Here is a 57,671-nt window from a genome sequence, read left to right on the forward strand (position 1 = left end):
TCCTGTCAACTTTGCCGTCAATTTGATAGCCGGCTTAATTGCCTACTGCCACCAGCCCAAGAAGCCCTCCCTGATCAACGATGCTGCCTTGCCTGCTTAACCCGAACTCACGTTAAAATAAATTGCGGCTAATCGCTAAAGCCAATTCCGAAGGTGAAATTAAAAAAGAAGAATTAAATCTTACCTTTTTAATTTCTAACTTGGTACTTTTAATTGCGAATTTGACTTTGCTGCACTTGTTCCCACATTTGGGCGTGACTTTGGGGCGGTTCCAGACAAGTTAGTCCTTGACAAACTAATCCCACCGCACCCGATGGCAGATTCGACTCCGCCGTCGATACCGTTGTAGGCAGATATTGAGCAACTAAAGGAGTTAGGTGGTCAACAGTAGTGCGAACCAGCGTACAGTGGTGATACCAATCCAGGGCGGTAAACAAACTGGGACAAGCTTGAGGTGACTGATGCATCACACTGCTGAAGGCTTGCAAAGCTTGTTCGCTGCGGTCGAGATAGGTAAGATTTTCAGTGAGTAAAGCCAGACGCACTAAGTTAGCGATCGCAATTCCATTCGCGGATGGTGTGGCATTATCCACATAGCTACGTTCCCGCACTAACAGATCGCTACTAGCATCGCTGGCGGTGTTATAGTATCCACCCAGTTCCACACTCCAGAGGAGTTCGTCAAATTCTTCTTGCAGGGCGATCGCTTTCTCCATCCAGAAACTAGCGTGAGTTACTTGGTGCAAATCTAGCAGCGCTTTGATAAACAAAGCGTAATCTTCCGACTGGGCCAGTATCGAAGGTTTTCCGTCGTAGTTGAGACGATGGAAGCGCCCCTCTACCCACTGACAATCCAAAATGAAATTAGCCGCTTTTCCAGCTAAGGACAGATATTCTTCCTTCCCAAATACCCCGTAAGCTCTGGCTAAACCTGAAATCATCAGGCTATTCCAAGCCACAATCATTTTAGTATCCGTCACTGGCGGAATTCGACCCGACCAACTGCCAGTTTTTGCCTCGTGGTTATTGCGGGCAGGAGGAAAGGTTTCTAGGGCGGCGGGTGGCGTACCGTAACGTGCTTCAAATAGCTTTGCGAGTGCCCTTTCCACTGTTTCGCTCAAAATACCCGGATGGCGGCGCTGTAAGACGTTGAGACCTTCAAAGTTGCCTCCTGGCGTCACGGTAAATTGCAGTTGAATTTCCTCTAACTCCTCTGGAGTCAGCAATTCGACTACTTCAGGGTACGTCCAGACATAAAATGCCCCTTCCTCTGGTTCTGCTTCCTCGGGATGGGTAAAATTATCCGCGTCTTGGGCAGCATAGAAATAACCCTGCGGTGCCGTCATTTCTCGCTTTAGCCATTGAAATGTACCTGCGATCGCTCTTTCAAATGCCGGTTCTTGTATCCCAGCACTCCACAAATCAGCCAGATACTCGACAATCTGCCCATTGTCATAGAGCATTTTTTCAAAATGCGGTACCGTCCAAGTCGGATCGACCGTGTAGCGGTGAAAGCCGCCGCCTACATGGTCGTAAATCCCGCCCAGTGCTAAATCTAAACCGCGCTGGGTACACGCCTGCTTGGCATCGTATTTGGATTCAAAATTAAATCGAATTGCTCGCAGCGCCAACTCGGCATAGGGCATCATTGGGAAACTAGCGCCATGTTCGCTAGAAGCCACTATCCCGGTATTCGTTTCTAACCCCTGCTGTAGCAAATCCTTGTTGGTCAGGGCAGGTTTTAAACCCGTCCCCATACTTGGTCGCAGAATGGCTGCTTGCTGGAGATGACCGAGAAGTTCTTCTTTTACCGCGTGCAACTTCGCTTTGTCTGTATCGTAGTAACCACGAATCGCTTGTAGCACTTGTAAAAATCCGGGACGCCCGTAGCGCGGTTCTACCGGAAAATATGTACCTCCATAAAACGGCACCCGATCCTCAGGAGAGAGAAAGACATTCAAGGGCCAACCGCCTTGACCTACCATCATCTGTAACGCCTGCATATAAATACTATCAATGTCAGGTCGTTCTTCCCGGTCTACCTTGATCGGGATAAAGTTGGCATTCATATAGTCTGCGATCGCCTGGTCGGAAAACGCTTCTCCTTCCATCACCGTACACCAGTGGCAGCTGGAGTAGCCAATCGATAGGAAAATTGGCTTATTGTCCCGCTTGGCAGCTTCTAGGGCTTCTTCACTCCAAGGCCACCAGTCGATGGGATTTTCAGCGTGTTTGCGGAGGTACAGACTTTCAGCTTGATTGAGGCGATTGGTCATGGGGCTAATAGCAGAACTCGATATGAGTACGTTTTCACCCCTAGCAGTTTAGCGTGATGAATGGAGCGATCGCTCCATCCCACGCTAGATTCTGGTCAATCGTGGCTGGGTGAGTACATTAGTTAACCGAACCTTTGAGCGAAGCGTTATTTTCTTTAATTTCGATATCGTTTATTTTTAAACGTCCCAATTCCAGTTCCAGTTTCAATCTTTGTTCAATTTTCTCTTGAGGAATTCCCAGCCGCTGGGAAAGTTCTGCTGTCGTAAAACTCAAATTCCCCACTTTTATTTTTGTTTGTTCTTCAAGTTTTAATTGCCCATTTTCTACCCTTGGCTTACCTTCCACACCAATATAAACTTCTTTCTCTTCTAAAAAAGGGAATGTTTTTATAACTTTTTCCAACAATTCTTTCTCTTGTTGATTCAGTTCTTCTTTGGGAACTTCTGAGACATTGAATACAACCCCGCTTTCTACCTGACCATTCTTGATGGTTGTATTGAGGCCCTTGGTAGATGCCAGTAACTTACTGGTATTTTTATCTTTAGCAATTGTTGAAATTACCAAATCATTAACTTCATGTTCGCTCAAATCAATTTCTATATTTTGAGTGCCTAATTCCGCTTGCGGGTTTTCGGTAATTTTATCAATAGCAGTTTTTTCATCACCTCCATCGCGTCTGCCTAGTTTTGTTGGCAATCCTTGGCTAGCCCCAATGCTATTTTCTATTTTGGCATCAACATTTCTTTGCAATCTGTCTTTGACTGTTTGGACTTCAGCTTCATTGCGAAAGTTAATTTGCCTAACTTGGGAATTTGTAGCTTTTTCTTTGCTAATATACCATTCAGGAAGTTGGGTTGCCTGTTTCCAGTAATAATAAACTACTGAAAAAGAACTCAGGGCTAACAACAAAAATAGAAAAATGCTTTTTTTCATATTTAACTCAATTTCCTTTTGTCACAAAATCTGATATTGATATATAAAGATTTTATTCTTCTTTATAAAAAAATTAGGTTCTTTTCTTTTTTAGGGTTCTTTATGCTTTTGGCGTTGAATAACATTGCCTGGTTCGCGGGAAGCACAGGGATGAGAAAAAGAAAAGCACCCCAGCCGCTATAGCTTGCGTAGATTATAGATGCCGCCCCTATCCAAGCGAGCAACTAGAGCGCTAGGACAGGGGTGCTAGGAGCGTGCTAAGAGCAACACCGCTTCGCTACCGCGCCTACCAATAACTTCCATCAATTAAAGCATCCTATCTCTGGCTTGATTGATGGAGGGGGCGATCGAGGCGCTGTTGGTACAAACAGACAAAAAACTCAATTTCTTGTCGGGCACTTTGTTGGAGTGGTGTAGGAAGAGAATCCGCTAACACGGTAAAAGGTTCTGTGACACTTTCGAGTAAATCGTAGATTTCTTCTAAAGGTACATCCTGATATTGCCGTGTCTGTGCAGCCAGTGCTGCTGTTGGCGTTAAGTCAATCTTCTGTTGAGCGATCGCTTCTAAATCTTTAAATTGCACGGTCATATCGAGCAACTCCTTTGTTAATAAGGACGCATCTGTACAGAAGTCGATCCAGTCAACTCCCCATTAGCGTTGGGTTGAGCAGTTGAGAGCGAGCGCGGTGTCTGAATTGTGGTTGGGACGCTTAGTGCTGCGATTACATTGAGCAACAAGGTGATCGTGGCGGCTTGCAGAAGTCTTTTAGGCATGACTCGGTTCCCTCCATCCCCGAATAGTTCTAACAGTACGATTTGCTATAGCGATCGCACTTCGTCCCATTGATTCACCCAGTTGGGCGATTGTTTCCTGACGAAGACAACCAGCAAGATGCGATCGCTGTTGAAAAACCGAACCCCAGAGGACACAACGACAAAACACCCCTACCCTTTCAGTGCTACCGACGGGTTTTCCCTGATGTTCTACATTCCAGCCGACAAGCCCAATCCACCTGCTGCAAGCGCACCTTCTCGCTAGGGTTGTATCGGTAGTATTTCCAGCACCCGGTACTTTCTCCTACAATCGCTAAAATTAAGAAAAATCACCCGAAAAAGCAGACTCCATGATTCCTACCGTTATTGAACAATCAGGTCGTGGCGAACGTGCCTTTGATATCTACTCCCGGCTCCTCCGGGAACGCATCATCTTCCTGGGACAACAGGTTGATTCCGACCTTGCCAACTTAATCGTGGCTCAGCTGCTGTTTCTAGACGCTGAAGATCCAGAGAAAGACGTTTACCTGTATATCAACTCTCCCGGTGGTTCCGTCACCGCAGGTATGGGCATTTTTGACACGATGAATCAAATCCGCCCGGATGTTTGCACCATCTGCCTCGGATTAGCCGCTAGTATGGGCGCTTTCCTCCTCAGCGCGGGTGCTAAAGGCAAGCGGATGAGTCTGCCTCATTCCCGGATCATGATCCACCAGCCTCTCGGCGGCGCTCAAGGTCAAGCCACCGATATTGAGATTCAAGCCAAGGAAATCCTGTACCACAAAAGACAGCTGAACGAATATCTGGCTAAACACACAGGTCAGCCCATCGAGCGGATTGAGGAAGATACCGAACGCGATTTCTTTATGTCGGCAGAGGAAGCCAAGGACTACGGTTTGATCGATCAGGTGATTAAACGCAGTCCCTCTGCTACCCGCACAGCCGTTGCAGCGGTATAGAGAACTAAAAGTTAACGGACGTGCAATTTCTGGTTAGCCCCTCCATCGAGCGGGGCTTGGGAGGATCGAGTCAAGCAAATGTTGTGAGCTCCCCTCAGGAACATAGATTAAATAACTTACGCTCGTTCACGTTCTGTAGGGACATGGCAATGCTATGTCCCTACTACGCAAAAATGGGAGGTTAATCAATCCACGAGCATTCGCTCCCGATTGATTGAGGGAGAAATACAGAAAATTACACATCCCGTCAATAAAAAATGGAGCTTCCCCCATTTTTTATTGACAATGTTGCTCAGTTACTTTTCCGGTGTTGGGAGAGATTCAAGATAGCGCAGGAAATCCAGCAATTGTTCCTGATTCAGCTCCGAACGACCTCGCTTACCGTAGGTTCGCTTCAGATAATCTTTTCCTTGCTCAGCAGTCCAGCGCAAACGCTTAATTTCTACCGTCGTTCTAGCCATCGCTTCGGATAAGTCCATCTCCTCAGCAGCAGAACTTGTGCTACCGATAGTCATATCCATCGGACTTGGCTGAATAACCTCTTCGCTAGCGTGATAACCAGGCGAAGAGGTCATTGGCTGATTATGCTGGCTGCTAAACAAGCCTCCCGATATTTCTTCGGGTGTCTCGATCGCAGCATCATCCCCATAAAGCTCAGTATGGGCAGGGGAATACTCTTCTGCAAACGGGACATCCTGATTCGATAGCACGACGGGAGGTGGTGAAGCAGCTTCTTTTTGTCCCCGATCTGAGAAGGACATTCCAGCCATATCATTGAAGCTGACTGGATCGGAATACATCCGATTTGGGTTTGGCTGCGGGGGGCTTTCTGAGGGAATGACAGTTTCCCGTCTGGGGTTAGCGATCGCCCCCACTGGCACCTCAACCGCCACAGTTTGCGTAATCTGAGCATCAGACTGCGTAACTGGAGTGTTGTGGCTAGAACTTCCAGCAGGAATTCCCAAACAGTTCAACGCTCTGGCTGTTGCCTTGTCTTCTGCCAGCTCAATCTCACCGGCTGCTGCCAAACCTGTCGCTAGGATGACACCTTCGACTTGAACAGCGGCTTTGACCACGTACTTTCCTTCATGAATGGTCAGTAACTCAGTGGTCAGGCTGCCTAAGGGATAACGAACTCGGAATTGAGAAAACATAATACTCCACGCCACCCAAACCTAGTCGGGTTTTTTGGCTCCCATCAACGTTAAGTATAGTACGCCCCCTGAAAAACGATTTTAGAGAAGGTACCGCAAGAAACTAAAATAATTAGAGACTGTTCATCGGTATGGTATAAAACCATTCGCTACTGCCCGCTACGCTCGCAAGTGACCGAGTCCGTTTCACAGTGGTTGGCTTGAGAAAAGGCAGTCAGACAAAGTGCTTGTCGTCGCTTTTGTCGTCAAGCACCTGAACAGAGAAAGCACTGGTTGCTGCCAGTCGCTGGTTGCATCCAGAGTTCTTGTTCGGGACATCTGCTTGATATTCGCAAAGGCGGGCTGAAGGAGGGATGGTTGCCTGACGATGTTCCCTTGACGCTCAACTGTGGACTGTAGATTAAAGACGACCAACCGTGGACTAGAGACTACCAAACGCAGCCGTCTGTTGTCCAAAATCTGTAAAAAGACAAAATTTTGTTTGTTTACAAAGTCTAAAATCGATAGTCCAAAATCTTCCGCTCGCGTAGTGTATGCCGCGATTAACTGCGACTCCTCGCATAGCGTATATCGCGATATGCATCTCCTCGTGTAGCGCTAAGAAGGCTAGAGCATCGCGTTCGATGACGATGACAAGGTTTCGCATACTGTAGGGTGAGAAACGCGCCACCCAGGTAGTAGCGAGACATCTGTTAAAAACGCGGCGAATTTGGCGCTGCCACATCAGGGTAAAAATACCCATGCTTTCTAAGCATGGCGTCAGGATAACAAGGAGAAAAATCGCTTTCAATCGTCAGCGGTCAACAGTCAGTAGTCGGTAAGAAGAAAGAAGCAACTGTTGTAGAGACAAGGTTAGCTCATCTCTATCAGCTGACAAATTTAGACAAACAGAATTGTTTTTATGGTGGAGGCAAACTCATAGCTGCATGGAATTTTCAATCGCTACACTACTTTCTAATTTCACAGATGACAAATTAGTTGCTCCTAAGGTTCTGGAAAAAAAACTGCGTTGCCAGGATGAAGAGAGCTTAACTAAACTACAAATTGCCTTGGATGCCTTGGAAAAAATTGGCATTTTGGTCAAAGATCGCGGTAAGTATCGGCGCGTCCAAGAAGAAGATGTCGTCGAAGCCAAACTGCGCTGTTCGAGTAAAGGGTTCTGCTTTGCCATTCAGGAGGTAGAAGGAGCGGAGGATATTTACGTCCGAGAGAGCCATCTGAGTACTGCTTGGAATGGCGATCGCGTTCTCGTCAAAGTCACCAAAGAAGGAAACCGCAAACGCTCTCCAGAAGGGGAAGTACGGCTGATTCTAGAACGAGCCAATCCCTCGGTCTTAGCACGAGTCAAGCAAGTCGAAACCGGCTTTAGAGCCGTCCCTCTAGACGATCGACTGCTATTTGAACTGAATCTGCATCCGAACGGTCAAAACTTGGCGGAAGCCGTCGATTACCTGGTTCACGTCGAAGTTTTACGCTATCCCCTGGCATCGCAGCCGCCGATTGGCAAAGTCGCTCGCATTCTCGGCAGCAATGCAGAAGCCGCCGCAGACACTGATATCGTCTGTTGCAAGCACGACTTACCTCGCAACTTTCCGGCTGAGGTGCTAAGAGCCGCAGAGGAATTGCCCAAACAGCCGAGTCAAAAAGATTTCAAGCACCGGCTGGATTTGCGGAATTTGTTAACTCTTGCCTTTATTCCTGAGCCTTCAGGAGCGGGAAGTGAGAACGAAACCGCTCAGCACGTCACAGAAAACGCTCTGACTCTTAACAAAACAGAGGCTGGAGCGTGGCAGTTGGGCGTCCACATCACGGATGTTGCCCACTACATTGAGCCACAAGAAGCCCTGGATCGGGAAGCTCGCAAGCGAGGAAACACCGTCTATCTGGGAGACATGGTGCTGCCAATGCTACCGGATGCTGTTGCCAGTCGCTGCTCCTTGGTACCCGGCGAAGCTCGCTTAGCGATCTCGGTACTGTTAACTCTCGATTCCGCCACCGGACAAATGGTGGAGTATGAGATTCAACCCACGGTGATTCAAGTAGATCGCCAACTCAGTTACGACGAAGCGACGGCAATTTTAGAGCGTCATCAAGATGCCGAAGCGCCAGTGTTTGAAATGCTCAGTCAGTTGTTTTACGAGCTGAGTCCGGCGGTGAAAGCACAGCGCCTAGGGAGGGGAGGATTTGAACTGAATCTGCCCGGTACTCAATTGCCCTACAACGATGAAGGCATCCTAGGAGCGATTGTATTTTCGGGAGGAGTGCGTTCTCTAGTTGTAGAGTTGATGCTCCTGGCAAATCAAGCGATCGCTACCCATTTGCAAGCACTCTTTCTGCCTGCAACGTATCGCATTCAGCCTTCTCCAGACCCGGAGGATGTGCAGGAATTGATGAAGTTGGCGAGTAATCTAGGCATGGAACTGCGCTTAGAGCAGGAAGAAGCCGTGACATCACGGGATTATCAACGTTTTACCCAAATGTTCGCTCAATCCCAGTCAGAGCGAGTCTTGATGTATCTGTTGCAGTCCACCCTGAGACCCTGTGGTTACAGTACAGCTCCAGGCTCTCACTTTGGTTTGGCTTTGGGAATAGGCGAGGACGAAAGCCCCTACACCCACTGTCTCTCACCGCTGCGACGCTACGCAGATTTACTGATGTCGCGGGTATTGCTTGCTGTATTCGAGAAAGGGCGCGATCGCCGAACCACTCGCGCCAAAGAAAGCGTGAATCTGCGTCATAGTTCCGCCCACGGCAATATCAACTGGAATGTCTTGCCACCAGACGTGCAAGAAGATTTAGAAAGCCAGCTACAGGGTATCGTTGTGCATCTCAACGAGCGTGAAAAGCTGACTTCAGATGCACAAGCGGATCTGGAAGGACTCAAAAAAGCCGAGCTAATGAAGGAACGCACGGGAGAAGTCTTCCAGGGGTTAATTACCGGCGTCCAGTCTTACGGGTTCTTTGTGGAAATTGAAGACTTGCTGGTGGAAGGACTGGTACACGTCAGCTCTCTTAAAGATGACTGGTACGAGTTTCGCTCTCGTCATGCTTGTCTGGTTGGACGGAAAAGCCGCGTTTCTTATCGTCTAGGCGATCGCGTGGAAGTCCAAGTTAAGAGCGTTGATTACTATCGTCAGCAAATTGACTTGGTCATTGTCGGCGGCGGTAGCGAAGCCAGCAATGAGGATATAGAAGCAGATCCTTCTGCCGATCCTGAATTGGATGAATAGCTAATCGTTAATGGCTCATGGTGTGTTCAAGAACCATGAGCCATTAACCGTTTAGCTAATTACCCATTACCTACTACTAATGACCAAACCCCTTATCCTCGGCATCACGGGTGCCTCTGGCTTAATTTATGCCGTACGTGCCTTAAAATTTCTGCTCCAAGCTGAGTACAGCGTTGAACTGGTTGCCTCCAAATCTACTTACATGGTTTGGCAGGCAGAGCAAACTATCCGGATGCCTGTAGAAGCAGTGGCACAGGAACTATTTTGGCGACAGCAAGCTGGAGTCGAAACGCAGGGTAAACTTTACTGCCATCCTTGGGGCGATGTGGGAGCCAATATTGCCAGTGGTTCCTTCCGCACCCTAGGGATGGTGATTATGCCGTGTAGTATGAGTACCGTGGCGAAACTGGCAGCTGGCTTAAGTTCCGACCTTTTGGAGCGAGCAGCAGATGTCCAACTCAAGGAAGGGCGGAAACTGGTTCTTGTGCCCCGCGAAACGCCCTTTAGCTTGATTCACCTGCGTAACCTGACGGCTTTGGCAGAAGCAGGTGCCCGAATTGTCCCAGCAATTCCTGCTTGGTATCACAATCCCCAAACAATTGAAGACTTAGTAGACTTTGTGGTGGCGCGTGCCTTAGATCAGCTAGATATTGACTGTATCCCGATTAACCGATGGGAAGGAAAATGAAAAATTAAAAATGTAAAATTGAAAATACAAGAAGAAATTCTGCATTTTTAAGCTTTAATTTTTAATTTTTAATAGATTATGCCTGCGATTCGGATTTTACTGCTGATGTTGGTGCTAGGGTCCGTAGCACTACTTGCTTTACAAAATTTGTCGCCGGTGCTAGCGCTGGTATTTTTGGGTGCTAAGACGCAAGCGCTACCTGTAGGGGTTTGGATTTTGGCAGCGATCGCAACGGGTGCCCTAACTGGCAGTTTCCTGCAATTGTTGAGCTATCTGCAACGGCGTCCCTTACAAGCACGCATCCGCAAACTAGAAGCCACAGAACCCCCTCGTTCCAACCAGTCGCGGCGTGAAACTGCCCAATCTACCTATACCACTCAACAAACCTCTACCACTCAACAAACCAGTTACACCCCTCCCCCTCCGCCAGAGCCAACGAATACCGATGCGGATGGAGATGACTGGGAAGAGGAGGTTGCGGAGGATGATGATTGGGGGGATGAATTGGAGGAACCACGCGATCGCACTCCAAGCCGACAACCGTTTGCAAAAGAATCTGTAGAAGAACGTACAACCTACGAGCGTCAGCAAGAACCGAAAAGCGCCTCTCGATCGGGTTCCGTCTATTCTTATAGCTACCGGGAACCGCGCAATTCTGGGGTGGGAAAAACTGAAGCCGTTTATGATGCTAGTTACCGGGTAATTACCCCGCCCTATCAGGAACCTGAACCTGTACGGAAAACCAATCCGGATGAGGACGACTGGGGATTTGAAGACGAGGACGACGAGTTTGACACTGATTGGAAGAACCGATAAGCCTAGAGGGTGACTTTTTTTTGTGAGGGTTTCCCTCAACCCCTCTCCGGGGAAGCATTCACACGCTTTATTATTTTGACTCCTGAATGCTCAAGTCATTAACCCCAAGAATTAACTCCAAACCACTGCTTATAACCGCATCAGTTCGCGCGATTGCTGCTTAACAAGACCTGTCATTGCGGCTTTCTGCAAGGTCATGAAGGCATTAAAATCCTCATTGTCATACTTTTTTCTTAATAACTGTCGCAGTTGATCTTCAGCTTCAACGGTTAAATATCCAATAGTCAGTGCTTGTTCGACAAGTTCGCGGATGAGCATCATAATTTGTCACCAACTCAATCAACACCAGGAGAAACCATTAGGTTTTTAAATAGGGAATTCACGTCAGTTAATTTACGGATGCCTTTTCTGAGCCAGGGCAATATAATTGAGCCGCAGGGTAGGGTAATGCCGTTAAAACCTAGGAAAACCATCGCTTCACCTCTTTTCTCCCTCTCAAAAACTGTGAAATTTTAATGAACTTTAGATGAAAGTTAGATAAAGTCTCCCTAAAATTTAAGGATAGCCAAAATATTAAAAAAACTTCATCTAACAATCGTTATTAAATTCGTTAGAACTTCATCGTAACTTCGTTAGGATTTCATAATTAATCCGTTAGAATCAGGCGTTGACAGCCTTTATTGAGGTTAGCAACGCGAGAGAATGGTATCAACTGTTGAGCGGCAGGACGACGAGTTTACAGAAGCAGCAAATAATTGGCATTTGGAGAAGCTTTATCTAGATTTAGCATCTGCCAAAGGAAGGAGTTTGACACCTGTTGAGAAGAAATTCTTAAGAGGATTGTTGTGTGGCTATAGTCCAGCAGAAATAGCAGACACTGTCTACAAAAGTCGCACTAGCAGTGCCGTTAGAGTTTACTTATCGAATGGGCTGTACAAATACATTCAAGAACTCCTGATTCGCCAGACGGGTGACGTTATAAAAATCAAGAACTGGAGCCGCGTCACCAACTTGCTCTCAAAAGCTGGATATAAAATAGATTCCGCTAACGTATCCGAACACGGTCAAGCTGAGACATCTACCATCGGGACGGCGATCGCTTCCCAGGATTGGGAAGAAGTGATTGATGTAGCAGCTTACTACGGTTGCGAGGAAGAACTGGCAACCTTAGAGCAGTGGATTGTCCACGACAGCTGCCGCTTAGTGGCATTGTTGGGGATAGGGGGAATCGGGAAAACTGCTCTTGCTGTAAAGCTAGCAGAACAGATTCAGCAAGATTTTGAGTTTGTCATTTGGCGATCGCTACGTCATGCTCCATCAGTTCAAGATTTGGTGGCAAACTTGGTTCAATTTCTGTCTCAAGGACAGGAAATCATCGGTGACGCAACCGCAGACGAGGGAATTTCCCTACTGATGGCTTATCTGCGATCGCACCGCTGTCTGATCGTCCTCGATCGAGCTGAGGAAGTTTTATCTCCTATCCAACACGCTGGATACTATCGTCCCGAATATGAGGGATATGGGGAACTGTTCCGACGTCTGGGAGAAGAACGCCATCCTAGCTGTCTGGTTCTCACCAGTCGGGAGAAACCGAAAGAAATTGCATCCTTAGAAGGGGAAAACTTACCCATTCGTTCCTTAGAACTCAGGGGGTTGTCAGCATCCGATGGACAAGAGTTACTGCAACTCAAAGGTTTAGTTGGCTCAACCGAAGAATGTAGAGTCCTGATCAACCGCTATGCGGGAAATCCGCTAGTCCTGAAAATTGTAGCAACGACGATTCAAGATGTCTTTGACGGGAATATCACCGACTTTTTAGCAGAAGGGTTGGTTGTCTTTGGGGATATCCGAGATCTATTAGATCGGCAGTTCAATCGCCTCTCGGACTTAGAAAAAAAAGTAATGTACTGGCTGGCAATTCGTCACAAGTTAATTCCTATACGTTCCTTGCGAGACGAGGTGGTGCCGGGAGTATCGAAACGGCAGCAGCTAGAAGCAATGGAATCTTTGCGACGGCGATCGCTGATTGAAAAAACCTCGAATAATTTCACCTTGCCACCTGTTGTCAGGGCGTATCTCGCTGACAAATTAGTTGAGCAGATTTGTGAAGAAATGACGACTAAAGATGTGGCTCTTTTATTAAGCTTGGGGCTAATTAACGCTCCATCTGGGAGATACGAAACCAACCGTCGTCTAACCTTACCGGGTTAACATTACCGGGTTAACAAAGGGCTGGAAAGGACGATTTTTCGCCAATGCTTGGCTTAGCCTCTAGCATCTCCCACAGGAAAGTCGCTGAGAAAGGGCGAGTTCGCGGGACTCTTGCCTCACTTGACCCAGCATTGCAGCTTGCTGCAACTGCATAAAAGCGTTGAAGTCTTCTAATCCATACTTAGTTGTTAAAAGTCTCCGCAGCTGTTCTTCGGCTGCAACAGTTAAGTAGCCTGTACTCAAAGCGTGTTGGACGACTTCGCGGATATTGCTGAGGTTATTTTTCATGGTAGAACACCCAACTTTGATGATCCTAAGTGAGATTACCGTGCTTCACAATTTAACCTTATTAGGCAACCGTAACATTACTGAAATTGAAACAAAGCAATTATAGGGTAATTTCAAAGTAATTCAAAGCCAAGTTGGTTGCTCAAGTTAATAGTTTGCAGGATTTTGTTGACACAAAGCTCCAAATTTTGTCAGAAATACGCAAAAAGGTCTATCGGTATCTATATGGCTGGTGGATTTGACCTCAGAAGAGATAACAGTAACGTTTTTTTGTCCGCAAGCTTAAAGAAAAAGCTACACGAAGAATTCAACAGAAAGTACAAGCCTGAAGGCAAGCGTGCCTTAATGCAAGAATTTTTGAGTGCGTGGCGGAAACAACTCAATACACTTGAACCCTCCCGCCAAGCTTTACAAGCAATTTTGAACTCGGAGAGCCGCCAAACCTGCGAGTATCGGATTGCCAATGGCTTATGTCATCTGTTATTGAACTGTTCCTATGATGAATGGAGCGAGTTTTCTCAGAATGCTCCCGACAATTCTCAGAGCTTGCTATTCTATCCAATCGGGGAAGAGGCCGGTTCTCAAGACTCCTTATCTACCACTCCTGGTATAAGATGCTGGGAGGAAAATCAAACCGTCAACGCCCCAACCGAAGCGCCACTAGATCGGGGCAAAAAACGCCAGTGGGGCTTGTTTATCCCCAATCCGCGATGTCGGATGGTGTGGGGGCGAGAAAGCTTCATTCAAGAAGTATTGAACCGCCTGGACGATCCCACAGAACTCTCTATTTTTTCCCTCAGCGGCAGTCCAGGGTATGGCAAATCTGAAGCTGCCAGCCAAATTGCGAAAGAAGCACTCGACAGAAATCTGTTCGCGGATGTGGTGTGGGTGACAGCGAGGCAAAGTGAGTGGGTGGATGGTTACATCAGCCAGGAAAAGCAGTTTGAGGCGCTGACGTGGAAGAAATTTTTAAATGAAATTGCGCATCAACTGGATTGTCCCCCTGAGCGAGTTCACCAGCGTTTGAGAGCAGAGAAATTGCTTGTCGTCTTGGATAATGCGGAGACCGCACAAGTTGAAGATATTCTGGCGAACCTTATCAAAATGCTCAACCCCAGTCGGGCACTGATTACCAGCCGACACCGAACTAAACCTCCCTATGTGAGATTAATTGAAATCCCAGGACTCGAAGAAAGATGGTCGTCTAAATTGTTGGAGGATGAGGCAAAATACAACAACATTTCGGTAATCAAGCAGGCAAGCAACGAACAGCTTTATCAAATGCATCAATTGTCTTGCGGCGCACCCTTAGCACTGCATTTCCTGGCTGGGCGAGTATTCCACGATCAAGCACTTGAGCCAATCTTGTCGGAATTAAAGCTTGCCAGCCGACAAGTAGAGACCTTCTACCGCTTCTGTCTGGAGGCAGCGTGGCAGCGAATCAATGTGGCAGCAAAAAGTGTACTGCGTTATATGGGCGGGGTGGATGCCACGGTTAGCAGAGCCGAGTTGTCTCAAGTTGGGAAATTACTGGATTCGGACTTAGATGCGGCACTGGCGGATCTGAGACGATGGTATTTGATTGAAGACGTACAAGATGAGCTAGGTAATCCCCGCTACGATCTGCATCCTTGGGTGAGAAGCAGCGTGCGCGGAGGATTGGTAGAAAAGTGGCAATCGTCGCTGGAAGACTTGGATAAAGATAGCTACCGGGAAATTTGATATGTAGGTGAAAGAGTTAATTTCTTCCGTTGATGGTTACACTAGGACAGCGATCGCTCTGGCAATTGTAAATATGGAAAATAGCAATCAGAACCTACGCGACCGGCTCAAGGGCATCAATGTCTATCTGATTGGCATGATGGGTGCGGGAAAGACAAGCGTGGGACGCTTATTGGCGCAGCATCTGGATTATCGCTTTTTCGATACCGACGCTGTAATTGAGCAAGTTGCCAAAAAATCGATTAATGAGATTTTTGCCAGTGACGGGGAAGAAAGCTTTCGGAAGCTGGAAAGCCAAGTGCTGTCCGAATTGTCGGCTTATACGAAGTTAGCGATCGCTACTGGCGGCGGTATTATCCTGAAGCGAGAAAATTGGAGCTATCTCCAACACGGTCTCGTCGTATGGCTGGATGTCCCTGTGGAACTTTTAGTCGCCCGTTTGCAAAACGATACCACCCGACCTCTGTTAAAAAACGCTGACATCGCGACCGAATTCCCAAAGCGGTTTGAGCAACGAAAACCGCTGTACGCCCAAGCCGACCTGCACATCACCGTTGGCGAGGGGCAAACTCCCGAACAAATTGCTACGCAAGTAATTGAAGCTATTCCCACAGTTCTTAAGCCAAAGCCAGACAATAACGGTCAGTAAAACTGGAAACAGCCGCCTCTAATCGTGCCGCAGACGCCAGTATGCACTAAACTTCTAGAAAACGATTACTGGCATCATCCTGCTAAGCAATGCTTAACGATAGCGAATACCTCAAGAAAGCTGAAGCGACTCGCGTTCGAGTGCTAAGCGAAGCACTACCCTACATCCAGCAATTTGCCGGTCGCACCGTTGTCGTTAAATACGGCGGCGCGGCGATGAAAGACGCTTCGCTCAAAGATAAGGTAATGCGCGACATTGTATTCTTATCCTGTGTAGGCTTGCGTCCCGTCGTGGTACATGGCGGTGGTCCAGAAATAAACTCTTGGCTGGGTAAACTGGGAATCGAACCCCAATTTAAAAATGGCCTGCGTGTAACCGATGCCGCCACAATGGAGGTGGTGGAAATGGTTTTAGTGGGTCGGGTCAATAAAGAAATTGTCTCCTTAATTAACCGTGCTGGCGGTTCCGCTGTTGGACTTTGCGGCACAGACGGCAACTTGATCAAAGCCCGACCAGAAGGGGTAGAGGGCATTGGTTTTGTGGGAGAAGTGAACAGTATTGATATCAAGCTTTTGCAGTCACTGGTGAGTAGCGGATATATCCCTGTAGTGTCTAGCGTGGCAACCGATGACAGGGGACAAGCCTATAACATCAATGCGGATACCGTAGCTGGGGAACTTGCGGCAGCTTTGGGGGCAGAAAAGTTGATTTTGCTCACAGATACAGCAGGGATCTTGCAGGATTACAAAGATCCCTCCACTCTGATTGCCAAAGTGGATATCGCCGAAGCGAGGCGTCTAATTGAGAAGGGTATCGTGGGCGGTGGGATGATTCCCAAGGTCAAATGTTGCGTGCGATCGCTTGCTCAAGGCGTTCGGGCTACTCATATTATTGACGGTCGTATTCCCCACGCACTCCTATTAGAAATTTTCACCGACGCCGGTATCGGCTCGATGATTATCGCCTCTGAGTTTATGACTTAGGGTCTATGACTTAGGCGTGCGCGATTAACGAATAATAATCTGCCTGGGTTGGTTGAAGCGTCTGCGATTGCCTCGCGGATTCACAATCACTGGATTAATCAGGATAGAATCCCGAATCTGGGGATTGATTAAGGTGGGGTTGAGCAGTGTCGAGTTGTTGACTCTCCTGTGCGATCCCACCGGGTAGCCGGGATAACTCGGATAGGAGTTGGGATAACCCTGGTAGTAGTCGTCAGGATAACTCGGATAGGAGTTGGGATAACCCTGGTAGTAGTCGGGATAACTCGGATAGTAGCCGGGATTGACTCGATAGTAATTACTCGATCCGCGATCGCTCATCCCCGTCGTTGGGTTTATCGGAATCGGACTGGGAATCGGACTGCCATAAACAAAGCTACCCGACGACGGCTGGGGAACTCCATGCTGGGGAAATCCATAAGTAGGCACGCCTTGCTGAATGATTAATTGTGCCTTGGCTGGGGAAATCGCCCCGGTTAGTACCGTAATGCCCAGCGTCAAGGGTGCTAAGCCGGTGGCAAGGCAAAACCGATGAAAACGATGCAACGGCAGAGGTAGGGTTTTGAGCATGGTTTTACATCCTAATCTTTTGGATGGTGCTAAGTATGAAATTTTGAATGACTTCTTAAGATAAACCCTGGCAAAGCGAGGAAAATTCCCCTCGTTGATTCACCTGAACGGGTGATGTTGAAACAACGAAACAGAAACCACCCCTTACAGACGATAAATCTTCCGAGCTGGCATCTGGCAATTTTTGTCTTTCGATGCTCTCGAAAACCCTGGCAAAGGCAATTGATTTTAGCCGTCTTGATTACAGGATAATCTGCTTCGCTAAAATTTAAAGGGGCTGTCGGTGATGACGTACAAAGCACAAAAAAGTTCTCTTTAAATTCGATTGGCAAAGTGAATTCAGAAACCCAGGACATTATTAAAACCGAGTACCAGACTGGCACAGCGGCATTTGAACGTGGAGATTACCGCCAGTCAGTGCAGCATTTAGAGAAGGCAAGTAGCTTGGTGACTCGAAACTCCCGATTGGGAGGAGAAATATTGATTTGGCTGGTGACGGCTTACGAAGCAGCAGGACAAACAACAGAAGCGATCGCCCTCTGCAAACAGCTGCGACATCATCCCGATCCACAAACTAGCAAGCAAAGCCGTCGCTTACTCTACATTATGGAAGCCCCGCAACTCAGCAGGCGTCCAGAATGGCTGACAGAGATTCCCGATCTCACAACTCTCGCTGACAGCGAACCGGAATTTCGCCGGGGGAGCAATCTTCAGGCTGCTACGAAAACTCCTCAAAAGCGTCCAGAACCGGAACCCATCGATCTCAGCCAAGTAAATACCAAGGACAATTTGTTTATTTGGGTTGCCTTGGTTGCCATTGGTTTGACACTCGGTGGATTGGCTTGGTTTAATTTTTGAACGCTAATTTTATCTGTGATTGGGTTCTTGTTTGGCTTCCCGCAAACCTTTTTTTATGCCCAATATGGCGTGACTGGATGGGCTTTCCTAGGTTGGGAAAATTCATCTAATCGCAAATCCAGCTTCTGTTTGAGTTGTTGAGGAGATTTTTCTCCAATTAAAAGTCGTAGAACAATTAGCAGCAGTCGGTAAACTTCCTGTCTGTCTTTACAGTGGTATTTAGGGCAGTAGTGCGACGAGTCCCTCTGGTAGCTTTAAGATGGTATGGGTGAAGCGGGAGAACCTGAGATGGTGACTGATGCGACGCTGGAGCAGATTCTGAAATTGGCGAAGGGACGAACCGACTCCGCTGAGGTTTACTATCTATCAAGCCAAGACACACCAGTTGAGTTTGAAAACAATCGCTTAAAATCCCTGCAAACCAAAGCACTGCAAGGAGTCGCGCTGCGGGTGCTACACGAGGGGAGGCTGGGTTTTGCCAGTTCCACAGACTTGACGCGGCTGGAAGATTTGGTGGATGCTGCCGTACAAACTTCAGAAATTGGCGACAAGGCTGAGTTTGAATTTGCGGCGGATGTACAGGTGACGGAACCGGAAAAAAAATATACGCCACCAGCAACCCAGGAATTAGTGGAAGTGGGCGATCGCTTAATTTCTCAAATCCACGACTACAACTCCGATATTCTGGTAGATGTGGGGTTCCACGTCCGGACAAATAACGTAAAAATTGCAACCAGTGCGGATGTCTACGCCTCGCGCACCAGCCAGGTTGTCAGTGCCAGCCTTTCGGGGAATTTGGTACGGGGTGAAGATTTTCTCCAGGTTTATAGCTCCGATATTGCCCGTGAAGGCGTCCCAGATTTTAATCGCCTTCTAGAAGATTTGTTACGAAAATACGCTCTAGCAGAGCAGCCAGCGACCATTCAGAGCGGATCTTTCCCCGTTCTGTTTAATCCTAGAGCTGCCGCTAGTGCCATCGGACGCCTATTTAAAACGGTTCTCTCCGGTCAAAGTATCGTCCAAAAAGCCTCTCCTCTGGTCGGTAAACTGGGCGAAACCCTATTTGACGAACGCTTAAATTTATTTGAAGATCCCAGCATCGGGCCATCTGCCTGTGCTTTTGACGATGAAGGAACGCCCACCCGTCGCAAAGTGCTTATCGAGAAAGGCACGGTAAAAGAATTTTATTGGGATCGGCGCTGGGCAGCCAGGGCTGGCTGTGAGTCAACAGGAAACGGCTTTCGGGGTGGTTTGTCGCGTCCCAGCCCAGAGTTAGTAAATCTCTGCTTTGCGCCTGGGAAGACATCGACAGCGGATTTAATTGCCAGCATGGATGAGGGGGTGATTGTGGATCAGGTTCTCGGTGCTGGACAGTCGAATCAACTAGCGGGAGAGTTTTCTGTCAATCTGGATTTAGGCTACAAGGTGGAAAAAGGTCAGATTGTCGGTCGAGTCAAGAATACGATGGTGGCTGGTAGTATTTTTGAGGCGTTTAAAAATTTGGTGGATTTGGGTGATAAGCCGGAATGGGTAGGCGGGGGTAGTTTCTTGCCGAGTTTGTTGTTCCAGCAGTTGGGTGTAGCGGCGCGGCAAGGGTAACGAACGACTTCCGGCACGAGAGAAGGCAACCAGAGAAGTAAGGAGGAGAGAAAGGCGTGAAGTTAGCTGTGTTGAGTCAGAGTGCGAGGGGTGCTTTCGGTAAAGTATTGCCGAAAATGCGGGTTCTTTGGGCGATGCTGTTAGCGGTCGTATTGCTGTCGGGCTGCGTTCAGTATGATGCTGGGGTGAGGTTCGAGAATCCGAACCGTGGCGAGATTGTCCAGCATATCAAGTTGGGCGAACAGCTGACGGCATTGAGCAGCGAGCAGGCACAGGAATGGTTAGATAGCCTTCAGCGTCGGGCGCGACAATTGCAAGGGAAAACGAAGCGCATCTCAAACCAGGAAGTTGTGGTGACAATCCCGTTCGCTAGCGGTGCGGAACTGGAAGAGAAGTTTAACCAGTTTTTTAATCCCCCTGTAAAGAAAGGTTCTCAGGCGGCGACAGAGACAGATTTACCAAAGATTAATTCCCACCTGAGTCTGAGACAGGGGAATTTCCTGTTCTGGATACGGAATCACTTAAGCTACGATTTGGATTTGCGATCGCTCGGCGTTCTTTCTACTAACGGTAACGTTATCGTTAGTCCCGGTTCGCTGTTCGATCTAGACTTTAGCTTGAGAACTCCTTGGGGGGCGCGGAGTGTTGAGAAGGCGGAAAATGCTATCAACCCAGTTGTCTCGGAGAAAGGACATCTGTTAGTTTGGACACTCAAACCTGGTGAGGTGAACCATCTTGAGGCAGTATTCTGGCTTCCCAGCCCCCTTGGTATTGGTACCCTCGCGATTATCTTGTTAGTAGTGGCAGGGTTTTATTTGAAATACAACCGAGGCAAGGGAAGCGGTGTCAGTTCTGCACCTCCATCGGTGCCACAGGTGCAGTAGAAAAGCGATCGCGCTTTATTCGGAGCTAACATTCGGAGCTAACAGACTGGGAGCCTAGAACAGCTTACTTGCCGTTCGGAAGCCGCTTCTGGGAATCCCAGTCGGTGGGGTAGACATCAGCCTCAGTCTGCGATTTGCGTACCAACAATGTATAAATTTCGGTAGGTATTTCAATCTCCGCTTTGTGCAAGGCTTCTTTAATCGCCTCATTCGCTTTAGAAGTGGTTTCTAAAAACTCCAAACGCCGAGAATTCACCCAAAAGCGGATTTCCAAATTCACCTTTCCAGAATCCAGTTCCCGGACAAGGACTTCTGGCACTGGTTTTGGCTGCACGCCTTTGACTTTAAGAACGGCATCAGTAATCACTTGTTTAGCAGTAGAGATATTGGCACCATAGGCAATGCCAACCGTAACCGAACTGCGGCGGTGCTTGAAAGCTGTGTTATTAATAATGCTGGCAAGGAAAACTTCTTGATTCGGGATATACACCTTCCGCCCATCATAGGTATTTAGAGTGGTTGCCCGCAGTTGGATTTGGGTAACGGTTCCCTCAAATTCCTTGATCGTCACTTGATCGCCTAACCGAAAAGGTCGGGCGGCAAGTAAAATCATCCCGGAAATGTAGTTACTGAAAACCTCTTTGAGGGCGAAACCAATCGCGACACTAGTAAGTCCCAATGCCCCCAGCAAAGCCCCAATGTCAAGCCCCAAGACGCCTAGAGCGATGACAGAGCCAATAACCCAGACTCCACCGTATCCCACTCGCCCCATCAGAATTTCAGTGCTGCGATCGCCTTCTGTCTCTTTCTGCGCCCATTTTAAAGCTATGTAACGGACGCCTCTAGCACCTACCCAGGTGATGCCAACGACGACCAATGCCCCTAAAATTAAGGGCAAGCTGCTGATGGCGTCCCGTACCAGATCGCGCACGGTAAGATAAAGTCGCTGTCCGACATCAATGGCTAGGGGGGGTTTTTTGAAAGCTTGATTTAATTGGTTCGCCCATTTCTCGCCAAGCACCTCTACAGACACCCCAAAGTCGCGGGCGTCCTGTTGAGTTACTGACATTAAGACTCGGTTATTGAGTTGTAAGGTGGCTATCTTCCGTGGATTGTCCGGTTTAACGGTGACTTGCCCCAAAGCCTCTGATTGCAGCAGTATACTGGCAATCCGCCGATTGATAATTTGCGATCGCTCTTGAGCGCTGATTCCCGATAAACTACCTACTTGAAAAACTGGGCGTCCTCTGACAACAACATCAGCAAAATATTGTTCTTCAGTTGAAATCCTTACGGGTGTGGATTTTGGCGAGGTAGCCTCCTGGGCAAGCCCAGATGGAATGGTAATGAAGAAAATGCTGGTAATGACAATTAAAATCTGGAGTCGCTGTGAGCCTTGCGGCCCAGTGCAACGATGAAAAAGAATTTTCATATCCATTCCGAAGGACGACCAAATTTAGCATAATTCGCGCATTTGGCATCTGAATTCTTACTATAGATAGGGAATCTTACTCTAAGTTTCAGTTGTTGCATTTCTCTTCCCCATACTTGACTTGTTTTCCGTCTATAAAATTTGATGAGCGATCGCTTGGTGTTCGTTATTCATTTTTTTATCTATCTTTAGGCGGATGAAAATACTTGATAATTAAAACTATTTATTTTTAGTAAACTGCAACACTGAATAGTCTTACTCGCTCTGCTACTCTGTTGAAACAAAAATTATTCCAATGGAGAAGCGCAGTGCAAACTTCAACAAAATCCTATCTTCCAGAAGAGCTATGTAAGGCTCCAGATTATCATTTAGCGGCGAATTACCCAAAAGATTTACCAGAAGTTGAAATAGGTTCTACTAAATCTAAATACTTAGACTCCCTAGCACCCATTAGTGCTGTGCAAGTTTTTGAAGACATACCAGGTATAAAAAAATCTACTTTCTCATTTGATACAGAAACAGAGACTTCCTTTGAAGTTTGGACTATCCTGCCTAACAGGGTATTACTTCCCGAAGATTTAGAGTTTCTCAAGCAAGACAAGCATCGGGTAGAATTAATCGCGAAACAACTGGTTGAAATTGGTAATTCTTGGCTGAATTCACGAATTTTTGACAAAAAAATAAAAGTTCAAAGTTGGGAAGATATTCTAAGTATTTTGGATAAGTATGAATATGCTTATGATTTAATCGATATTATTGAAGTTCCTTATAAAATTAGTAAAACAAATTTACAAAACGAATCTAGTGAAAAAGCTAAATATTGGAGTATTTCTCCACCGAGTTGGAATATTTCCCTGAAGAAAACTCGCAGTTTTAATGGATGTTATATCGTCGATGACTACAATTCATCTTATAATTTCTCGATAGAAGTTTGGATAGGAATTCCTTTTTTGAAAAATATCCAAACAGGAGAAGTCATTACAAGAGAAAATTTTCAGTGAAGATGCGATTCTACTGGGGAGACGGTAGACTATAGCACGGCAGATGTTGAGAGAACGCTGTCTAAGTCGCGATCGCCTCTACGATAGAAATCATGCGCTACTCTCTGTTAAGTCGGTTTCGCGGCACCTTGTTGGGCGCTGCATTCGGGGATTTCACCCCTTTGAGCAAAAAACAGTCTCAGCAGCCTACTAGCTGGGGCAAAATGGCGGTTTGGGGTGCAGAAAGCTTAATTGAGCAGGGTAAATTCGATTTCGCAGATTGGCGTCACCTCACGGAAAAATTTTTAGAGATAGACGCGAGCAGTGCTAACGTGCCTACGCCAGGAGCGATCATTGCCACACTGCCGATTGTGCTGTTCTCCCATGAATATAAAGCCAAACTGCGGCAAAATTTAGAACAAGTTGTCAGCATCTGGCAAGATGAGCCAGACTTAAGAGATGGGGCGTTAGCAGTGGGATACGCGATCGCTCAATGCCTTCGAGAAAAACTCAATCGGGCTACTTTGATTCCCAAAACCCTTGCCTTCTTAGGAGATTCCCAGACGCCTCTGGTGCAACAATTAGAGCAAGTCCAAATTTTATTAGCAGAAAATGCGAGCTTAGAAATAGCGATCGCTCAACTATGTCGGAATGCCCAGCCCCAGAGTACTCCCATCGCTCTGGGTTTTTACTGCTTCCTCAGTACTCTAGAAGATTTTCGCCTGAGTGTCGCCCGTGCTGCCCGTAGCGGCTACCAACCCCCGATTACCTGCGCGATCGCGGGTGCTTTATCGGGAGCGTATAACAGTACAGTGGGCATTCCTATGGGATGGCGGCTATCTTGGAATCAACCTAAGTGGGGAATCGCCTCAGATGCTCAGTTGTTTCAACTAGCAGACAATCTCCTTGCTGTTTGGTCTGGTGTTTATGATGCCTCAACAGCAAAGCAAGTCCAGCAAATCAGCGCTGTAGCAGCGCCCCATGTAATTCAACGGCGTTAATTTTTTTTAATACCAGCGATCGCTACTCCATGCAAGCTAAGCTGGTCAAAGAAAATTAAATTTAATCGGATAAATCCCCCAAGGGGGATAGGCAATTTGGGCAGTGTTTTGTAAGGTAGGATGAAGCCAACAAAGGGGTGCCATTAAGGGTAAAGATTGCTGTAAGGTGCCTTTTATGAATGCCAATCTACTTTTCGCTACCATCACTCCTGTCGCCTAAAACGACAGCCATACTATAAACATGAAGACGCTTCAGTCATTGACGCACCAGCTTGATCAATGGCGGCGGACGTACCAGCCCCTTCGCAGTCTTTTACCATCCCAACTTTTTGATTCGCCTGCCGCTATGCCAGGGCAAGGTCTAGGATTAGGTCTTGGCGCTACTCTCCAAAACCGCAGAAACCGTCCTCGGATCGTTTGGCTGCTGGCAGTGGTGTCCCTCACCGGAACAATGGGGCAGCGCTACTACAATGCGCCAAAGCTCGCCGTCGGCAAGATAGCACCGCAGACGATTCGGGCAACCTTTGACGCTAATGTCGTAGATACTTTCACCACAGAAGAAAAACGGAAGGCAGCCCGCACAGGTGCCGTGCCCGTCTTGACGATCCAGCAAGACGTAACCGAACAAGTTTACGATGATTTGGAGCGATCGCTTCGTACCGCCGACGACCTCCGACAACTAGCCGGTTCTTTTCCAATGGTTCCGACTGCCATATTGTCTGCTGCCACTCAGATTGACCTCCGCAAGTGCGCGGAGTGGGAGTGGCGCTCTATATTGGCAGCGGTGGACACTGACATGAAAGTGAATCAACCCCAGTCAGGGTTATTGCCAGATGCCAACGGTCAATCGAATATTTCCGCAACACCTGCTGTCGCCGAACTCCAAGCTTACCATCAGGCCGCAAGTCCTCAAGATTTTTTAGCCCTAATAAGCACGATTAACCAAGCCCGCGCGCAATACGCCAAAGCTGTCGCCGCCTTCTCAGATGGCAATCCAGAAAGGCGCTACGATGCCTCCCTGCTTGACTTGTCAAATGAAGCTTGGCAGCAAACAAAAACCGGCATCCCCCAGGTTGCCGAACGGATGCTCACCCAAGGGATTCCCCCAGGCTTGCCTGACAGTATCTTACAGCAAGCGTTGAGAGTGCAAATGAATTTGCTCGTTCCCCCGGAAGCTGAGCCGGTGGCAACCCAAATGTTGCTCTGGGGACTGCGCCCCAACTTAATAGAAGATCCAGAACAAACGAAACAACTGGCAGAACAGGCAGCAAAAGCGGTGGCACTGCAAACGATCGCAGTTCGGCAGGATGAGGTGATTGTCCGCGCCGGTGAAACCATCTCCCAGGCAGATTTTGTGCTGTTAGAGTATTTTCAATTAAGCCGCCGGAGCCTTAGCTGGTCTGGATTGATTGGTTTTGGAATTCTGGTCACGGGTGGCGTGTGTACGTTCTGGCGGGTGGAACGGCGATTTAATCCCCAAATCCGGCAACGAGATCACTTGCTGATATTGCTGCTGACTTTGAGTACGCCAGTGCTAGTGAGTTTGGGTATTCGCTATACGAATTTGCCAGCAGTTGGTTTATTGGTGGGCAGTTTCTACGGTTCTGCGTTGGGTGTCACCGTTGTCGGACTGCTGGGTGGAGTGTTATCGGTCAGCCTGCCAATTACTTGGGATTATTTGCTGGCGGGTGCGGCGGGTGGAATCATGATGAGCTTACTGGCAGGGAAAATGCGATCGCGCGAAGAACTCGCTTTCCTTGGCGTTGGCGTCGGATTAACTCAAGGCACTGTCTACCTGATTGTAAATCTGATTCTCGGTGCCGCAACGGGTTCAATTTGGTACACCGTACTCCAAGAAGCTGCCTTATGCGGTTTTTCCGGTTTAGCGTGGAGTATTGTGGCGCTGGGTCTGAGTCCCTATCTAGAACACGTCTTTGACTTGGTGACGCCGATTCGGCTGGCGGAACTCGCGAACCCCAACCGTCCCTTGTTGAAACGTTTAGCCGCTCAAGCGCCCGGAACTTTTCAACATACGCTGTTCGTTTCCACCCTAGCAGAAGCCGCAGCGCGGGAACTGGGCTGCAATGTGGAACTCGTTCGAGCCGGTACTTTGTACCACGATATTGGGAAAATGCACGATCCATTAGGATTTATTGAAAATCAGATGGGCGGTCCCAACAAGCATGATGAAATTAATGACCCCTGGAAGAGTGCTGAGATTATTAAAAAGCACGTAACTGAAGGCATGGTGATGGCGCGGCGATGCCGGTTGCCCAAAGCAATTCAGGGGTTTATCCCGGAACATCAGGGAACAATGTTGATTGCCTATTTTTATCACCAAGCGCAGCAGATAGCCGAGAAAGACCCCACTAAAATTGTGAGGGAAGAAGATTTCCGCTATGATGGCCCGATTCCCCAGTCGCGAGAAACGGGGATAATGATGTTGGCAGATTCCTGTGAGGCAGCATTGCGATCGCTTAAAGATGCAACTCCAGAACAAGCCCTCTCTATGATTAACAAAATTCTCCGCGCCCGTTGGCAAGACAGCCAGTTAGCTGAGTCTGGGTTAACGCGAGAAGAACTATCCCGCATTGCGGAAGTTTTCGTCCAAGTCTGGCAACAATATAATCACCAACGCATTGCTTATCCCAAATTCACGGTTAGCTCAGACAAAGGATGTAAAGCATCCGTTTAATAGAAGAGGATTCGCGTAGCTGCGCTCTACTTCGCAGGCTGAGAAAAACACAATTAGCAATTCGCTGCTGAGAAATAACCTTGAAGCAGTCCAATTACGACTTCTGGTTGCTCTAAATGAGGTAGCACTCCCGTTCCTACAATTGGCTGAAACCGGCGAATTGCTTTTGGATTGAGTGCAGCCAAACGTTTCCCTAGATTCACACTGATAAATTGTGCCTCCTCACCCCACAGGATAAAAGTCGGCACCGTCAATTGCTGGATATACAGGGCGAGGTCAAAATAAAGATCGCCCCGCAAAAACGCCAGCGCCGCGTATTCTGCATTCGGCTGCTGTGCTGACGCCAAATAAGCCTCTACTATCTCTTCAGACAATCGTTCTAGCTGAGCAAACAAGAAGCGTTCCAGAAAACTCCGCACCGCCACTTCGTTTGTCGCGCCAAGCGTATAAATTAGCTTATCTAACAGCGGCGTCCCAATTACTTGAAGCGGTAATCTGCGCCCAGCATCTTGCCCAAAATCGGCAAACCCAGATGGACAGACTAAAAATAGCGTTTGGAATAACTCCGGACGTTCAGTTGCCAGACGGATTGTGAAACCCGCCGTCAGCAAAGATGCCACAACTTTTACCGGGGTAAAGCTTTGCTCTCCTCCAGAAATCGCAATTTTCTCAATAAACTCCGTCAGCGTCTTCAAATAGTCTGCAATTTGATAATCTCGGACTGGATGAGCTGACTCTCCCCAACCAATTAAATCTGGTGCGAATATGCGGTGAGTCGTTGCAAAAGCCGGGTACACCTTCGACCACTCGTAGGCAGAAGCTCCGCCACCAAAGCCATGCAGGAAGATTAACGGTGGCAATTCAGCTTGTCGTTGCCCTAACCACGAGTCCTCTACTGCGGTATAGTAAACCATCGAACCGAGGGAGGTTTCTATGATTTTTTGCTCAAAACCAGGCGGCTGAAACTGAAGCATAAGCGCTAACAAACCTTAAGCTTACATCTTTAATTTTGCGTACTTTTGCGCTTACCTTTGCGCTCTTTGCGTTAAAAGACAGCCAATTTTGGACTAAAGGAAATAGTAACCGATGAATCTGCATTTGCTGGAGCAAAATCAATTGCAATTACAGTTGCGTAAGCATTAATAACTGATTCTGGCACAATAATTGTTAACTCACCTACCGGATTGGGATTGGAAAGAGTGAGTCGGCGATCGCATCCTCATTCCCATCCGTTCAAACGTCAGTATCGCCATAGGTTTGCCTCCAGCTTTCTGCTTGCTGAAATTTGATGCCTGCGGCTTTTGCTGCATTCCTGTCATCAGAGCGATCGCCGATCATTAACACTTTGTCTGGCAAGTGCTTTTGTATTGCCAAATTCAGCATTCCTGGATTCGGTTTGCGGAACTTTCCAGATTCAGGGTGCTGGCTGTAGTTAATAACATCGCTGGAGGTGACGCAAAAACATTTTTTTCCTTCAAAATCGGGACAGAAATAAACTTCTTCTATCTCTGGTAATAAATCCAAAGTATACTGCTGCTCTTTGATGCAACTTTGCAGAGATTTTTTACCACTGGCGACACCCCCTTGGTTGGTTACGCCGACAATTTTCCAGCCAGTCGCGGCGAAGTAAGCAATCGCTCCCTCAGCGCCTTTAATAATCTGCTGATCGCCGGGACGCTGGATAAACTTGTGATTTGAGAGTGGCGATCGCACCGTGCCATCAAGATCGAGGATGAGTAAATTCGTCTCAGCATTGACGGCTGAAGGATCTTGCTCCATTAGAGAGTTGTTTTCAAATCAGTGGGCTATTAAACAAAGATAAAGGGAATCAGCTAAAAACGTGAACTTTACAAGAAAATGACGAATCAAAATAACCGATCTAAATGGGATTTCGGCAGATTTTTGCAAACGCTGACCTATTTCGAGGTGATTCCTTTCTTCAACTGCCTTCAGCGGTTGCTGCAAGGTCGCACCAAGGATAATCAAGACAAACCTACTGGAGAAAAGCGCGTGGGAGTGATACTGGTTGCTGGGGCGACGGGTGGTGTTGGTAAGCGAGTCGTGGGGCGACTGGTTGAACGGGGTTATCCAGTGCGTGCCCTTGTCAGAAATACTCAGAAAGCGCGGGAAATGCTTGGCGACAACGTAGAACTCTTTGAGGGAGATATCACCATCCCAGAAACGTTGACTCCGGAAATGATGTTGAACGTTAGTGCTGTGATTTGTTGCACTGGCGTTCGCGTGCAGCCAGTTGGGGGAGATACACCGGATCGGGCGAAGTATTATCAGGGTATCAAGTTTTATATGCCCGAAGTCGTAGACAGCCCGGAAATCGTGGATTATCAAGGCATCAAGAACTTAGTGCAAGTTGCTGCCAACTACTTTAGCCCTCAGACGAAGGGGGGAGCTGAAAAAGTAGTATTTGATTTTAGCAACCTTTCAGATGACATCAAGAATACTTGGGGTGCGGTGGATGATGTCGTTATGGGTGGCGTAAGCCAAAGTGGGATACAACTGGTGGAAGGCACGGCGCTGTTTGCTGGCAACGTGTCAACCGACAACTCTGGTGGTTTTGCTTCCGTTCGCACCCGCAACTTCGACACTCCGATTAATTTGGCAGGATACGAGGGTGTGGAATTGCGCGTTAGAGGCGATGGAAAACGCTACAAATTTTTTATCCGCACCGAATCCAGATGGGATGGCGTTGCTTATTCTTATTCTTTTGATACCGTAGCAAATACCTGGATCGATGTTCGCGTTCCCTTCGCTGACTTAACTCCTGTGTTTCGCGCCAAAACTTTGCAAGATGGCGAAGCAATTAACCCTAGCAAAATTTGCTCGTTCCAGTTGATGCTGAGCAAGTTTGAATACGACGGAGAACTAAATCCAAAATTTTCACCAGGCGGCTTTGCTTTGCAGGTGGAATCAATCAAAGCTTATGGCGGCGCGGTGCCTCAATTTATCATGGTCAGTTCGGCAGGTGTGACTCGTCCTGGTCGTCCTGGCATTAATTTAGAGGAAGAACCACCAGCGGTGAGAATGAATGACCAACTAGGAGGAATCCTTACTTGGAAATTGCGCGGGGAAGAGAGTATCCGGGAAAGTGGAATTCCTTACACAATTATTAGACCTTGTGCGTTGACTGAAGAACCGGGAGGCAAGGCGTTAGTTTTCGAGCAAGGTGACAATATTCGGGGCAAAGTCAGCCGGGAAGATATTGCCGAATTGTGCTTGCGATCGCTAGAAGAACCGAAAGCGTGTAATCTCACCTTTGAGGTAAAAGAGGCAGAAGATAGCCAAAATCCCGACTGGGAAAGCTTATTCTCCAGCTTGCAAAGCGATCGCATTGCAGCAATCAAATCGTAAAACAAATAGACTTCTTGCCTCTGCGGTTTTATAAAAAACTCCGTGCAAGAAGTCTACTATCTTTACAGATATTTGCCTGTCCCTACTTTATTCCCTCAAATTGCCCCAAAAAAGTTGGTTGAGGACGGAGAAGATTCACCTCTAAAACGGCTTTCACCGTCGCGAGTGCTTCCCGCGTTGTATAAGATTTCATCACCCCATCTCCATACCGTCCCCAATCGGGTGTACCCAAGCCGCTCGCATTCACACCTAATTGACGGCAAGTATACACGGCGCGTGACAAGTGGAACTGCTGCGTGATGACAACCGCCTGTGTCACCCCAAAAATCTCTCGTGCGCGATAGCAACTTTCATAAGTGCTGAAACCAGCATAATCCAGAGCAATATCAGCAGCCGGTACACCGCGATCGCTTGCGTAGCGCTGCATCACGCTCACTTCATCGTAGTCGGTGCGGCTATTATCGCCCGTCATTAAGAGTTTTTTAACGCGACCCATCTGATAAAGTTGCACAGCCGCTTCCACCCGATCGGCTAGCATCGGTGTGGGTCTACCGTCGGGCAATACGCCTGCACCAAGAACAATGGCGACACGCTCAGCCGGAACTTGGGCAGGATCGGTATAGCGATCGCTTCTGGTAACTGCATTCACATAGTAGATCGTCGCTGGAGCGATCGCGGCACTTCCCAACAAGAGGAGCAGAAAAACACGACGCCAGTTAGACAAAAACCATTGACGCACGCTCAATCAAACTCCCCCCAAACGTTATCAGAAATCTGTTCTAGCTAGCCTCAAGGAATTGCATCCCAACTCCGGAAAATATCAATCGGCCAAAATAACCCCTTAAAAAGAAAAACCCCTGGCTTGTCTCCAGGGGTAAACATCAGGGTGCATCTAACTAATCTTTGTTTTACATAGACAACGTAGCTATATCCGGAAGAAAACTAATTTCTATACCTCTACGTCTTCAGTTGTTCTTCCGATCGGAATTTGAAAGATTAACGAGCGAATCAACTTTGTCTAATTAGGCAGAGTAGGAACCGCCCAGCCTGTCTAATCCACGTTTCACGCTGCTGTAGCAGTGGCAAAGAACAACTTGTCCAAGTTTTGTGGCTGCATAAATGCTACGTATTGAGGGGCAATCTCCGGGGGTAGCAGTTCAATCAATAGCTTGTTCTCAATCCACAACTCGATCACATCAAAAAACGAGTCCCGGTTACAGCGCAGCACGCGCCAGCCTTCACGGGTGGCAATCTTCTCAATCTGTTCTTGGCTCGTCGGTACAGATATGGCAGCATGGGTAGCTGTAAACGGTGAGTACAAAACGTTTTGAATGAATGCTGCCTGCTCGTAACCTTCACCAGGTATCATTTCGGTACCAACCGGATAAATCTCAATCATCGTCCCGTACTCATCGCCAGCAATAACGATATAACTGCCTGGATTTGGTGGGAATGGGGCAACCTTCCCATTCCATATCTCTGCAAAGACATTGGCGACGTGAAGGGGATTTTCAGCGGGGAGAGAAATGTGGTGAATCATAGAGAGTGACTGCTCCTGAAGGAAATCGCTGCAAGAATTTAAATTAGGTACTTCTGAAACATCCATCTGAGTCATTGAAATTTCGCAAACAGCCAGGTTGTTCCCACAAAGTTCACCCGATTGGGTGAGTTTCCATCACCTGATTGCATGACTTAAATCGAGGTGAATCCACTTAAATCTTTCGTGCGCGATCGCTTTCGGGTCGAATTCAGGACTCTTGGAACTGAAAATAAAGCTAACAGTGGCACTGCTCTGTTTCTAAGGGAAATTTCTGGTTGGATAGGGTGCTTTGATAAATCTTTGCGCGATCGCCTTGATCTGAAGCACCATTAACCTTTGACGCCGCTCCCTGCATCTGTCGGCACAATATATCGCTGCAAAAAGAGGAAGACAAGCAGCACTGGAGTAATGGAAATGACAGAACCCGCTGCAACCAGTCGCCAATCTAGAGATAATGCCCCGGCAAGGGTAGCGACACCTAAGGGGAGGGTGTAATATTCGGGTCGGTCGAGGACAATTAAGGGCCACAGGAAGTCACTCCAAGAACCGATAAAGACAAAAATTGCCAGCGTTACCAGTGCTGGGCGAATTGCTGGAAGCATGACGTGCCACCACAAGCCTAGCTCCGAGCAGCCATCCATCCGAGCCGCTTCTTCTAGTTCTTTGGGCACGCCCTGAAATGCTTGCCGCAGTAGGAAAATCCCGAAGGCAGAGGCGATGCTTGGCAAAATAACACCCAAATAGGTATTTCTCAAACCTAGCTGTACGGTCAAGATGTACAGGGGAATCATCACAATTTGGAACGGAATCATAATCGTGGAGACAACAGCCGCAAAAACCATGTCTCGTCCCCGAAAATCCAGCCGTGCCAAGGGGTAAGCGGCAAGCGAGCAGAATAGCAGATTTAAGCCCACTGTCAGCACTGCCACCAGGGTACTGTTGAACAAATACTGACCAAAGGGATTGGTTTGCCAAACGGTGATGAAGTTCTGGAATGTCGGCTCTTGTGGCACTATCTGGGGTGGGAACTGAAAGATATTTTCAGTGGGAGATTTTAAGGAAGTACTGATGAGCCAAAGTAGAGGAAAAAGCATCACTAGCGCGATCGCTCCCAGGAACCCATACATCCAAAAAGTTTTAACTTTTGAGTTTTGAGTTGTAAAAAGGCGATATATCACGTTTGTTTTTTGAGTTTTGGAATTTATCATTGGGCGACAATAGCTGTTTTCTTTAATTGGAATCAGTCAATAAAAAAAATAAATAATTATTTCTATTATTATTATTAATAATTTATGATGTTTATTTTTGGAAAAAATCTTGCTTTTAATCTAATTAAGTCATATTATAGTAAGTGTATTGGTCCAACCAAATGCTTGTTCTAAGTAGGTGGTTGGAGCGCAGAGGACAATGTCCTCTGCGCGGAAATTAAAAAATAAAAATTGAGAAATTGAGATTTCATCGCATCATCCTCAACCCCGTTTCTGTACAGATGCCCTGCAAAGATTTATCCCAGCTATCAATTGGCAACTCTAGGGAAAAAGCAAAGTCAAAGACAATGCCAATAGTTAATTTGGTTGCCCATTCAGATGAATTGAGCAAGCGATCGTAATAACCACCACCATAACCTAAACGATATCCCCGCACATCACAAGCTACAGATGGCACAAGAATTAAATCTACCTCTGTTGAGTGTAAAACAGGGCTATCTGGGTGCGGTTCAAGAATACCATAGGCACCTTTTTGTAGGGAGTCTCCAGGTTTCCAGAGATGCCAAATAAGACGATCGCCAACACACCGAGGAAATCCCCATTGGCGACGAGCGCTAATGAGAGGGCTAAGGTCAGGTTCTTGCCGAAAACTGAAATAAGCTAAGACCGTTTTGGATTGGGTAAATAGGTGGGAAGATTCCAGGTGGGTACAGATGCGATCGCTCTTTTCTCTCCATTCCTCCATAGGCATCAATTGCCGTGTTTTGAGAAGCGATCGCCTCAATTGCTGTTTATCCAGTTGATGATCGACTTTGTTCACAAGTCTTATAACTTAAGGTTTGTGGCGAGGGGGGCTATCGTCCATTCCGTGACTCGATATCCTGCGGACTTATTTTGCGATCGCTATTTTCGCTCCTGACAACGCAGAAACCCGTTTTGTTCGGCAAAACGGGTTCTTTACACTGGCGAGTTTTTCACGCTTACTCAGCGTGCTGCCGATACCAATCGATCGTGTTCTTCAGCCCTTGCTTGAAGTCCACTTGGGCTGTGAAGCCAAACTCTTGCTTCGCCCGTTCTGTATCTAAACAGCGGCGCGGTTGACCGTTCGGCTTATCGGTTTCCCAGATAATTTCGCCCTGATAGCCCATCAGTTCGCAAATCAGTTCTACCAAATCCTTAATAGAGATTTCATAACCCGTTCCCAAATTGACGGGTTCTGCGCCATTGTAGTCCTGGGTACCCATGACGATACCCAAAGCCGCATCTGTAGAGTAGAGAAACTCACGAGTGGGACTCCCATCGCCCCATACAGGTAGCTGCTTATCGCCTCTAGCTTGAGCTTCGTGGACTTTGCGAATTAAAGCTGGGATCACGTGGGAACTCTTGGGATCGAAGTTATCTTCCGGCCCATACAAGTTCACTGGTAACAGGTAAATGCCGTTAAAGCCGTACTGCTGCCGGTAGGATTGGAGTTGCACCAGTAAAGCTTTCTTCGCAACGCCATAGGGGGCGTTAGTTTCTTCCGGATAGCCATTCCAGAGGTCATCTTCTTTGAATGGTACTGGCGTGAACTTGGGATAAGCGCAGATAGTCCCTACACAAACAAATTTTTGAACCCCTGCTTGATAGGCCGCATGAATCAGTTGAGTGCCCATCATCAGGTTGTCGTAGAATAATTCAGCGGGTTTTACCAGATTCAGACCGATGCCACCGACGTGAGCGGCGAGGTGAATCACGACATCCTGCTGCTCAACGGCGCGTTGACAGTGTTCTAAGGAGCGGAGATCGTACTCGCGCGATCGCGGTATCGTAATCTTGTTTTGATCGGCTCCGGCTTTACACAACCGATCTACGACCTGACGCCCCAAAAAACCAGCTCCGCCAGTGACGAGAATCCGTTTATCGCTTAAATCTAAAGTAGCCATATCTCTTGCCATCCTCCACTGGATTCAGGATATCTCCAAAAATTGATGAGTGATGAGTTTTGCATTAACTCATCACTCATTACTCAGTAGGGAACGGGGATCGCTCTTGCCCCTACAAGTCAAAACGACTTAATCGTGCATACTACCTACATTCTGGCGAATCGTGGCAAGATCCAGAGGCGAGTGCGAACCATTGCCATTCGGACAATTCAAGCCCAAAGCTTGCATATCCGCTTCTACCATCAAGCGAACTAATTCTTCAAAAGTAACCGATGGTTTCCAACCCAGCTTTTGATGCGCCTTCGTGGGATCGCCAATCAGTAAATCTACTTCCGCTGGGCGCAAATAGCGTTCGTCAAACTCTACGTAGTCTTTCCAATCTAGATTGACGTGTTCAAAGGCAATATCCAGGAATTGACGAATGGAGTAAGTTTCTCCTGTGGCTACAACGTAATCATCCGCTTCCTGTTGCTGTAGCATCAGCCACATTGCTCTTACATAGTCTTTTGCATAGCCCCAGTCCCGCTTGGAATCGAGATTGCCCAGGTAGATTTTTTTCTGCTTCCCGGCAACAATGCGAGCGATCGCTCTGGTAATCTTGCGCGTTACAAACGTCTCTCCTCGCCGCGGACTTTCATGGTTAAAAAGTATCCCGTTACATGCAAACAGGCCGTAGGATTCCCGGTAATTCACCGTCTGCCAGTGAGCGTAAAGCTTCGCACAAGCATAAGGACTGCGAGGATAAAACGGTGTGGTTTCCTTCTGAGGCACTTCTTGTACCTTACCAAACATCTCAGAAGAACCCGCCTGATAAAACCGTACCTCAATGCCAGTACGTTGTTGGTAGTCCCGAATCGCTTCCAAAAGGCGTAGCGTCCCCATCCCAACCGCATCAACGGTGTATTCCGGCGAGTCAAAACTAACGCGGACGTGGGATTGGGCACCTAAATTATAAATTTCTACCGGCTGGACTTGTTCTAAAATCCGGCGTAGCGTCGTGCCATCGGTTAAATCGCCATAGTGCAGAAACAACCGCACACCCTCTTTGTGAGGGTCTTCATACATATAATCGATCCGGTCTGTATTAAATGTAGAAGTCCGGCGAATGATCCCGTGAACCTCATAGCCTTGCTCAAGCAAAAATTCGCTCAAGTAAGAACCGTCTTGTCCCGTAATGCCCGTAATTAGCGCTCGCTTGCGTTGCGTCATACTTAGTATTCCCTATAGCCTGTGACGAAACAATCGTCTTAACAGTAACTGGTAATTATCCTGTAAGCTTTCTCTCGCTAACATTGCAGCAAGAGTCACTTGCACCCAAATTTATGAAAAATCCCTCTGTAAGTAGAGGAAATCCTTAATTCACTCCTTAGGTTAACGCAAAATCTTTGGCGCAACATCAGGAATATACGTAGATTCTTCTAAGCCTCGGCAATAAGACTTACGTATTTCGACGGTGGACTAAATGTTGAGCAAAGAAGAGGGGAAAAGCTTCTTGCAAGAGTACCTACAATACCTGTTGCATAAATTCTGAGCGACACAAATTGATTAATCGCCATCACAACAACTCACTTACCTAGGTCGTGAAATCAGACATGAAGAGTCTACCCGCTCTAGAGGCAAGCGGAACTCCACAGTCTTCTAAAACTCATCAAACTAATGAATTACAAAGTGCTACAGCCCTCTCCAAGTAAGGAGGAAAGCTGTAGGAGTCGTTGTTTAAAGAACTTTATTTGAGTGATGGATTGCCGAACGTCGGCTATTTTTCAGTAGGCACCATTGTCTTTGGGGGAAACGACAACGCCAATTGTTTTTACAACTAGCCACAAATCCAGCCAGAAATTCCTGGCATTGACGTAATAGACATCTATCTGGACTCGGCGCGGATAAGGGATGTCATTGCGCCCAGAAACTTGCCATAATCCGGTGATTCCAGGTCGAATCGTCAGCACTTTGTCAATGTGATGTCCGTATTTTGACAACTCCTCGGCAACGAGAGGTCTTGGCCCGACAACGCTCATGTCCCCTTTAAGAACGTTCCAGAATTGGGGAAACTCATCCAGGCTAGTTACCCGTAGGAATTTACCAATCCATGTAATTCGAGGGTCGTCTTTGAGTTTGAAATTATCCTCGAATTCCTGACGCAGATGAGGTGAGGTTGCCATCATTTGCAGCAACACTTCGTCTGCATTTGGCACCATCGTTCTGAATTTGAGACAACCAAAAGGCTGATGATTTTTCCCGATTCGTTCCTGGACATAAAAAATTGGACCTCGTGTGCTCAGAGCAATCAGCAAGGCCAACAACAGGTAAACGGGAGAAAACAAAATCAAAACCGACAGTGAAAACAGAACATCAAAACATCGCTTAGCGAAATCTCGGTCTAGACGCTGTAGCGGGAGGTCTCGCTGTTTGCTCAAACCTCTGGGCCTACCTGTCGGCGCGAGTGGTTGAAAACCTCGCTTCACGAACGCCCACAACATCTTGCCGGAGATAAGTTGGCTTTCGGCAGTCATCTTACTCCTTCACTTCACACCACACAGTCCCGATCATAAAGCCACAAGACGCCTGAAGACAGCTAATGGAGTCCCAGAAAGTAGAATTTGGTCATTAGTCATGGGTCATTGGTCATTAGTCATGAGTTTTTAGCAACCGGCTAAAGAGCATGACTGATGATTAGGGACGAATGGCTGAGGATGACTGAAATTCTTGATAACAGCTCTCTAGAAAGGCTAGATAGCGCTTCTGGAAAGTTTGAGGGGCGAACTGAGAAGCGCGGACTCTAGCAATCTCCGGATTAAATAATCCTTGCGATGCTTCAAAGGTTTTTACCGCTTCTATCAAAGCCGCTTCTGTTTGGGCTGGAAAAAATAAGCCAGTTCCCTGTGTCGGGTGTTCCCGAATATCCAGAACGGTTTCTAATGCCCCACCAGCACCATAGGCGATCGCAGGAGTGCCACAAGCTTGGGCTTCTACCAACGCCATGCCAAAGTCTTCACAGGCTGCATATACAAATGCTTTTGCTTGAGCCATATACTGCTCAACAACATCATCTGGTTGTGACCCTAGCACTTTTACATTGGGTTTCGCTAGCTGGCGCATTTCGTCAAGTTCCGGCCCCGTGCCAATCACCACAAGCGGGCGTCCCAGTTGGTTAAAAGATCGGACAATTAAAGATACTTGCTTGTAACTCACCAGCCGGGAAACGGTGAGGTAAAAATCTTCTTTTTGGGGCTGAAAGGAAAATCGCTCAACATTGACGGGTGGATAAATGACTTCTGCTTGCCGCCGATAGCAGCGCCAGATGCGACGTGCGGTGTGTTGGGAGTTGGCGATGAAATAATCAACGCGGTTTGCGGAGAGTACATCCCACTGACGCAGTTGATGAAGGAGATACCGCGTCAGGATGCCTGGGAGACCCCGTCCTAGTCGGCTACTGTCTAGATAATCAAAAGTTAAATCCCAGGCGTAGCGCATGGGCGTATGGCAGTAGCAGATATGCAGTTGTTGTGGGCTGGTGAGGACTCCTTTGGCGACAGCGTGGGCAGAGGAGAGAATTACGTCATAGTCGCGTAAGTCCAGCTGTTCAATCGCTACCGGCAATAGGGGGAGATATTTCTGGACGCCACTACGGGCTTTCGGGAAGTGTTGCAGGAATGTGGTGCCAATGGGGCGATTGAAGAGATAACTTTCAGGATTGGTGGATTCAAAGTCAATTAGGGCATAGAGGTCGGCATCAATGTGCTTGAGGATTTCACGGACAACGAGTTCTGACCCGCCAGTAGCTTCGGGGGTCAACCATTCATGGACGAGAGCATATTTTAATGACAAAGCTGACTTCACAGTTGCGCGTACTTAAGGGCTGAGTGTAAATTTTACTCACTCCTCAGCCCGCGATCGCTAGCTCAAGAGCGATCGCTGTAGACTCTAAGTGCATTACCGCACTTTTGCACGCCTGACACTGGATTACAGGGAATTAAAAATAGACTTCCTAGAACTTAGCTTAGAAAAATAGCCTGATTCTTCTCTTCTACTACTTTTTTGAGCTTTAGAGAGCGAGTGGAAATCGCAGGCAGCTTTTGGTTAACTTCCACAGTAACTGTTTATCCCGTTTACTAAATTTTTTTCTGGATTATAGGATTTCTGCAATTTTTTAAATCCAGCGTCAACTGCGGGAAAATCCCTTTTTTTGAGAGCTGAAACATATTCGCGAGTTGCCTTACTACTCTCTCGATACATTCTAATAAAATCAGCTTGAAACTTTTTAAGCTTTGGATCGTTGACGCTAATATTTGTCATTTTTTGAGCTGATTTATCCCAAATCTCGGCTGTTTTAGCTAGCGCTTCTGGAGAGCTATTCTGACCTCCATTGGTCACGGTTTTGGTTTCATTCACCGTTTCATTGGTAATCTTGAAAATCTTTTGACACTGAGTGATTTTGCTTTCGGTGCAACTGACGATCGAGAAACTGACGGCGGCAGTCACGGGAAGGATGACAGCGTACCGACGAAGAAAGTGCATGAAAACTCTCCTGATGAGTTGATGGGTACTTCCACTTTATTTCCCTAGGATTGACAGCCAATCGGGATACGATGGCAAACCAGAGACCGAGATTAAGATTCGGTCTCTTCCGTTGCTTCAATGGCATCCACAAGGCGTTGTAAAGCTTCTGTTAGCTGCATCAACCGCACAAGAGAATCATCTTGGGTTTCTGCTAAAGTTTGCACCGCATCGCTTAAGGCAAAAATTTGATAGTGCTGCTGTTGGACTTGATGCCCCTGTTCTTGTACTTGAATAGTCAGGGCATCCACTCGGTCAGCAAGGCGGTTAATTGTCTCATTAGTGGCAATTACTGCCTCTCTAAGGTTTCCCTGTTGTTGTACTTGAATTGTAAGAGCATCTACTCGCTCGCCAAGACGGTCAATTGTGTCAGCGCTGGCAAGTACTGCCTCTGCAATTTGTTCAACAATCGATTCTAAACGACCTAATCTAACTTCCACTCCAGAATTATCCATGACGATGCTGATGCCATTGCCAAGCGTCAGCAACGATTTTACTCAGGTCTGCGTATTGCGGACACCAACCGAGGATTTTTTTTGCTTTATCGCTGCTGCCGACTAAAATAGGGGCGTCCCCGGCACGGCGATCGCGTTCTACTGCTTTGATCTCCCGCCCCGTGACCGCCTTGGCTGTCTCAATCACTTCTCTAACTGAGAAACCGTTGCCATTGCCTAAGTTAAAGACATCGCTCGTTCCCCCTTGCAGGAGATACTCTAGCCCTAAAACGTGAGCATCTGCTAAGTCGCTGACGTGGATGTAGTCCCGAATTCCGGTGCCATCTGGGGTCGGGTAATCGGTGCCGAGAATGAAGATAGATTCCCGTTTGCCCAAAGCTGTCTGAAGTACCAGGGGAATCAGGTGCGTTTCTGGCTCGTGATCCTCACCGAGTAAGCCATCGGGATTCGCCCCAGAAGCATTGAAATAGCGGAACGCCACGGACTTTAAATCGTAGGCAATATCAAAATCTGCCAGAATTTTCTCTACCATCCACTTACTCGTCGCGTAAGGACTGAGGGGATTTTGGGGATGGTGTTCGGTCATGGGAACTTCCTGGGGCATCCCGTAGATGGCGCAAGTGGAAGAAAAGACAAATTTCTTCACGTTTGCTGCCACCATTGCTTCTAGCAGTGTCAAAGTGCCAACGACGTTGTTCTGGTAGTATTTGGCGGGATCGGTGACGGACTCTCCCACCGCAATATAGGCGGCAAAGTGCATAACTGCCGCAATGTTGCGAGTGGCAAAGAGTTGGTCGAGGAGAGCGCGATCGCTCATATCTCCCACTACCAGTTCTACTTTGAGTACATTTTCCACCAATTCCCGATGTCCGTACACCAGGTTATCTAATACCACTACCCCATAGCCTGCCTTGATCAGCGCCAGTACGGCATGGGTTCCAATATATCCAGCTCCACCCGTCACCAGAATGGTTGGTTTGACTTGCGACACGTTCAATACCTTCTCAAACTTTGAATCAGTGCTTTATAAGGATAGCTAACTGAGGGCAATGCGTTGTCCTCGGTAAGAGAGCTTGTGTTCCTTATAAATACTTTCCTTCACCAAACTAGCGATCGCATACCTCTTTCGTCGGAAAATCGCACAGAAACGCGGAAGCATCCCCATTTCTGTGCGATTCAAAATTATATCTTAGAGATTTTTGCGGCTGAGCTTACAAACCAGCGCTTTAGCGACATTGATTACTTTTGAGGAACTGCGCGATCGCTTTGTTGTCGGGGAACAAACAGGGTTTTAGAGCTTGCCGGTGGTTGATTGCGGCGATCGCGGTGTTCTTGACAGCGAGGCAACCTGTGTAAAAGTGGCAGCTTTTCATCTTCGAGACTCTCTACCGTACACAAAATCGGTCTTTGATTTTCTGCACCCGCTACTGGTACAGGTGAGAGTGTATTTCCTTGAAAGTCTGTCACAATTTCTGTCTTGGGTTGGTTCCCAGGTTCCGGTTGGGGATTTGAACTGGGTACGGGGGTAGGAGTTGGCGCAGGACTTGGCACGGGAGTTGGCGCAGGACTTGGTGCAGGAATTGGCGCGGGAATTGGCGGTGGAGGAGTGGTATTGATCGTAATATTGCCCTGAACAGTTCCACCGGGGAAAGATTCGGGGGGCGAAATTGTCGAAGTGCCCGTGGTGATGGCTTGGGCAGTTCCATTCGTCGTGGGATCGCCAACAACAAATGGAGTCGAGGGGACTGGAACTCCCCCGTGATGATTGATATTAATGGCTCCACCCCCGCCCGTTCCGGTCGTGTTAATGCTGGGGTTATTGTAGGTAAAAGTAACAAACTTATTATCAACGGTGAGATTCTGTCCCGCCGCGATAGTTACATTACCGCCAGTGCCACTGCCAAGACTCTGAGCATCGATGATTTTGGCGGCGATATCATTACCAGCAATCAGCGTGATGTCACCACCATTGCCAGAGGAAGAGCAAGAATTGCACTTAGAACTGGAATCTATGGTTTCAGTCTTGATATTGCCTCCGGCGCTAATTGCGATCGCGCCGCCAGTCCCAGAAGCAGCCGTGCCAAAGTTATCAGAAGAGGAAAAGATATCTCCGGTTGTAATATTTCCCGATGGGGCGCTGAGGGTAATTGCACCTGCATTACCAGGGCGATTGCGAGAGTCTAAATTGTAAACTTGATTAACTGGATCGGCGGCATTAATAGAACCGCTGGTGCTGCTAATACTTATATTTCCACCAGACGACTGAATGGTTTGAACATTAATATCACCCGGTGCCGACAAGGTAACATTTAAAGGTTCCGCTGGTCCCAATAAATCATCAGATTTAATGGTTCCTGCAACTGTAATCGTTCCAGCTGAGGTAGGAGATTTCACAAAGGTTGTGTAGGAGGGATTTGCGCCTGCATCGTCAAAATATTCGGGAGGGGCACCCGGAAAGGGTTCGGCGAAGGGTACGTTATCAGTTGTCCCAGTCGCACCTGCTTGTAAAATCAGGGCACGACTATTAGGATCTACCTCTGGATCGATCGCATTAATGACGATATCTCCACTAATCGTAATTTTTCCGGCTGCGATTATCTTCAGGGAAGCACCCGTATAAGAATCAAGCATGACATCGCCATCAGACGTAATGATGGGGTCATAAATACTTTGAAACTTGCCGCCAGCCCCCGATAAGTTGAGAATTGAGAAATTCCCCCCTGCTGAATAGTGAGCATCTCCAGAAATCACTCCATCACTGATTAAACTGAGATTGCCGCCACTTTGAAAGGGTGTTTCTGGGTGATTCAGTGCCAAAATATCAACCGCTTTATTGCCTTGAACAGTGAGATTCCCTCCCGCCTTTGCCACAAAAGGAGTCGCGACGCTATCCCGCACTCGCACGGTATCTTTTGCCAGCAAATTCATATCCCCAGATGTCTGTATTTGGCTTTCAACCAGAGTCAAATTATGGTTGGCTGAAAGTGTAGCTGTTCCCGCATTGAGCTGACGGACTACCACATCCCCCGCTTCTACTTTGATACCAGAACCTGTTAGTTCTACCTCTCCTTTGCTATTTGTGGTGAGTCCCGTAGCATTTCCCGCTTTACTACCCGTTAGTAGTTGGGGTAGAGAGGAAACTGTTCCGGTTGAAGGCTGACTAGCATCAGAAGAAATGGGTTGAATCTCTAAACTTAGCAATTGACCGGGTTGACTAATCCGTACGGTATTCTGTCCTGGTACTGCTGCCACAATTAGTTTACCTCCTGGTGCTGACAGCGTTCCCTGGCTAACAACAGTGCCACCCAGCAAGGTAAGATTTTGTCCTTCTTTGACCGCTAGTTCTCCGGAGTTGACAATAGCACTCGGTTGAGCGGTATTAAACGAATAACTGCTAGGCGTTCCCGTTAAGGTTGCGTAATTATTATCACCGCTAGCATTAAAAGAATTAGAGCCAAAACCAATCCCTGTGGCACTGGTTGCGGTAAAGCTTCCCGGCACATCCAATCTGGCATTGGCACCAAATATAATCCCCGATGGATTCATCAGGTATAAATTAGAATTTCCTCCGCTGACTTTAATTAAGCCATCAATTGTAGAGGGATCTCCACCCACTACTCTGCCTAAAATATTTTCAATTTTGGGATTAGAAATAAAGTTAGCTATTTGGTCTGCATTGAGGTTAAATTGCTCAAAGCTGTGGAAAAGGTTTGCTCCATCACCAGACAGTTTTCCTCCGCCGATATTGATTGTATTGCCTTCAGGAGCGGCAATTGTGCCCGTACCGTCTTGAGCTGGAACAATCGTTTCTGCCTGTGCCGGTTTCACAGCGATCGCTGGTGCAACGGCAAGTAAGCTAAGCAATACGCCAGAACTTTCAAAAGCTGATTTCATCTGGTGTTAACCCATTGGGATCATGATTTATCCTGCTCCTCATTACCAGGATTGATAGAACTATCAGGATCTCAAACAGGCTTCATTAATAAATAAATTAAATATTTTTGAAAGCGAATTTTATTAAACTCTATTTGTGTAAATATAGGGATAAAAATACTTTTATCTTGTACGCACAAATACGAATCAATAGCTAATTCTACGGTTAACTATAATTTCTATTTTTAAATAAAAATATATTTGTACTTTGGCAATGCTTTAATAATATAAAACCTGTGTAAATTTACTGAACCTTGAAAAGGTTTCCGGATTGACAGCTATAACAAAGAACTATTTAACAAGGCTTGTTGCAAGACAATTTTACAAAGTTAAAACTACGTATATTCGCAGAGGATTAAAATTCCTATTTTTGGTAAAGACTCTATTTGAGATTACAACTTATTCCTCGATCTGAGGCTGCCGGATTTGTTAGGGAACCAACAAATATTGAGTCTGTCAAATATCTGGGTTGTTAGCTTAGCTTCTAACCTTTCTCACTTCCAACCTTTTTTTGCAATTGCACAGTATTCTACGCCCAAAAATAAGTAAGCTCATTTGGTCATGCAATTGCGAACAATAAATCTCTTCTAATATTGAATAATGAGGTTTTTGGTATGAAACAACCACTCTATTTCTTAACTCTCGCTTTCTGTGTTGCCTTAACGATTTCCTCACATCAAAAAGCTGAGGCGGCTGGAACTGTCGGGAACGGAACCGCTGCAAGTTGTACTGAAGCTGCTTTAGATACTGCTTTAGTAGGTGGGGGGACTGTAACCTTTAATTGTGGTTCTAGTCCGCATACGATTGTAGTGAAAGAAAAGGTACTTTCCGCGAATACAGTAATCGACGGACGAAGTGTAGTAACTCTCAGCGGAAATGGAACTAATCGGATTTTTTCCACTGATAGCCTCGTTCAACTGACTCTAAGAAATCTCACTATTGCGAATGGCTTTAGTACCGAAAATGGTGGCGGCGTTTATAGCGGCTACAGAGGTAAGTTAGTGGTACTGAACTGTACCTTTAACAACAACAAATCAACAATGCCGGGAGAGGCGGGAGGCGGTGCAATCTATAGTAAGAGTGAAAGTACAATTGTTGTAGATAAAAGCACTTTTACCGGAAATCAAGCTAGCCTCGGCGGAGCAATCTATGACTTGCTCAGCGACTTAACCGTAACGAATAGCACTTTCACGGGAAATACCGCTGGAATTGTGGCTCCTGGGGGGGCGGGTGGTGCCATTTATAATGATGGTGCGAATGGTAATTTAGGTAAAATTATTCTCCGGAACAACACCTTCACAAACAATATTGCCACCAATCAAGGTGGGGCTTTTTTTAATCAACTTTATAACAACAATACGACGACAATCGAAAATAACACCTTCTCTGGAAATAGCGTTACGGGCACTGGCGACAAAGGATTTGGCGGTGCTATTTTCGTGGTCGGTGGCACCACAACTGCCCCTAATTACACTGCCGGAACAAACAGCACTATTTTTATAGTGAGGAACACTACCTTCTCTGGCAACATTTCTGCGAATCAGGGCGGGGGACTGTGGACGGGAAATGACGTAAGCGCAGAAGTTTCTAATACTACTTTTTCAGGGAATCGTGCTGTGACTCCAGATGCCAAGGGGGGTCTAGGCGGCGCAATCATGAGAACCAGTGGCAAGATGACCATCAATAATGTCACGATTGCTAACAATTATGCTGGGTTTATGGGGGCTGGTATTTTTGGCAGCAGTCCAGATATAACCCTGAAAAATACAATTATCGCTAACAATAAAGCGGATAATGGCGGGAATACCTGGAATATTAAGCAGAATTGTTCTGACGAAATGACTAATGGCGGCAACAATATCCAATTTCCCGCCAAAAACCCAAACGATCCCACTGACAAAAACTGCGCGGTTGGCATCACGATTGTTGAACCAATGCTAGGTGCACTTTCTGCGACTGGTGGTTTGACTCAGACTCTACCCTTATTAGCAGGGAGTCCAGCGATTAATACAGGAAATAACGCGACTTGCTTGGCAACGGATCAACGAGGTGTTGCCAGACCGCAAGGTGGTGTTTGCGATATCGGAGCATTTGAAGCAAAATAATCAGATGGGTAGTTGGTAACGGGATGTAATTTACCAATTACCAATTTTTTTTAAACTATCTAGTGCCTGGAGCCGAAAACAAGAAGAAAAAGCGCTTTTGTCTTCTTGTTTTTGGCTCCTGTATTTTTATGTCTAAGCTTTGACATTTGCAGATTGTTACTGAATAGTTAGCTCAACAGGTGCAAGACTAGGAGATAGTCAAAGGTACTATTCTTCTCTAGTCAACATCATGCTGGATACGCTGGATTTGGATCTTTCCCTCGATAAAAATACTTACGAGTCTCAGATTGAGACGCTAATGCGTCAAGTGCGATCGCTCCAAAAGGCTTGCTGGGACAAAAAGCTACCCATGATTGTCGTGCTGGAAGGTTGGGCGGCAGCGGGGAAAGGTGCTTTAGTCAAGAAAATGGTCAATTACATGGACCCGCGAGGGTTTACGGTTCACCCGATTTGGCCTCCCAACCAGGAAGAGCAACAATACCCTTTTTTGTGGCGCTTCTGGCGGAGACTGCCAGTCAAGGGCAGTATTGGGATTTTTTATCATAGCTGGTACACCCATGTTTTAGAAGACCGGCTGTTTGCACGAATCGAGGACTCAAAAATCCCAAGCGTGATGGCCCAGATAAACGCCTTTGAGCGCCAACTGGTGGATGATGGAAATGCGATCGCTAAATTCTGGATTCATCTCAGCCGCAAAGAATTAAAGCACCGGCTAAAAGAATATGCCAAAGATCCCTTAGACTCTTGGCGAGTGCGTCCAGAAGACTGGAAACAAGAGAAACACTACGGCAAATATGTAGATTATGCCGAAGAAATGCTCGTCCAAACCAGCACTGGCTCCGCCCCCTGGACATTAGTTGAGGGCAACTGCCAACGCTGGGCGCAGGTCAAAGTCCTCACCCAATTCGCTGCCACTCTTACAGAAGCCCTCGACCGACTTCACATTCGGACGCCTATCACCCCTGTACCCCCTCAAAAACACCTCAACCCAGCAGAGCCGGATCTCTTAGCGCAAGTCGATCTCAATCTTGCTCTCTCCAGGGATGAGTACAAAAAGCAGTTACGCGATGCCCAAGTAGAACTGCTGAAGCTTCAGATGAAGATTCACAAACATCAAGTGCCCGTCTTGGTGCTGTTTGAAGGTTGGGATGCGGCTGGGAAAGGAGGAGCCATCAAACGCTTAACCGATGTCCTCGACCCCCGCAGTTATGCCGTTCATCCCTTCGCAGCACCTACGGATGAAGAGAAAGCGCATCACTACCTCTGGCGGTTCTGGCGGTGGTTGCCAACAGCAGGGACAATTGGCATTGATGACCGCAGCTGGTACGGGCGAGTGTTAGTAGAGCGTGTTGAAGGTTTTGCCACAGAACTGGAATGGCGCAGAGCCTACCAGGAAATCAATGAGTTTGAGAGCCAACTGACGAATGCAGGCTACGTTTTGGTCAAGTTCTGGCTGCATATTAGTCCTGAAGAACAGTATCAGCGATTCATATCGCGTCAGAATGACCCCTTTAAAGAATACAAACTCACCGCCGAAGATTGGCGAAATCGGGACAATTGGGCTTTCTATGAAGTGGCAGTCAATCAAGCAATTCAGCGGACGAACACTCCTAACGCTCCCTGGACAATTGTTGCTGCGAATGATAAATACTATGCCCGTGTTAAGGTAATTCAAACCGTAACCGAGGCGATTCGGGCAAAATTGAAACGTCAATAAGAGGCAATCGGTAATCGCTGGTGAATAGTCGTTACCAATTACCCATTACCAATTACCCATTACCAATTACCTACTATGTTTTTACTACTAACGCGGGTTCTGCTGTGGCTGCTGATTGGCACCTTAGTCTACTTTTTGTTAGTGCGATGGATTCCCAAACAATATCTCGCTTGGTTGGGCGGGCTGCTGTTGTTTGTCATCATGGTGATGGCGTTTTACAACCCCAATGAAAGGTTGGTATCGAGTGCCTGGAACATTCTTTCGTTTCCGCTCAAACCGTTGGGGTTGTCGATTATGCTTTTGTTGTTCGCCATCGGCGGAGTGAAAAAGAATGCGCTAACAGGCGTAGCTTGGAACCAACTTAGGATAGCCTTCTTCGTTTTGTTGTTGTCTAGTTTGCCAATCGTTGCCTACTGGCTGGCTCAGCAAGCGGAAGTGGAGGCGATTCAACTGGAGCAACGACGCCAACTGATTTGTCAAACTCAATGTCCGGCTGATATTACGCCAACCGGCTCTCAAATTGTGGGGGCGATTGTGGTGCTGGGGCGAGGGACGACACAACCAAATCTTCCCTACCGGACACAGATTCAATTAACTGATACAGGCGATCGCATTCTATACTCTGCTCAGCTGTATCAAGAACAGCTACGGAGCGGTAATGACCCCTTAGTGATTGTCAGTGCAGGACCTAGAGCGGAGCTGACAGGAAATCAAGATAGTGTTAACGAGGCTAACGATGTCGCGGCGCTACTGGTCAGGATGGGTGTACCCCGCAATCGAATTGTGATTGAACCGCGTGGGGTTGATCTCCGCACCAGTGCGGTCAGAGTTGAGGAAATCTTGAGGCAGCGCGGTATTCGATCGCGCCGGATTATTCTCGTTGCCTCCGGCTTAAATATTCGCCGTGCCAACCTTACGTTTGCCAATTTGGGCGTCACGGTCATTCCCAGAGCTACAGATTTCTTTACCTTTCAAAGTGGGGCAACGCCTGCCCGACGCATCACCGTCACGGATTTTGTTCCCACCGTGGAAGCGCTAGTCACGACAACGCGAGTGGTAGAAGAATATCTCACTTTCATCTACTACTTCTTACGCGGCTGGTTGACACCCCTCGTTTTATAGAAGCAGCACGAGCGCCAATTCGTCTACGATGGTTTGGGATTGGATGTTAGGCGAAAGCTTCTTGCAGGTTGCAAGAAAGTTTTTTGTCTGTTGCCTTTTCTCAGTTTTTAATCCTCAGTCCTCACAGAATGGCTCACTCTCGGCTGCAAAAATTGGGTGCTTATCTGCGTCCCCACTGGCGACAGGCTACCTTAGGCGTTATCGCGCTGTTTGTTGTGAATGCAGTGGGCGTTTATATCCCTTTGCTGATTCGAGATAGCGTTGACGAACTCCGCCAAGCGTTCGACTTCGCTCAAATCTGGAAGTATGTAGCGCTAATCCTGATTCTGGCTTCGGCAATGTGGGTAGTGCGGATGGCTTCGCGCATCTTGCTGTTTGGAGTCGGGCGACAAGTAGAATTTGACCTGAAACAAAAGATTTTTCAGCATCTACTCACTCTGGAACCGTCTTATTTTGCAAGCAACACTGCTGGAGATTTGATTAACCGGGCGACTAGCGATGTGGATAATATCCGGCGTCTGCTGGGATTTGCCGTGTTAAGTTTGGCGAATACAGTCTTTGCCTACGGACTGACATTGCCGGTGATGCTATCGATTAATTTGAAGCTGAGTCTGCTGGCGATCGCAGTCTATCCGTTTATGCTGATCGCTGTGCAGCTATTTAGCGATCGCCTACGGAACGAACAGCTGGTGTTGCAAGAGGAACTCTCTAGCATCAGCGAGTTGATTCAAGAGGATATGAGCGGGATTGGTCTGATCAAAATCTACGCTCAGGAGGAGAACGAACGCCGCGCCTTCTCCCGGTTAAATAATCGCCTGTTGCAAGCCAATATCCAATTAGCAAAGACCAGAAATGTCTTGTTTCCAATCATTCAAGGCATGGCTTTTATCAGCTTACTGATATTGCTATGGGTTGGAGCGCGATCAATTGTGGCAGGTGCGATCACAATTGGCGATTTTCTGGCATTAATTCTCTATACTGAACGATTAGTTTTCCCCACCGCTTTACTGGGTTTTACGATTACTGCCTACCAACGAGGTGAGGTGAGTATCGACCGCATTGAGTCAATTCTGATGGCAGAAGCCAAAATTAAAGATTCTCCGAATGCACTCGCATTACCCGTTGAAAAAGTAAGCGGTAAATTAACAGCCCGTCAACTCAGTTATACGTTTCCGGGAGCCGAAACTCCCGCGCTTAAGAATGTTAGCTTTACGATTGAACCAGGGGAAACCGTGGCGATTGTCGGACCAATTGGCTCCGGAAAATCGACACTTGCCAATGCCTTGCCGCGATTAGTGGATATTCCAAGCGATAGTTTGTTCGTAGATGGCAATGATATTACGCAGATCAAATTGCCCGATTTGCGCGGAGCGATCGCTTATGTCCCTCAAGACAGTTTTCTGTTCAGCACTACCATCAAAAACAACATTCGCTACGGCAATCCTCTGAGCGAACAGACAGAGATTATTAATGCTGCCAAGCAAGCGCAAATTCACCCGGAAATTCTCAATTTTCCCCAGCAATACGAAACCGTTGTGGGTGAGCGCGGCATTACCCTCTCAGGGGGACAGCGACAACGGACGGCTCTCGCCCGTGCTTTGCTGATGGATTCCCCGATTCTGATTTTGGATGATGCTCTCTCCAGCGTTGATAATCAAACTGCCACAGCCATTTTGAATAATCTTTCGGAAGGCATCCAGCGCAAAACGGTTATTTTTATCTCTCACCAATTGTCTGCGGCTGCAACTGCCGATCGCATTTTTGTGATGGATCGAGGTCAAATTGTGCAGTCTGGGACTCATGCCGAACTTTTGCAACAACCTGGACTTTACCGTTCGCTTTGGAACCAGCACGAGCTAAAGGAAATCCTCAGCTAATTTTAGTGGCACTCAAGTAGCGATCGCTATTTGAGTTTCTTGAGGTAATGCAATTTGATTCGTCGGGTTGGATGGTACTTCGGAAACCCTGGGTGTAAAGAACATTAAAGCCGAACCCAGCAGACAATTAACGCACATTTTTCCGATTCCTCCTCAAATAAAGCGGCTCTTGGAGTCATCTGTTTGAGGTTCATTTTACCCATACTTTTTAAAATGCCAGCACTGAAGTGATATGATTGCCCTACTCAATCGGTTCTGGTGGGGAGCAGCCACCAGAGGTAACGGGGAAAGTTCGGTGTAAAACCGTCGCTGTCCCGCAGCTGTAATGAGATCCGTCGTTTTGGTCTCTCAGCCAGAATACCCGCCAAGAGAAATTGATTTGCGAAATCTGCGAGGTACAGAATATGTCTAAAGATAGACGCTTTGCTTTCTTAAATCTGATGCAAAGCCGAACAGTAATTGTATTTTTGGTTTTAATTAGCACTTTCCTATGCGCCCAGCAGGCGATCGCTCACCATCCAATGGGTGGCAAGCCGCCGTCTAATTTATTTGAAGGGTTCTTTTCAGGGCTAGCCCACCCCTTAATTGGACTGGATCATTTTGCGTTCGTGGTGGCGATTGGTTTACTGGCGGTTGGGCAAGTGCGGGGCGCGTTCATCCCAGCCGGGTTTGTATTGGCAGCACTGGCGGGAACTGGGATTCATTTACTCAATCTAGATTTACCGGCAGCTGAGATAGCGATCGCAGGTTCCGTAATTGTTTTTGGGGCGCTGCTGCTAACGCCAAACAAACCAAACTGGATGGTTCTTCTGGCGCTGGGAGCGCTTGCTGGTTTATTTCACGGCTATGCTTATGGCGAGGCAATCGTTGGTGCTGGTATGACGCCGCTTGTTGCTTACCTTCTGGGTTTCACTTTCATTCAATATGGCGTTGCCTTGGTTGCCATGCTGCTTGGCAATGCAGTGAGCCGGAAATCTGCCACTCAACCGTTACCCTGGCAGCGATTCGCCGGTTTGGCTATCTGCTCGATTGGAGTGGTTTTCTTGAGTAATTCCGTCCTCGGTTAATGATAATCTCGCGCAAAGGTGCAAAGACGCTAACAAAAACTTTGCGTCTTTGCGCGAAATTTGAAAGGAAATTATCCTGATTGTGCAACACCAAAATTTAAGTGTGAAACGGCACGGTTACTAGCGGCAGAAACCCTAGTAGTATCCAATGCCAAAGCCATAAGCTGGGTGAAGCTGACTCCTCTGATGGTGCCAGAAGCGCTTCGATTCTCTCCTCTAAACGATTTCGAGGGGTCATGGCACTGAACGCTGCACAGAAACTTTCAGACTGTACTGGCGAGACACTCACCACCAATAGCAGAGATTCTGCTAACAACAAGGGATCTACCTGTTGCGCCGCCCATCGATCCGCACGAAGTTCCCGCAATAGTAAAAGTTCTTGCCACAAAGCTTCTGTATTCGGCAACCAAGCGGTTATCTGGCGCACCCAGCCAAGCCAGAAAAACCAAAACGTATCCCGATAATAGTAATGCGCTTGTTCGTGGGCGAGAACTGCTTCTAGATGATCTCGATCGAGGGTTTCTAACAATCCCTGACTGACGACTAATTCAGGCTGCCAGAAACCAATTTGGGCGCTAAATAGAACGCTGGCATTGAGAAGGCGACCCAATTTACCTTCAAGCTCAATTTGGGGATAAGTGCGTGTCTGTTGTACCGAACGCCATCCTTCATGTGCCAGCTTTAGACATAAAATTCCGGCAACGCCTAAAAATCCCCAGGCGAAGGAGTAACTGAACCATCCGGCTTGCAGTCCTCCCATTTTTCCGTCTGCACCCATGCAAATAACTGCGATCGCTGTCACGATCAATAGCAGCGGCGGAAACAAAAATAACCCAAAGGATCGTTGCCAGCGTTGCGTCCAAGTTCCCGATGGCTCTAACCCTGTGCATCTCAGACACCACGCCAATCCTAACGCCGTCAGAATCATCGCTAGATGCATGATTTTCCCTCCTCTCTCGCTTTGCGTGCGGATTGAAGACGAAGCGCGATCGCTTCTATTTGCTCTACGCTAGCGCTATCTAGGCTATCTGCAAAGGCGGCGACGACATCTGGGTTCCCCACTGCCAAAAACTGGTGTAACTGTTCGTGAGCTTTAATGACTTGCGCTTCTTCCCGCGATACCAAAGGTTGCCAGCAAAAGCTTCGTTCTTGTTTATCGCAAGCTAGCCAACCTTTTTGGGTCAGGCGACGCAGCACCGTAGTTACAGAAGTATAAGCTAACTCCCGGTCTGGGTCAGCCAGAATGCGATCGTGTACATCCTTAACGGTGGCAGAGCCGAGTTCCCAGACGATATTTAAAATCTCCGCTTCCAAAGGGCCAAGGGAAAGTTGTTTGGGACGGTAGTTAGGTAGAGGAACCATACATCTGAACTTTGTGCCTTGTGCAATCTCTGAATAAGCTTACACTCCAAACTTGCACTCTTGTTCAAGTTTGACAGCTTGTCTTTTGACGGCAACAACGACTCAACTCAAAATAATGGGGTTGCATCCCAATCAGAGCCAAATCTGCTGACATTGAGCCTGCGTAGGCAGGCTTTGTTTGTGTAGCCACAGACTTACAGCCTGTGAGCAATTGGCTACTAAATGACGGGTGTTACGCAGTGCTTTCTCAACATCTATGTTCTCAACGTCTATGTTATGAGTCGCCTTTCCCGCAAGATTGTCATCTTCAGCATTATCTTCAGCATTGTAATGGCACTGCTGAATTCGCCGTCGATGGCTCAAGCTCAGCCATTACAAATCACGCTAACGGCGAGTACCGATACAGATCAAATGAGCGCTGAGGACTTCTTCAAGCGCGGAGTTTACGAGGTATTGAGCGGAGATTACCCTGAAGCGATCGCTGATTTAAACCAAGCAATTCGGCTCAATCCCGATAATGCTCAAGCTTACACGAATCAAGGTCTTGCCCGCGCTGCCCTCGGAGATACGCAAGGAGCGATCGCTGACTTTAGCCAAGCAATTGAGATCGACCCCAGCCTCGCTTTAGCTTACTATAATCGGGGTTTTGTCCGCTCCCAACTACAAGATTATCCGGGAGCAATAGAAGACTTTAGCCAAGCGATTGAACTCAATCCTCAGGATGGCGATGCCTATCACTGTCGCTGTCTCATTCACTACACGTTGGGAGATAAGCAGGGAGTGAGAGCAGATTTTGAGAAAGCCACCGATCTCTATCTACAACAAGGGAAACGACAACAATATCAAAGTTTACTACAAGAAATTAAAGAGCTTCATTCGTCAAGTCATTTTCTGTTTTCTTAATCATTTGTTACCTTGAATCATCCATGCGATCGCTAAAGCTCGAAGCAATTAGCTAAAACGATTATTAACTAAAACTTTATTGGAAAAAATATATGAATAAACAATTATTGTTCAATAGTTTTTTGATGGCGAACGTTGTAGCAGTATTCATTGCCCCTCCAGTTCTGGCGGAAGTTACACAAGTCACTAGCATTCGTTTAATTCCCACAAGTAGCGGCATTCAGGTAATTTTAGAAACTACGGGTGGTAAGCTTTCTCAAATTTTGACATCCAGCAGTAACGATATCTTTATCGCTAACATCATCAATGCTCAGTTGAGCTTACCCGAAGGGAGTCGTTTCTATCAAAACAACCCTACTGATGCAATCACTGCTGTATCTGTTACTCCTTTGGATTCTAATAGTATTCAGGTAGTCATAATTGGAAAGGCTGGGATTCCGCCCGGAGAAGTTAATCAAAGTGATTCCGCGCTTATTTTCAACATAGATAATACTACTGATTCCATAGCATCTGAGCCTGATAGCGAGGCTGATGAAACGCCTGAAGCAGTTGAATCAAGTGAGTTGACAACTGAGCCAGAAGTTCAAGTAGGAACAAATGAAGAAATTCAATTAGTCGTAACGGCGAAGAGAGAAAATTTCCCGGAAACGTCTACGCCCGTCTATACAATTAATCAAGAAGAAATTCAAAAGCAAGGCGCTAATAGTGCAGCGGAAGTCTTGAGAGGACTCCCTGGATTTGCCATTAATGATGCCGGTTTCGGGGCAGATATTCATACTGGCACTTACTACCGGGGACATTCGATTAATCAGTCTGTTTTTCTCCTCAATGGCAGACCTATCAACACGAATATTAATACTTATCATGGTGCTACCGACCTTAATAGTATTCCAGTAGAAGCAATTGAACAAGTGGAATTATCTAGCGGCACCAGTTCTACTTTATATGGTTCGGAAGCTTTTGGAGGAGTTGTTAATATCATCACCAAACAAGGGCAAGAAGTTCCTAAACTCAATGCTTCAGTTGAATATGGCTCTTTTAATCAGTCCAACTATCGGATTAGCTACGGGGGTTCTGCGGAAAATCTAAGATTTAATCTCGGCTATGAAGAGTACGAAGCAGATAATCGTTATGCTGTCCCTAAAGGTGCAGCGAATCGGAATTCCGAAGGTCTTCTATTTAACGGAGATACCGCAACTAGCAACTACTTTGGCGGGATATCGCTAGATTTGAATTCAAGAAACACTCTTAGTTTAGATGCTTCTAAAATTAGCAGTCGTCGGGGATTACTTTATTTCGGGTTTCCTCTGCAAAGAGACAGATTAGACCACGATGCTTTTAATATTGGGTTATCTTGGAAGGCTTTGCTAGGAGAAGGGGAAGATTCTGTTCTGAGAACGACACTTTCTTACAATCAGGATTACTTTAATACTTATGGCCCGACTCAAAATATCTTCTACCGGACTGGTACTCTGAATTCCCAAGCTCTCAATGCTAGGGTAGAGCATCAATGGCAAACATCTCCTCGAAATACTCTAACTTGGGGCTTCGATGTACAAAATAGCTACTTAAATGGGAATGTTTTAAGTACAGTCCCTAATCAGCTTACCCTGAACGAAAGTGAAAACAGAGATAGGTTTCATACAGCAATATTTGCTTTAAATACTTGGAAAATAAGCAACTCATTACAGGCAGATTTTGGTCTGCGACAAAATTTTAATAGTGACTTTGGGAGCTATTTGAATCCCAGTGTCGGGGGACGGTGGGCTGTTACTCCAACGGTGGCTGTGCGGGGCAGTTGGGCTTCGGTTCAGCGCAATCCTGGATTAGATCAATTGTATGTTTTTGATACGGTTCATAACTGGTTGCCGAACCCGGATCTAAATCCAGAAACCGGCTCTTCTTGGACGGCTGGAGTCGATATCCAGTTTTTAGAAAATTTGGCAGGACAGTTTACCTATTTCGGCAGCCGTTTAGATAATCGCCTCGGAGTTATATCAGGTCGTTGGGCGAATATTGGTCTAGTTAATACAAATGGGTTGGAGGCAGCATTACGGTGGCAAATGACTCCGCAATGGTCAACTTTTCTTAACTATACTTATACAGATGCGCGAATTGAGACCGGCTTAGAGAAAGGATTACAGCTAGGTTTAATTCCTTACTCAGTAGGACAATTCGGGATTGGTTATGCGAGTGGAGGATGGCAATTGAATCTATATGCAAGTTACCACGGCGGGGCACGGAGAGCTTTCTTTAATAATCCTGGCGAGAGTAACAAAGATTTTTCCCCGTCCTTTTTAAATTTAGATTTAAGCGGTCGGATTCCGATTACTAAGAATTTTGGGATTACAGTGAATTTAGAAAATTTAGCTGATGTAAGGTACGAGAAAGCAAATCGAATCTATCACCCCGGTTTAACTTTACGAGTTGGCTTACAGTCCAATTTTTAAAAATTTTGGATAGGTATTGGATAGGGTAAGAGTAGAATTTTACTGCTTTTTGTCAGAGCGATCGCTTAACGCAATCCTGTCATCATCCCGAAATTACCTCCTTGAGATAGAGGTATTTATGCCGCTAGACAGGTGTAATTTTTGATGAAAGCGCAACTTTCTACCGAAATTGATTGAATTATGGCTCTTTATCGTCGAAATTTCCTGTTTCTGCTAGGTGGCACTGCTGGAGCAGCCGTCATTGGGGCTTTCCCCGCAGCTTGTGCAGCTCAAACAACTCCAAAAAGTGAAAACCAGCAAGCACAGCAGCAGACACCGCAAGCACAACAGCAGGGGCAAACGGCAAATACTTTTACACTGCCGCCTTTACCTTATGCCTACAATGCTCTGGAACCCCATATTGATGAGGCGACGATGCGGTTTCACCATGATAAACACCATGCCGCCTACGTCAAAAATCTGAATGAAGCCGTGAATAAATACTCGCAACTCAAAGGCAAGAGTCCTGAAGAATTGCTTCGTGACATCAATAGCGTGCCAGAAGATATTCGTACTACAGTACGCAATAACGGCGGCGGTCACGTAAATCATACGATGTTTTGGGAAATCATGGCACCCAATGCTGGTGGAGCGCCGACGGGAAGAATTGCCGAAGCGATTAATCAAAGCTTTGGCAGTTTTGATGCTTTCAAAAAGCAATTTAATGAAGCCGGTAGCAAGCGTTTTGGCAGCGGCTGGGCTTGGCTGGTTCGCGGCAAGGATGGTAAGTTGCAAGTGATGAGTACGGCGAATCAAGATAGTCCGTTGATGGAAGGAATGTATCCGATTATGGGCAATGATGTCTGGGAACACGCTTACTATTTGAAATACCAAAATAAGCGTGCTGATTATTTAGATGCTTGGTGGAACGTCGTTAATTGGAATGCAGTAAACCAGCGATTTGAGAAAGCATCAGCTTAGTTGAATGCCGCTGATTTCAGCCCTAAACTAAAGTTTGGGCTAATAGCTTAAACCCGTTTAAACGGGTTTAAAGGCTGACCAGTAAGTTAAAGCTTACTTCAGCTTTAATCCGGAAATTTATTTGCAAACTCTTTGTGTTAATGCCATCCCGGCCTAGCCTAGTTGCTCGAAGCCTTAGTTAGCAGGCTCAATTGAGGCTGTGAAGCGCGAGGTGGCTCTCGCAGTGCTAGATGGACTTCGTTTGTCTCGCCGGATTCCCGCCTCTGGGCAATTTGCTCTCATCGGGATGCTCCCGAGCCTGGGAACCCAATGCCTCTACAGCGCTATTTTTGTAGCTTAATGATAATAATTGACAATAACTCTTTTTGCAGCTATATTCAAAGGTTGTCAATTACGTTACTAA

General features: G+C 47.0%; 49 protein-coding genes, 2 pseudogenes and 1 riboswitch. Of the genes and pseudogenes, 26 read left to right on the forward strand and 25 right to left on the reverse strand.

Annotated features, from left to right (window positions below; translation table 11 throughout):
• Positions 1-100 (forward strand): annotated as a pseudogene (locus tag NDI33_RS14290) (IS982 family transposase); the annotation flags it as partial.
• A 109-nt stretch (positions 101-209) separates the two neighbouring features.
• Here the strand turns inward: NDI33_RS14290 and NDI33_RS14295 are convergent.
• The 4 genes from NDI33_RS14295 to NDI33_RS14310 form a co-directional block, all read right to left on the reverse strand.
• A complete protein-coding gene (locus NDI33_RS14295; protein ID WP_190679003.1) occupies positions 210-2,276 on the reverse strand; it encodes a thioredoxin domain-containing protein in 2,067 nt (688 codons plus the stop codon).
• Positions 2,277-2,394: 118 nt separating this feature from the next.
• A complete protein-coding gene (locus tag NDI33_RS14300) occupies positions 2,395-3,210 on the reverse strand; it encodes a hypothetical protein (RefSeq protein ID WP_190679005.1) in 816 nt (271 codons plus the stop codon).
• A gap of 316 nt (positions 3,211-3,526) precedes the next feature.
• A complete protein-coding gene (locus NDI33_RS14305; protein WP_190410656.1) occupies positions 3,527-3,799 on the reverse strand; it encodes a hypothetical protein in 273 nt (90 codons plus the stop codon).
• A 17-nt stretch (positions 3,800-3,816) separates the two neighbouring features.
• Positions 3,817-3,984: a hypothetical protein gene (locus NDI33_RS14310; protein ID WP_190410657.1), complete on the reverse strand. Its 168-nt coding sequence runs from the start codon at positions 3,982-3,984 to the stop codon at positions 3,817-3,819.
• 69 nt (positions 3,985-4,053) lie between these two features.
• Between NDI33_RS14310 and NDI33_RS14315 the strand changes: the two genes are divergently transcribed.
• Both NDI33_RS14315 and clpP read left to right on the forward strand, forming a co-directional pair.
• Positions 4,054-4,263 carry a hypothetical protein gene (locus NDI33_RS14315; protein ID WP_190428772.1) on the forward strand — a complete coding sequence of 70 codons (210 nt, stop codon included), beginning with the start codon at positions 4,054-4,056 and terminating at the stop codon, positions 4,261-4,263.
• A 68-nt stretch (positions 4,264-4,331) separates the two neighbouring features.
• Positions 4,332-4,943 (forward strand): annotated as a pseudogene (gene clpP, locus NDI33_RS14320) (ATP-dependent Clp endopeptidase proteolytic subunit ClpP); the annotation flags it as partial.
• Between the two features lie 296 nt (positions 4,944-5,239).
• On the opposite strand, the gene NDI33_RS14325 reads toward clpP, so the two are convergent.
• Positions 5,240-6,097 carry a hypothetical protein gene (locus NDI33_RS14325; protein WP_190679007.1) on the reverse strand — a complete coding sequence of 286 codons (858 nt, stop codon included), beginning with the start codon at positions 6,095-6,097 and terminating at the stop codon, positions 5,240-5,242.
• Positions 6,098-7,023: 926 nt separating this feature from the next.
• Between NDI33_RS14325 and NDI33_RS14330 the strand changes: the two genes are divergently transcribed.
• The 3 genes from NDI33_RS14330 to NDI33_RS14340 all read left to right on the forward strand — a co-directional run bounded on the left by NDI33_RS14330 (position 7,024) and on the right by NDI33_RS14340 (position 10,831).
• Positions 7,024-9,327, forward strand: a complete 2,304-nt coding sequence (locus NDI33_RS14330) for a ribonuclease R family protein (protein WP_190679009.1) — start codon at positions 7,024-7,026, stop codon at positions 9,325-9,327.
• Between the two features lie 79 nt (positions 9,328-9,406).
• Positions 9,407-10,015, forward strand: coding sequence for a flavin prenyltransferase UbiX (locus NDI33_RS14335; RefSeq protein ID WP_190410662.1), 609 nt, complete (start codon positions 9,407-9,409; stop codon positions 10,013-10,015).
• 78 nt (positions 10,016-10,093) lie between these two features.
• Positions 10,094-10,831 carry a LapA family protein gene (locus NDI33_RS14340; protein ID WP_190679011.1) on the forward strand — a complete coding sequence of 246 codons (738 nt, stop codon included), beginning with the start codon at positions 10,094-10,096 and terminating at the stop codon, positions 10,829-10,831.
• A gap of 129 nt (positions 10,832-10,960) precedes the next feature.
• Here the strand turns inward: NDI33_RS14340 and NDI33_RS14345 are convergent, their stop codons facing one another.
• The gene (locus NDI33_RS14345) at positions 10,961-11,152 is read right to left on the reverse strand and encodes a hypothetical protein (RefSeq protein ID WP_190410913.1); all 192 of its coding nucleotides are present in this window, start codon (positions 11,150-11,152) and stop codon (positions 10,961-10,963) included.
• 381 nt (positions 11,153-11,533) lie between these two features.
• Between NDI33_RS14345 and NDI33_RS14350 the strand changes: the two genes are divergently transcribed.
• Positions 11,534-13,042, forward strand: coding sequence for an NB-ARC domain-containing protein (locus NDI33_RS14350; protein WP_190679013.1), 1,509 nt, complete (start codon positions 11,534-11,536; stop codon positions 13,040-13,042).
• Between the two features lie 60 nt (positions 13,043-13,102).
• Here the strand turns inward: NDI33_RS14350 and NDI33_RS14355 are convergent, their stop codons facing one another.
• On the reverse strand, positions 13,103-13,330 hold the full coding sequence (locus NDI33_RS14355; RefSeq protein ID WP_190410665.1) for a hypothetical protein: 228 nt from the start codon (positions 13,328-13,330) through the stop codon (positions 13,103-13,105).
• 270 nt (positions 13,331-13,600) lie between these two features.
• Between NDI33_RS14355 and NDI33_RS14360 the strand changes: the two genes are divergently transcribed.
• The 3 genes from NDI33_RS14360 to argB all read left to right on the forward strand — a co-directional run bounded on the left by NDI33_RS14360 (position 13,601) and on the right by argB (position 16,684).
• Positions 13,601-15,052, forward strand: coding sequence for an NB-ARC domain-containing protein (locus NDI33_RS14360; RefSeq protein WP_190679015.1), 1,452 nt, complete (start codon positions 13,601-13,603; stop codon positions 15,050-15,052).
• A 73-nt stretch (positions 15,053-15,125) separates the two neighbouring features.
• The gene (locus NDI33_RS14365) at positions 15,126-15,701 is read left to right on the forward strand and encodes a shikimate kinase (RefSeq protein ID WP_190679140.1); all 576 of its coding nucleotides are present in this window, start codon (positions 15,126-15,128) and stop codon (positions 15,699-15,701) included.
• Between the two features lie 89 nt (positions 15,702-15,790).
• Positions 15,791-16,684, forward strand: coding sequence for an acetylglutamate kinase (argB, locus tag NDI33_RS14370; protein ID WP_190679016.1), 894 nt, complete (start codon positions 15,791-15,793; stop codon positions 16,682-16,684).
• A 24-nt stretch (positions 16,685-16,708) separates the two neighbouring features.
• Here argB and NDI33_RS14375 read toward each other — a convergent pair whose 3' ends face one another.
• Positions 16,709-17,272, reverse strand: coding sequence for a hypothetical protein (locus NDI33_RS14375; protein ID WP_190679018.1), 564 nt, complete (start codon positions 17,270-17,272; stop codon positions 16,709-16,711).
• A 333-nt stretch (positions 17,273-17,605) separates the two neighbouring features.
• On the opposite strand from NDI33_RS14375, the gene NDI33_RS14380 reads away from it, so the two are divergent.
• From NDI33_RS14380 to NDI33_RS14390, 3 genes are all read left to right on the forward strand, one after another.
• The gene (locus NDI33_RS14380) at positions 17,606-18,130 is read left to right on the forward strand and encodes a tetratricopeptide repeat protein (protein WP_190679020.1); all 525 of its coding nucleotides are present in this window, start codon (positions 17,606-17,608) and stop codon (positions 18,128-18,130) included.
• Between the two features lie 291 nt (positions 18,131-18,421).
• A complete protein-coding gene (locus tag NDI33_RS14385) occupies positions 18,422-19,729 on the forward strand; it encodes a metallopeptidase TldD-related protein (protein WP_190679142.1) in 1,308 nt (435 codons plus the stop codon).
• Between the two features lie 56 nt (positions 19,730-19,785).
• The gene (locus NDI33_RS14390) at positions 19,786-20,613 is read left to right on the forward strand and encodes a DUF3153 domain-containing protein (protein ID WP_347275951.1); all 828 of its coding nucleotides are present in this window, start codon (positions 19,786-19,788) and stop codon (positions 20,611-20,613) included.
• A 64-nt stretch (positions 20,614-20,677) separates the two neighbouring features.
• Here the strand turns inward: NDI33_RS14390 and NDI33_RS14395 are convergent, their stop codons facing one another.
• A complete protein-coding gene (locus NDI33_RS14395) occupies positions 20,678-22,045 on the reverse strand; it encodes a mechanosensitive ion channel family protein (protein ID WP_190679022.1) in 1,368 nt (455 codons plus the stop codon).
• Positions 22,046-22,353: 308 nt separating this feature from the next.
• On the opposite strand from NDI33_RS14395, the gene NDI33_RS14400 reads away from it, so the two are divergent.
• The 3 genes from NDI33_RS14400 to NDI33_RS14410 all read left to right on the forward strand — a co-directional run bounded on the left by NDI33_RS14400 (position 22,354) and on the right by NDI33_RS14410 (position 26,721).
• Positions 22,354-23,046 carry a hypothetical protein gene (locus NDI33_RS14400; RefSeq protein WP_190679024.1) on the forward strand — a complete coding sequence of 231 codons (693 nt, stop codon included), beginning with the start codon at positions 22,354-22,356 and terminating at the stop codon, positions 23,044-23,046.
• Positions 23,047-23,138: 92 nt separating this feature from the next.
• Positions 23,139-24,026, forward strand: a complete 888-nt coding sequence (locus tag NDI33_RS14405) for an ADP-ribosylglycohydrolase family protein (protein WP_190679026.1) — start codon at positions 23,139-23,141, stop codon at positions 24,024-24,026.
• Positions 24,027-24,267: 241 nt separating this feature from the next.
• On the forward strand, positions 24,268-26,721 hold the full coding sequence (locus tag NDI33_RS14410; RefSeq protein WP_190679027.1) for an HD family phosphohydrolase: 2,454 nt from the start codon (positions 24,268-24,270) through the stop codon (positions 26,719-26,721).
• A 53-nt stretch (positions 26,722-26,774) separates the two neighbouring features.
• Here the strand turns inward: NDI33_RS14410 and NDI33_RS14415 are convergent, their stop codons facing one another.
• Positions 26,775-27,695 carry an alpha/beta hydrolase gene (locus tag NDI33_RS14415; RefSeq protein ID WP_190679028.1) on the reverse strand — a complete coding sequence of 307 codons (921 nt, stop codon included), beginning with the start codon at positions 27,693-27,695 and terminating at the stop codon, positions 26,775-26,777.
• A gap of 259 nt (positions 27,696-27,954) precedes the next feature.
• Complete coding sequence (locus NDI33_RS14420) at positions 27,955-28,500, reverse strand: HAD-IIIA family hydrolase (RefSeq protein ID WP_190679029.1); 546 nt, start codon at positions 28,498-28,500, stop codon at positions 27,955-27,957.
• A 78-nt stretch (positions 28,501-28,578) separates the two neighbouring features.
• On the opposite strand from NDI33_RS14420, the gene NDI33_RS14425 reads away from it, so the two are divergent.
• Positions 28,579-30,087: a CIA30 family protein gene (locus NDI33_RS14425; RefSeq protein ID WP_190410676.1), complete on the forward strand. Its 1,509-nt coding sequence runs from the start codon at positions 28,579-28,581 to the stop codon at positions 30,085-30,087.
• A gap of 82 nt (positions 30,088-30,169) precedes the next feature.
• On the opposite strand, the gene NDI33_RS14430 is transcribed toward NDI33_RS14425, so the two are convergent.
• From NDI33_RS14430 to NDI33_RS14470, 9 genes are all read right to left on the reverse strand, one after another.
• Positions 30,170-30,787, reverse strand: a complete 618-nt coding sequence (locus tag NDI33_RS14430) for an ElyC/SanA/YdcF family protein (protein WP_242033308.1) — start codon at positions 30,785-30,787, stop codon at positions 30,170-30,172.
• A gap of 363 nt (positions 30,788-31,150) precedes the next feature.
• Complete coding sequence (locus tag NDI33_RS14435) at positions 31,151-31,627, reverse strand: hypothetical protein (RefSeq protein ID WP_190679031.1); 477 nt, start codon at positions 31,625-31,627, stop codon at positions 31,151-31,153.
• A 329-nt stretch (positions 31,628-31,956) separates the two neighbouring features.
• A complete protein-coding gene (locus NDI33_RS14440) occupies positions 31,957-32,754 on the reverse strand; it encodes a carbohydrate ABC transporter permease (RefSeq protein ID WP_242030340.1) in 798 nt (265 codons plus the stop codon).
• Between the two features lie 328 nt (positions 32,755-33,082).
• Positions 33,083-33,655 (reverse strand): 5-formyltetrahydrofolate cyclo-ligase, encoded by a 573-nt coding sequence (locus NDI33_RS14445; protein ID WP_347275952.1) that lies wholly within the window; start codon positions 33,653-33,655, stop codon positions 33,083-33,085.
• 160 nt (positions 33,656-33,815) lie between these two features.
• Positions 33,816-34,760, reverse strand: a complete 945-nt coding sequence (locus NDI33_RS14450; protein ID WP_190410679.1) for a GDP-L-fucose synthase — start codon at positions 34,758-34,760, stop codon at positions 33,816-33,818.
• A 129-nt stretch (positions 34,761-34,889) separates the two neighbouring features.
• A complete protein-coding gene (gene gmd, locus NDI33_RS14455; protein ID WP_190410680.1) occupies positions 34,890-35,969 on the reverse strand; it encodes a GDP-mannose 4,6-dehydratase in 1,080 nt (359 codons plus the stop codon).
• A gap of 554 nt (positions 35,970-36,523) precedes the next feature.
• A complete protein-coding gene (locus NDI33_RS14460) occupies positions 36,524-37,273 on the reverse strand; it encodes a sugar transferase (RefSeq protein WP_190530365.1) in 750 nt (249 codons plus the stop codon).
• A gap of 160 nt (positions 37,274-37,433) precedes the next feature.
• Positions 37,434-38,588, reverse strand: coding sequence for a glycosyltransferase (locus NDI33_RS14465; RefSeq protein WP_190679148.1), 1,155 nt, complete (start codon positions 38,586-38,588; stop codon positions 37,434-37,436).
• A gap of 252 nt (positions 38,589-38,840) precedes the next feature.
• A complete protein-coding gene (locus NDI33_RS14470; protein WP_190432809.1) occupies positions 38,841-39,152 on the reverse strand; it encodes a hypothetical protein in 312 nt (103 codons plus the stop codon).
• A 27-nt stretch (positions 39,153-39,179) separates the two neighbouring features.
• Here NDI33_RS14470 and NDI33_RS14475 point away from each other — a divergent pair, with 27 nt between their 5' ends.
• A complete protein-coding gene (locus tag NDI33_RS14475; RefSeq protein ID WP_190410683.1) occupies positions 39,180-39,326 on the forward strand; it encodes a hypothetical protein in 147 nt (48 codons plus the stop codon).
• A 44-nt stretch (positions 39,327-39,370) separates the two neighbouring features.
• On the opposite strand, the gene NDI33_RS14480 is transcribed toward NDI33_RS14475, so the two are convergent.
• The 3 genes from NDI33_RS14480 to NDI33_RS14490 all read right to left on the reverse strand — a co-directional run bounded on the left by NDI33_RS14480 (position 39,371) and on the right by NDI33_RS14490 (position 43,666).
• Positions 39,371-39,772: a hypothetical protein gene (locus tag NDI33_RS14480; RefSeq protein ID WP_190410684.1), complete on the reverse strand. Its 402-nt coding sequence runs from the start codon at positions 39,770-39,772 to the stop codon at positions 39,371-39,373.
• Positions 39,765-40,763, reverse strand: a complete 999-nt coding sequence (galE, locus tag NDI33_RS14485; protein WP_190410685.1) for a UDP-glucose 4-epimerase GalE — start codon at positions 40,761-40,763, stop codon at positions 39,765-39,767. Before galE ends, NDI33_RS14480 begins: the two co-directional genes overlap by 8 nt.
• Positions 40,764-41,011: 248 nt before the next feature.
• Complete coding sequence (locus NDI33_RS14490; RefSeq protein WP_190679032.1) at positions 41,012-43,666, reverse strand: filamentous hemagglutinin N-terminal domain-containing protein; 2,655 nt, start codon at positions 43,664-43,666, stop codon at positions 41,012-41,014.
• A 653-nt stretch (positions 43,667-44,319) separates the two neighbouring features.
• On the opposite strand from NDI33_RS14490, the gene NDI33_RS14495 reads away from it, so the two are divergent.
• The 5 genes from NDI33_RS14495 to NDI33_RS14515 all read left to right on the forward strand — a co-directional run bounded on the left by NDI33_RS14495 (position 44,320) and on the right by NDI33_RS14515 (position 51,593).
• Complete coding sequence (locus NDI33_RS14495) at positions 44,320-45,810, forward strand: choice-of-anchor Q domain-containing protein (protein WP_190679034.1); 1,491 nt, start codon at positions 44,320-44,322, stop codon at positions 45,808-45,810.
• Between the two features lie 229 nt (positions 45,811-46,039).
• Entirely contained in the window at positions 46,040-47,527 is a 1,488-nt protein-coding gene (pap, locus tag NDI33_RS14500; RefSeq protein ID WP_190679035.1) for a polyphosphate:AMP phosphotransferase, read from the forward strand.
• 75 nt (positions 47,528-47,602) lie between these two features.
• Positions 47,603-48,649 carry a YdcF family protein gene (locus NDI33_RS14505; protein ID WP_190410690.1) on the forward strand — a complete coding sequence of 349 codons (1,047 nt, stop codon included), beginning with the start codon at positions 47,603-47,605 and terminating at the stop codon, positions 48,647-48,649.
• A gap of 128 nt (positions 48,650-48,777) precedes the next feature.
• Positions 48,778-50,526: an ABC transporter ATP-binding protein gene (locus tag NDI33_RS14510; protein ID WP_190410691.1), complete on the forward strand. Its 1,749-nt coding sequence runs from the start codon at positions 48,778-48,780 to the stop codon at positions 50,524-50,526.
• A gap of 233 nt (positions 50,527-50,759) precedes the next feature.
• A riboswitch (cobalamin riboswitch) is annotated at positions 50,760-50,910 on the forward strand.
• A gap of 20 nt (positions 50,911-50,930) precedes the next feature.
• The gene (locus tag NDI33_RS14515) at positions 50,931-51,593 is read left to right on the forward strand and encodes a HupE/UreJ family protein (RefSeq protein WP_190679037.1); all 663 of its coding nucleotides are present in this window, start codon (positions 50,931-50,933) and stop codon (positions 51,591-51,593) included.
• 97 nt (positions 51,594-51,690) lie between these two features.
• Here the strand turns inward: NDI33_RS14515 and NDI33_RS14520 are convergent, their stop codons facing one another.
• Both NDI33_RS14520 and NDI33_RS14525 read right to left on the reverse strand, forming a co-directional pair.
• Positions 51,691-52,533: a M56 family metallopeptidase gene (locus NDI33_RS14520; RefSeq protein WP_190410693.1), complete on the reverse strand. Its 843-nt coding sequence runs from the start codon at positions 52,531-52,533 to the stop codon at positions 51,691-51,693.
• Complete coding sequence (locus NDI33_RS14525; RefSeq protein WP_190410694.1) at positions 52,524-52,955, reverse strand: BlaI/MecI/CopY family transcriptional regulator; 432 nt, start codon at positions 52,953-52,955, stop codon at positions 52,524-52,526. The genes NDI33_RS14520 and NDI33_RS14525 overlap by 10 nt, the downstream gene beginning before the upstream one ends.
• A gap of 222 nt (positions 52,956-53,177) precedes the next feature.
• On the opposite strand from NDI33_RS14525, the gene NDI33_RS14530 reads away from it, so the two are divergent.
• The 3 genes from NDI33_RS14530 to NDI33_RS14540 all read left to right on the forward strand — a co-directional run bounded on the left by NDI33_RS14530 (position 53,178) and on the right by NDI33_RS14540 (position 57,268).
• On the forward strand, positions 53,178-53,858 hold the full coding sequence (locus tag NDI33_RS14530) for a tetratricopeptide repeat protein (RefSeq protein WP_190679039.1): 681 nt from the start codon (positions 53,178-53,180) through the stop codon (positions 53,856-53,858).
• Positions 53,859-53,950: 92 nt separating this feature from the next.
• Positions 53,951-56,308: a TonB-dependent receptor gene (locus NDI33_RS14535; RefSeq protein WP_242033291.1), complete on the forward strand. Its 2,358-nt coding sequence runs from the start codon at positions 53,951-53,953 to the stop codon at positions 56,306-56,308.
• Between the two features lie 180 nt (positions 56,309-56,488).
• The gene (locus NDI33_RS14540; protein ID WP_190535444.1) at positions 56,489-57,268 is read left to right on the forward strand and encodes a superoxide dismutase; all 780 of its coding nucleotides are present in this window, start codon (positions 56,489-56,491) and stop codon (positions 57,266-57,268) included.
• The last annotated feature ends 403 nt before the right edge of the window (positions 57,269-57,671 follow it).

The sequence above is a fragment of the Trichocoleus sp. DQ-A1 genome, assembly GCF_039961955.1.
In the GTDB taxonomy this organism is placed as follows: domain Bacteria; phylum Cyanobacteriota; class Cyanobacteriia; order Cyanobacteriales; family FACHB-T130; genus FACHB-T130.

Bases quoted from the DNA above. Each gene is read 5' to 3' on its own strand.
- NDI33_RS14355 (WP_190410665.1), bottom strand. From the start codon at position 13,330: ATGAAAAATAACCTCAGCAATATCCGCGAAGTCGTCCAACACGCTTTG.
- NDI33_RS14435 (WP_190679031.1), bottom strand. From the start codon at position 31,627: ATGATTCACCACATTTCTCTCCCCGCTGAAAATCCCCTTCACGTCGCC.
- NDI33_RS14300 (WP_190679005.1), bottom strand. From the start codon at position 3,210: ATGAAAAAAAGCATTTTTCTATTTTTGTTGTTAGCCCTGAGTTCTTTT.
- NDI33_RS14525 (WP_190410694.1), bottom strand. From the start codon at position 52,955: ATGGTTCCTCTACCTAACTACCGTCCCAAACAACTTTCCCTTGGCCCT.
- NDI33_RS14415 (WP_190679028.1), bottom strand. From the start codon at position 27,695: ATGCTTCAGTTTCAGCCGCCTGGTTTTGAGCAAAAAATCATAGAAACC.
- NDI33_RS14295 (WP_190679003.1), bottom strand. From the start codon at position 2,276: ATGACCAATCGCCTCAATCAAGCTGAAAGTCTGTACCTCCGCAAACAC.
- NDI33_RS14310 (WP_190410657.1), bottom strand. From the start codon at position 3,984: ATGCCTAAAAGACTTCTGCAAGCCGCCACGATCACCTTGTTGCTCAAT.
- NDI33_RS14345 (WP_190410913.1), bottom strand. From the start codon at position 11,152: ATGATGCTCATCCGCGAACTTGTCGAACAAGCACTGACTATTGGATAT.
- NDI33_RS14330 (WP_190679009.1), top strand. From the start codon at position 7,024: ATGGAATTTTCAATCGCTACACTACTTTCTAATTTCACAGATGACAAA.
- NDI33_RS14510 (WP_190410691.1), top strand. From the start codon at position 48,778: ATGGCTCACTCTCGGCTGCAAAAATTGGGTGCTTATCTGCGTCCCCAC.
- NDI33_RS14490 (WP_190679032.1), bottom strand. From the start codon at position 43,666: ATGAAATCAGCTTTTGAAAGTTCTGGCGTATTGCTTAGCTTACTTGCC.
- NDI33_RS14410 (WP_190679027.1), top strand. From the start codon at position 24,268: ATGAAGACGCTTCAGTCATTGACGCACCAGCTTGATCAATGGCGGCGG.
- NDI33_RS14460 (WP_190530365.1), bottom strand. From the start codon at position 37,273: ATGACTGCCGAAAGCCAACTTATCTCCGGCAAGATGTTGTGGGCGTTC.
- NDI33_RS14495 (WP_190679034.1), top strand. From the start codon at position 44,320: ATGAAACAACCACTCTATTTCTTAACTCTCGCTTTCTGTGTTGCCTTA.
- pap (WP_190679035.1), top strand. From the start codon at position 46,040: ATGCTGGATACGCTGGATTTGGATCTTTCCCTCGATAAAAATACTTAC.
- NDI33_RS14375 (WP_190679018.1), bottom strand. From the start codon at position 17,272: ATGCTCAAAACCCTACCTCTGCCGTTGCATCGTTTTCATCGGTTTTGC.
- NDI33_RS14530 (WP_190679039.1), top strand. From the start codon at position 53,178: ATGACGGGTGTTACGCAGTGCTTTCTCAACATCTATGTTCTCAACGTC.
- NDI33_RS14440 (WP_242030340.1), bottom strand. From the start codon at position 32,754: ATGTATGGGTTCCTGGGAGCGATCGCGCTAGTGATGCTTTTTCCTCTA.
- NDI33_RS14305 (WP_190410656.1), bottom strand. From the start codon at position 3,799: ATGACCGTGCAATTTAAAGATTTAGAAGCGATCGCTCAACAGAAGATT.
- NDI33_RS14350 (WP_190679013.1), top strand. From the start codon at position 11,534: ATGGTATCAACTGTTGAGCGGCAGGACGACGAGTTTACAGAAGCAGCA.
- argB (WP_190679016.1), top strand. From the start codon at position 15,791: ATGCTTAACGATAGCGAATACCTCAAGAAAGCTGAAGCGACTCGCGTT.
- NDI33_RS14480 (WP_190410684.1), bottom strand. From the start codon at position 39,772: ATGGATAATTCTGGAGTGGAAGTTAGATTAGGTCGTTTAGAATCGATT.
- NDI33_RS14520 (WP_190410693.1), bottom strand. From the start codon at position 52,533: ATGCATCTAGCGATGATTCTGACGGCGTTAGGATTGGCGTGGTGTCTG.
- NDI33_RS14450 (WP_190410679.1), bottom strand. From the start codon at position 34,760: ATGGCTACTTTAGATTTAAGCGATAAACGGATTCTCGTCACTGGCGGA.
- NDI33_RS14325 (WP_190679007.1), bottom strand. From the start codon at position 6,097: ATGTTTTCTCAATTCCGAGTTCGTTATCCCTTAGGCAGCCTGACCACT.
- NDI33_RS14365 (WP_190679140.1), top strand. From the start codon at position 15,126: ATGGAAAATAGCAATCAGAACCTACGCGACCGGCTCAAGGGCATCAAT.
- NDI33_RS14340 (WP_190679011.1), top strand. From the start codon at position 10,094: ATGCCTGCGATTCGGATTTTACTGCTGATGTTGGTGCTAGGGTCCGTA.
- NDI33_RS14425 (WP_190410676.1), top strand. From the start codon at position 28,579: ATGACGAATCAAAATAACCGATCTAAATGGGATTTCGGCAGATTTTTG.
- NDI33_RS14505 (WP_190410690.1), top strand. From the start codon at position 47,603: ATGTTTTTACTACTAACGCGGGTTCTGCTGTGGCTGCTGATTGGCACC.
- NDI33_RS14405 (WP_190679026.1), top strand. From the start codon at position 23,139: ATGCGCTACTCTCTGTTAAGTCGGTTTCGCGGCACCTTGTTGGGCGCT.
- NDI33_RS14420 (WP_190679029.1), bottom strand. From the start codon at position 28,500: ATGGAGCAAGATCCTTCAGCCGTCAATGCTGAGACGAATTTACTCATC.
- NDI33_RS14515 (WP_190679037.1), top strand. From the start codon at position 50,931: ATGTCTAAAGATAGACGCTTTGCTTTCTTAAATCTGATGCAAAGCCGA.
- NDI33_RS14335 (WP_190410662.1), top strand. From the start codon at position 9,407: ATGACCAAACCCCTTATCCTCGGCATCACGGGTGCCTCTGGCTTAATT.
- NDI33_RS14540 (WP_190535444.1), top strand. From the start codon at position 56,489: ATGGCTCTTTATCGTCGAAATTTCCTGTTTCTGCTAGGTGGCACTGCT.
- gmd (WP_190410680.1), bottom strand. From the start codon at position 35,969: ATGACGCAACGCAAGCGAGCGCTAATTACGGGCATTACGGGACAAGAC.
- NDI33_RS14535 (WP_242033291.1), top strand. From the start codon at position 53,951: ATGAATAAACAATTATTGTTCAATAGTTTTTTGATGGCGAACGTTGTA.
- NDI33_RS14395 (WP_190679022.1), bottom strand. From the start codon at position 22,045: ATGAAAATTCTTTTTCATCGTTGCACTGGGCCGCAAGGCTCACAGCGA.